At 73.5% G+C, this 57,671-nt stretch carries 48 protein-coding genes (2 of these 48 only partly in view); 26 read left to right on the top strand and 22 right to left on the bottom strand.

Translation table 11 applies throughout. From position 1 onward, the window contains the following. From aroA to hisN, 3 genes are all read left to right on the top strand, one after another. A protein-coding gene (gene aroA / locus AC1C2W_RS02930; RefSeq protein ID WP_495412329.1) for a 3-phosphoshikimate 1-carboxyvinyltransferase crosses the window boundary here: on the top strand, positions 1-127 show its 3' end. It extends 1,223 nt beyond the left edge of the window; the window shows 127 of its 1,350 coding nt (coding positions 1,224-1,350); its start codon lies beyond the left edge, outside the window; the stop codon is at positions 125-127. Continuing rightward, positions 127-1,170 (top strand): ribosome small subunit-dependent GTPase A, encoded by a 1,044-nt coding sequence (gene rsgA / locus AC1C2W_RS02925; protein ID WP_495387868.1) that lies wholly within the window; start codon positions 127-129, stop codon positions 1,168-1,170. Before aroA ends, rsgA begins: the two co-directional genes overlap by 1 nt. 74 nt (positions 1,171-1,244) lie before the next feature. Next, positions 1,245-2,066 carry a histidinol-phosphatase gene (hisN, locus tag AC1C2W_RS02920; protein ID WP_495387869.1) on the top strand — a complete coding sequence of 274 codons (822 nt, stop codon included), beginning with the start codon at positions 1,245-1,247 and terminating at the stop codon, positions 2,064-2,066. A gap of 12 nt (positions 2,067-2,078) precedes the next feature. Here hisN and AC1C2W_RS02915 read toward each other — a convergent pair whose 3' ends face one another. The 6 genes from AC1C2W_RS02915 to AC1C2W_RS02890 form a co-directional block, all read right to left on the bottom strand. Continuing rightward, the gene (locus AC1C2W_RS02915) at positions 2,079-4,013 is read right to left on the bottom strand and encodes an FtsX-like permease family protein (protein ID WP_495412328.1); all 1,935 of its coding nucleotides are present in this window, start codon (positions 4,011-4,013) and stop codon (positions 2,079-2,081) included. Beyond that, on the bottom strand, positions 4,010-4,729 hold the full coding sequence (locus AC1C2W_RS02910) for an ABC transporter ATP-binding protein (RefSeq protein WP_495412327.1): 720 nt from the start codon (positions 4,727-4,729) through the stop codon (positions 4,010-4,012). The genes AC1C2W_RS02915 and AC1C2W_RS02910 overlap by 4 nt, the downstream gene beginning before the upstream one ends. Further along, a complete protein-coding gene (locus tag AC1C2W_RS02905; protein ID WP_495412326.1) occupies positions 4,726-5,256 on the bottom strand; it encodes a PadR family transcriptional regulator in 531 nt (176 codons plus the stop codon). Before AC1C2W_RS02905 ends, AC1C2W_RS02910 begins: the two co-directional genes overlap by 4 nt. Positions 5,257-5,373: 117 nt before the next feature. After that, positions 5,374-5,904: a DUF6912 family protein gene (locus tag AC1C2W_RS02900; RefSeq protein WP_495412325.1), complete on the bottom strand. Its 531-nt coding sequence runs from the start codon at positions 5,902-5,904 to the stop codon at positions 5,374-5,376. Between the two features lie 56 nt (positions 5,905-5,960). Beyond that, positions 5,961-7,373, bottom strand: coding sequence for a CpaE/TadZ family protein (locus AC1C2W_RS02895; protein ID WP_495412324.1), 1,413 nt, complete (start codon positions 7,371-7,373; stop codon positions 5,961-5,963). Then, the gene (locus AC1C2W_RS02890; RefSeq protein ID WP_495412323.1) at positions 7,373-8,035 is read right to left on the bottom strand and encodes a hypothetical protein; all 663 of its coding nucleotides are present in this window, start codon (positions 8,033-8,035) and stop codon (positions 7,373-7,375) included. Before AC1C2W_RS02890 ends, AC1C2W_RS02895 begins: the two co-directional genes overlap by 1 nt. 131 nt (positions 8,036-8,166) lie before the next feature. On the opposite strand from AC1C2W_RS02890, the gene AC1C2W_RS02885 reads away from it, so the two are divergent. Further along, positions 8,167-8,376, top strand: a complete 210-nt coding sequence (locus tag AC1C2W_RS02885) for a helix-turn-helix domain-containing protein (protein ID WP_495387873.1) — start codon at positions 8,167-8,169, stop codon at positions 8,374-8,376. Positions 8,377-8,415: 39 nt separating this feature from the next. On the opposite strand, the gene AC1C2W_RS02880 is transcribed toward AC1C2W_RS02885, so the two are convergent. Continuing rightward, the gene (locus tag AC1C2W_RS02880; protein ID WP_495412322.1) at positions 8,416-8,964 is read right to left on the bottom strand and encodes a hypothetical protein; all 549 of its coding nucleotides are present in this window, start codon (positions 8,962-8,964) and stop codon (positions 8,416-8,418) included. A gap of 158 nt (positions 8,965-9,122) precedes the next feature. Here AC1C2W_RS02880 and AC1C2W_RS02875 point away from each other — a divergent pair, with 158 nt between their 5' ends. Together AC1C2W_RS02875 and AC1C2W_RS02870 are read left to right on the top strand one after the other, a co-directional pair. Further along, the gene (locus AC1C2W_RS02875) at positions 9,123-10,058 is read left to right on the top strand and encodes a LysM peptidoglycan-binding domain-containing protein (RefSeq protein ID WP_495412321.1); all 936 of its coding nucleotides are present in this window, start codon (positions 9,123-9,125) and stop codon (positions 10,056-10,058) included. A gap of 42 nt (positions 10,059-10,100) precedes the next feature. After that, positions 10,101-10,796: an Rv3235 family protein gene (locus AC1C2W_RS02870; protein ID WP_495412320.1), complete on the top strand. Its 696-nt coding sequence runs from the start codon at positions 10,101-10,103 to the stop codon at positions 10,794-10,796. A gap of 48 nt (positions 10,797-10,844) precedes the next feature. Here the strand turns inward: AC1C2W_RS02870 and secA are convergent, their stop codons facing one another. The 8 genes from secA to mtrA all read right to left on the bottom strand — a co-directional run bounded on the left by secA (position 10,845) and on the right by mtrA (position 23,280). Then, positions 10,845-13,814, bottom strand: coding sequence for a preprotein translocase subunit SecA (secA, locus tag AC1C2W_RS02865; protein WP_495412319.1), 2,970 nt, complete (start codon positions 13,812-13,814; stop codon positions 10,845-10,847). A 187-nt stretch (positions 13,815-14,001) separates the two neighbouring features. Beyond that, positions 14,002-15,627, bottom strand: coding sequence for a cation:proton antiporter domain-containing protein (locus AC1C2W_RS02860; protein ID WP_495387878.1), 1,626 nt, complete (start codon positions 15,625-15,627; stop codon positions 14,002-14,004). A 95-nt stretch (positions 15,628-15,722) separates the two neighbouring features. Next, complete coding sequence (locus tag AC1C2W_RS02855; protein ID WP_495387879.1) at positions 15,723-17,006, bottom strand: winged helix-turn-helix domain-containing protein; 1,284 nt, start codon at positions 17,004-17,006, stop codon at positions 15,723-15,725. A 215-nt stretch (positions 17,007-17,221) separates the two neighbouring features. Then, the gene (hpf, locus tag AC1C2W_RS02850) at positions 17,222-17,878 is read right to left on the bottom strand and encodes a ribosome hibernation-promoting factor, HPF/YfiA family (protein WP_495387880.1); all 657 of its coding nucleotides are present in this window, start codon (positions 17,876-17,878) and stop codon (positions 17,222-17,224) included. A gap of 192 nt (positions 17,879-18,070) precedes the next feature. Further along, complete coding sequence (locus tag AC1C2W_RS02845; protein ID WP_495387881.1) at positions 18,071-18,928, bottom strand: ComF family protein; 858 nt, start codon at positions 18,926-18,928, stop codon at positions 18,071-18,073. A gap of 131 nt (positions 18,929-19,059) precedes the next feature. Continuing rightward, entirely contained in the window at positions 19,060-20,802 is a 1,743-nt protein-coding gene (locus tag AC1C2W_RS02840; protein ID WP_495412318.1) for an LpqB family beta-propeller domain-containing protein, read from the bottom strand. Further along, complete coding sequence (gene mtrB, locus AC1C2W_RS02835; RefSeq protein WP_495387883.1) at positions 20,799-22,613, bottom strand: MtrAB system histidine kinase MtrB; 1,815 nt, start codon at positions 22,611-22,613, stop codon at positions 20,799-20,801. The genes AC1C2W_RS02840 and mtrB overlap by 4 nt, the downstream gene beginning before the upstream one ends. After that, positions 22,600-23,280, bottom strand: coding sequence for an MtrAB system response regulator MtrA (gene mtrA, locus AC1C2W_RS02830; RefSeq protein WP_495387884.1), 681 nt, complete (start codon positions 23,278-23,280; stop codon positions 22,600-22,602). Before mtrA ends, mtrB begins: the two co-directional genes overlap by 14 nt. A gap of 194 nt (positions 23,281-23,474) precedes the next feature. On the opposite strand from mtrA, the gene AC1C2W_RS02825 reads away from it, so the two are divergent. The 5 genes from AC1C2W_RS02825 to AC1C2W_RS02805 are packed head-to-tail and all read left to right on the top strand — an operon-like array spanning position 23,475 to position 29,153. Beyond that, positions 23,475-24,641: a glycerophosphoryl diester phosphodiesterase membrane domain-containing protein gene (locus AC1C2W_RS02825; protein ID WP_495412317.1), complete on the top strand. Its 1,167-nt coding sequence runs from the start codon at positions 23,475-23,477 to the stop codon at positions 24,639-24,641. Beyond that, a complete protein-coding gene (locus AC1C2W_RS02820; protein WP_495387886.1) occupies positions 24,638-25,324 on the top strand; it encodes a DUF4129 domain-containing protein in 687 nt (228 codons plus the stop codon). The genes AC1C2W_RS02825 and AC1C2W_RS02820 overlap by 4 nt, the downstream gene beginning before the upstream one ends. Continuing rightward, entirely contained in the window at positions 25,321-26,607 is a 1,287-nt protein-coding gene (locus AC1C2W_RS02815; RefSeq protein WP_495387887.1) for a DUF4350 domain-containing protein, read from the top strand. Before AC1C2W_RS02820 ends, AC1C2W_RS02815 begins: the two co-directional genes overlap by 4 nt. Then, complete coding sequence (locus AC1C2W_RS02810; protein ID WP_495388433.1) at positions 26,601-27,677, top strand: AAA family ATPase; 1,077 nt, start codon at positions 26,601-26,603, stop codon at positions 27,675-27,677. The genes AC1C2W_RS02815 and AC1C2W_RS02810 overlap by 7 nt, the downstream gene beginning before the upstream one ends. 48 nt (positions 27,678-27,725) lie before the next feature. After that, positions 27,726-29,153, top strand: a complete 1,428-nt coding sequence (locus tag AC1C2W_RS02805) for a DUF58 domain-containing protein (protein ID WP_495387888.1) — start codon at positions 27,726-27,728, stop codon at positions 29,151-29,153. Between the two features lie 215 nt (positions 29,154-29,368). Here AC1C2W_RS02805 and AC1C2W_RS02800 read toward each other — a convergent pair whose 3' ends face one another. Then, positions 29,369-30,358, bottom strand: coding sequence for a stage II sporulation protein M (locus tag AC1C2W_RS02800; RefSeq protein ID WP_495387889.1), 990 nt, complete (start codon positions 30,356-30,358; stop codon positions 29,369-29,371). A 48-nt stretch (positions 30,359-30,406) separates the two neighbouring features. Here AC1C2W_RS02800 and AC1C2W_RS02795 point away from each other — a divergent pair, with 48 nt between their 5' ends. Next, positions 30,407-31,225, top strand: coding sequence for an RDD family protein (locus AC1C2W_RS02795; protein WP_495388434.1), 819 nt, complete (start codon positions 30,407-30,409; stop codon positions 31,223-31,225). Between the two features lie 69 nt (positions 31,226-31,294). Here AC1C2W_RS02795 and AC1C2W_RS02790 read toward each other — a convergent pair whose 3' ends face one another. The 6 genes from AC1C2W_RS02790 to AC1C2W_RS02765 all read right to left on the bottom strand — a co-directional run bounded on the left by AC1C2W_RS02790 (position 31,295) and on the right by AC1C2W_RS02765 (position 38,197). After that, positions 31,295-32,539, bottom strand: coding sequence for an acyltransferase family protein (locus tag AC1C2W_RS02790; RefSeq protein WP_495412316.1), 1,245 nt, complete (start codon positions 32,537-32,539; stop codon positions 31,295-31,297). Positions 32,540-32,847: 308 nt separating this feature from the next. Beyond that, positions 32,848-33,540, bottom strand: coding sequence for a response regulator (locus AC1C2W_RS02785; RefSeq protein WP_495387891.1), 693 nt, complete (start codon positions 33,538-33,540; stop codon positions 32,848-32,850). Next, positions 33,540-34,952, bottom strand: coding sequence for a sensor histidine kinase (locus tag AC1C2W_RS02780; protein WP_495387892.1), 1,413 nt, complete (start codon positions 34,950-34,952; stop codon positions 33,540-33,542). The genes AC1C2W_RS02785 and AC1C2W_RS02780 overlap by 1 nt, the downstream gene beginning before the upstream one ends. Positions 34,953-35,075: 123 nt before the next feature. Beyond that, the gene (gene ahcY / locus AC1C2W_RS02775) at positions 35,076-36,617 is read right to left on the bottom strand and encodes an adenosylhomocysteinase (protein ID WP_495387893.1); all 1,542 of its coding nucleotides are present in this window, start codon (positions 36,615-36,617) and stop codon (positions 35,076-35,078) included. 169 nt (positions 36,618-36,786) lie between these two features. Then, positions 36,787-37,407, bottom strand: coding sequence for a sunset domain-containing protein (locus tag AC1C2W_RS02770; RefSeq protein WP_495412315.1), 621 nt, complete (start codon positions 37,405-37,407; stop codon positions 36,787-36,789). A 403-nt stretch (positions 37,408-37,810) separates the two neighbouring features. Next, positions 37,811-38,197 (bottom strand): hypothetical protein, encoded by a 387-nt coding sequence (locus AC1C2W_RS02765; protein ID WP_495412314.1) that lies wholly within the window; start codon positions 38,195-38,197, stop codon positions 37,811-37,813. A 445-nt stretch (positions 38,198-38,642) separates the two neighbouring features. Here AC1C2W_RS02765 and AC1C2W_RS02760 point away from each other — a divergent pair, with 445 nt between their 5' ends. The 14 genes from AC1C2W_RS02760 to AC1C2W_RS02695 form a co-directional block, all read left to right on the top strand. Continuing rightward, complete coding sequence (locus AC1C2W_RS02760) at positions 38,643-39,956, top strand: quaternary amine ABC transporter ATP-binding protein (protein WP_495412313.1); 1,314 nt, start codon at positions 38,643-38,645, stop codon at positions 39,954-39,956. After that, on the top strand, positions 39,953-40,837 hold the full coding sequence (locus AC1C2W_RS02755; protein ID WP_495387897.1) for an ABC transporter permease: 885 nt from the start codon (positions 39,953-39,955) through the stop codon (positions 40,835-40,837). Before AC1C2W_RS02760 ends, AC1C2W_RS02755 begins: the two co-directional genes overlap by 4 nt. 61 nt (positions 40,838-40,898) lie before the next feature. Continuing rightward, complete coding sequence (locus tag AC1C2W_RS02750) at positions 40,899-41,825, top strand: glycine betaine ABC transporter substrate-binding protein (RefSeq protein WP_495387898.1); 927 nt, start codon at positions 40,899-40,901, stop codon at positions 41,823-41,825. 164 nt (positions 41,826-41,989) lie between these two features. Beyond that, positions 41,990-42,694, top strand: a complete 705-nt coding sequence (locus AC1C2W_RS02745; protein ID WP_495387899.1) for a YoaK family protein — start codon at positions 41,990-41,992, stop codon at positions 42,692-42,694. Positions 42,695-42,861: 167 nt separating this feature from the next. Continuing rightward, complete coding sequence (locus AC1C2W_RS02740) at positions 42,862-44,523, top strand: ABC transporter substrate-binding protein (protein ID WP_495412312.1); 1,662 nt, start codon at positions 42,862-42,864, stop codon at positions 44,521-44,523. 6 nt (positions 44,524-44,529) lie between these two features. Next, positions 44,530-45,483, top strand: coding sequence for an ABC transporter permease (locus AC1C2W_RS02735; protein ID WP_495387901.1), 954 nt, complete (start codon positions 44,530-44,532; stop codon positions 45,481-45,483). Next, positions 45,480-46,385, top strand: a complete 906-nt coding sequence (locus AC1C2W_RS02730) for an ABC transporter permease (protein WP_495387902.1) — start codon at positions 45,480-45,482, stop codon at positions 46,383-46,385. The genes AC1C2W_RS02735 and AC1C2W_RS02730 overlap by 4 nt, the downstream gene beginning before the upstream one ends. Positions 46,386-46,393: 8 nt before the next feature. Then, complete coding sequence (locus AC1C2W_RS02725) at positions 46,394-48,289, top strand: gamma-glutamyltransferase family protein (protein WP_495412311.1); 1,896 nt, start codon at positions 46,394-46,396, stop codon at positions 48,287-48,289. After that, the gene (locus tag AC1C2W_RS02720) at positions 48,273-49,970 is read left to right on the top strand and encodes a dipeptide ABC transporter ATP-binding protein (protein ID WP_495412310.1); all 1,698 of its coding nucleotides are present in this window, start codon (positions 48,273-48,275) and stop codon (positions 49,968-49,970) included. Before AC1C2W_RS02725 ends, AC1C2W_RS02720 begins: the two co-directional genes overlap by 17 nt. After that, positions 49,954-50,766: a GntR family transcriptional regulator gene (locus AC1C2W_RS02715; protein ID WP_495387905.1), complete on the top strand. Its 813-nt coding sequence runs from the start codon at positions 49,954-49,956 to the stop codon at positions 50,764-50,766. The genes AC1C2W_RS02720 and AC1C2W_RS02715 overlap by 17 nt, the downstream gene beginning before the upstream one ends. Before the next feature lie 284 nt (positions 50,767-51,050). Then, positions 51,051-54,011: a CDP-glycerol glycerophosphotransferase family protein gene (locus tag AC1C2W_RS02710; protein ID WP_495412309.1), complete on the top strand. Its 2,961-nt coding sequence runs from the start codon at positions 51,051-51,053 to the stop codon at positions 54,009-54,011. Then, the gene (locus tag AC1C2W_RS02705; RefSeq protein ID WP_495412308.1) at positions 54,008-55,996 is read left to right on the top strand and encodes a glycosyltransferase family 92 protein; all 1,989 of its coding nucleotides are present in this window, start codon (positions 54,008-54,010) and stop codon (positions 55,994-55,996) included. Before AC1C2W_RS02710 ends, AC1C2W_RS02705 begins: the two co-directional genes overlap by 4 nt. Next, positions 55,977-56,966, top strand: coding sequence for an O-methyltransferase (locus AC1C2W_RS02700; RefSeq protein ID WP_495412307.1), 990 nt, complete (start codon positions 55,977-55,979; stop codon positions 56,964-56,966). The genes AC1C2W_RS02705 and AC1C2W_RS02700 overlap by 20 nt, the downstream gene beginning before the upstream one ends. Positions 56,967-56,997: 31 nt before the next feature. Next, positions 56,998-57,671, top strand: partial view of an acyltransferase family protein gene (locus tag AC1C2W_RS02695; protein ID WP_495412306.1) — the beginning only. Its footprint extends 1,432 nt past the window's final position; the window shows 674 of its 2,106 coding nt (coding positions 1-674); the start codon lies at positions 56,998-57,000; the stop codon falls past the right edge of the window.

Raw genomic sequence — 57,671 nt, 5'->3', positions numbered from 1 at the left:
CCTCGGGCTGCGGGTGCCCGGCGTACGGGTCGAGAACGTCGCGACCACGGCCAAGACGCTGCCCGGCTTCGACGCGATGTGGCTGCAGCTGCTCGGGCCCGCCGCCGGCACGGGGGTCGGGGACTGATGCCGCGCCGCACCGTCGACGAGCACGCGCAGTACGAGCGGCCCTCGAAGCGCGGTTCACGCCCCCGCACCAAGCAGCGGCCCGAACACGCGGACGCCGTCACCGGGATGGTCATCGGCGTCGACCGCGGGCGATACACGCTCGTGGTCGATGACGGCTCGCCCGACGAGCGCATCGTGCACGCGATGAAGGCACGCGAGCTCACCCGCACCCGCGTCGTCATCGGCGACCGCGTGGACGTCGTGGGCGACACGTCGGGGGGCGAGGGCACCCTGTCGCGGATCGTCCGCATCCAGGACCGCTCCTCGGTGCTTCGGCGCACGGCCGACGACACCGACCCGTACGAGCGGATCGTCGTCGCGAACGCCGACCAGCTCGTGATCGTCACCGCGCTCGCCCAGCCCGAGCCGCGCACAGGGATGATCGACCGGTGCGTCGTGGCCGCGTATGACGCCGGCATGGACGTGCTGCTGTGCCTCACCAAGGCCGACCTCGCCGACCCCGGCCCCCTGCGGGACCTGTACGTGCCGATCGGCGTCGAGGTCGTGGTCACGCAGCAGGACGACGCGGCGAGCGTCGAGGCCGTGCGCGCGCGCCTGGCCGGCCGGACCTCGGTCTTCGTCGGGCACTCGGGGGTCGGGAAGTCGACGCTCATCAACGCGCTGGTACCCGACGCCGACCGCGCCATCGGCGTCGTCAACGACGTCACCGGCCGCGGCCGGCACACCTCGACGTCGGCGGTGGCCCTCCGGCTGCCCGTCCCGCCCGGGGAGGACGACGCCCGCGACGGCTGGGTGGTGGACACACCCGGCGTGCGCTCGTTCGGGCTCGCCCACGTCGAGACGGACCATCTGCTGCAGGCGTTCGAGGACCTCGCCGAGGTCGCCGCGGAGTGCCCGCGCGGCTGCACGCACCTGGCGGACGCCCCGGACTGCGCGCTCGACGAGTGGCTGGCGGCGTCGCCCGAGCACGCACGCCCCGCGCGCGAGGCGCGCGTGGCGTCGTTCCGCCGGCTCCTCACCGCCCGGTCCACCGCCGACTGAGCGGTTCGCGCTCCATCCGTCCCCGTCCGCGCGCCTGGTCACCGGGGCGGGGCCGGACCGCTACGGTGTGAGGCGTGTCGCACACCCAGCCGTCTCGCAGCCCCACCAGCGGGCCCGCGCGCACGTACGAGGACGACCTGCGCCTGGCCCACGTGATCGCCGACCAGGTGGACGCGATCACGATGTCCCGGTTCAAGGCCCTGGACCTGCACGTGGAGCGCAAGCCCGACGACACGCCCGTCTCGGACGCGGACCGCTCGGCGGAGGAGTTCATCCGCGCCCAGCTGCACCGCGCGCGGACGCGCGACGCCATCGTCGGCGAGGAGTACGGCTCCGCCGGGAGCGGCGCCCGGCGGTGGATCATCGACCCCATCGACGGCACCAAGAACTTCGTGCGCGGCGTCCCCGTGTGGGCCACGCTGATCGCGCTGGCCGACGGCGAGGACGTCGTCATGGGCCTCGTCTCCGCGCCAGCGCTGGGCCGGCGCTGGTGGGCGGCCAAGGGCTCCGGCGCCTGGACGGGCAAGTCCCTCGCGTCGGCGTCGCGCATGTCGGTCTCCGGCGTGAGCTCGCTCGCCGACGCCTCCTTCTCGTACTCCTCCCTGTCCGGCTGGGAGGAGCACGGCAAGCTCGACGGCTTCCTCGACCTCACCCGCCAGTGCGCGCGCACGCGCGGCTTCGGCGACTTCTGGTCGTACATGCTCGTGGCCGAGGGCGCGGCGGACATCGCCGCCGAGCCCGAGCTGGAGGTCTACGACATGGCCGCGCTGGTGCCCATCGTCACCGAGGCCGGCGGCCGCTTCACCTCGCTCGACGGCGCACCGGGCCCCTGGGGCGGCAACGGCATGGCCACCAACGGCCACCTCCACGACGCGGCGATGGTCTACCTCGGCTGAACGTGCTGGCGACTACTCGCGGCGCAACAGCTCCGGGCTGAGCTGGGTGCGGATGAGCGGCACCGTGGCGAGCGCAACCAGCACCCCGCCAGCGACGACGAGCGTGACGGCGATCCCCCAACGCCCGGGGCCCAGCAGGTCGTCTAGCCCGGCCATGCGCGCGTACGCCCGCGCCAGGACCAGCCCGCCACCGGCCCCCAGAGCGGCCGAGACCGTCACCGGGACCAGCACCTGCACCAGCTGGCCGGCACGTAGCACCCGGCCCGGCACGCCGACCATCACCTGCCGTGCCACCGCTCGGCGGCGCTCGACCGCGCGGTCCGTCGCCGTCAGCGCCAGCACCAGCAGGCCGACGCCGACGGCGAGCCCGGCCAGCGCGAGGACGGCTACGCGCACCCGGTCCACGTATTCGACGTCGTCAGTCGGGTACGGCCAGGCCGTGTAGCCGTGCTCCTGCGCCCAGGCGACGACCCGCTGCTGCACGTCCACCCCACCGTCGGCCACCACGTCGGCGCGGGGGGCGCTCTCGCCCACCTTGTCGACCAGGGCGGGCGGCACGAAAAGCGCGTAGCCCGGCCCGTCCACCCAACGGGAAGTATGAGCGGCGACGTCCACGACGATCGGCTCGGCCGTAGGCCGGACCTCGACGGATCGCGGTGCCGGTGAGTCCTCGTCGACGGACACCATGATCGGATCGGCGAGACCGGGCGTGTCCGCGTCCGGGAGCGGGGACAGGTCCGCCGACACCGAGCCGTCGCCGACTAGCCTGGCGGCGCGCGTGTCCACACACCCGGTCTGCTCGACGACGATTGACAGTTCGGCGCACGTGCCGACGAAGACGTCCCCACACCCGGCCAGGTCGCGCTCCGGGTCGCACGACAGTGCTGCGTCATGACGCGGCACCACTCCGAGCACCCCGGGCAACGCCGTCAGGTCGTGGAGCGCATCCGGGTCGAGCGTCGCGTCCGGGTTCTCGTCGAGCGCGGTGCCGTCGAGCCAGATCTTCTGCGGCCCGCCCTCGAGACTCTGCAGCGTGTACCGATACTGCGGCGTGCTCTCGAACGCCCCGATCACTGCGAGCGCACCCATCGCGAGGAACGTAGCCACGCCGAGCCCGGCGACCACGCGCGACGCCCCGCCCGCGTCGACCTGCATGGACCGCCCCGCGAGCACGGGGACCACGCCGCGGGTACGCACCAGCAGCCGTGCCACCCACGACGTGACGAGGGGCGTCGTGAGGGCGATCCCGATCGCCGTGACCGCCGCGCCGCCGAGCAGCAGGCTGGTGTCCACCCCGGTCAACCACCCCGGCTCAGCGGCAGCGAGCAGGCCGAGAGCCCCCAGCCCTGACGCCAGCACCGGCAGGCGCCGGTTCCTCGGCACCCGGGCGACGGACTCCGACCGCATCCGGCCCGGCAGCTCGCGGTCCCACGTCCCGCCGGTCCCGATCCCCATCGACGCGGCAGCCACAGCGAGAACGACGAGCGCGGCCGTGCCCCAGGGCAGCACCATCGGTGCGACCAGCCAACCGGGACCTTCCAGGACGGCGCGCCCTGCCGCGGGCGTCACCAGCACCGTCGTCACCGCCCCGACAGCGGCGCCCGCGAGCGCCGGCACCCCGTTCTCGACGGCGGCCACGGCGCGCGCACGGCCGGGCGTCACGCCGATCATGCGCAGGGCTCCGAGGCGCCGGTCGCGCAACCCCGACGAGAGCCTGCCGACCGTGACGAGCAGCACGACGGCGGGCAGCAGCAGAAACAGATCGATGCCCACGAGCTGTACGCGCGCGAGGCCGCGCTCGACCGGGTCGGGGTAGATCGCCGCCGGCAGCGCCAGCGCCACCAGCAGCAGCGCGGCGCCGACGGCGTTGCCCAGCCCGATCGACCAGGTCCGCAGCGGCCCGCCGGCCCGGACCAGTCGCAGGCCGAGCACGACGACCGCGGTCACGGTCGCGCCGTGTTCGTCGTGCTGCCCGTTCCGGCGAGCGCGGGCGCTCCCCCGCCACCGACCACGCGGCCGTCGCGCAGCAGGACGTCTCGGTCGGCCCAGGAAGCCACGCGCAGCTCGTGCGTCACCAGCAGGACGGCGCTCCCCTGGGCGGTGGCCGCGTCGACGAGCAGCTCGAGCACCAGCTCGCCGGTGGCGGTGTCGAGCGACCCAGTCGGCTCGTCGGCCAGCACGACGGGCGGCCCGTGCACGAGCGCCCGCGCGACGGCGCCGCGCTGGGCCTGACCGCCCGAGACCTCGCTGATCCGCTTGTGCGCGTGGTCCGCGACGCCGAGCCGGTCGAGCATCGCGAGCGCCCGCGCCCGGGCAGCCGACGCGCGGACCCCGGTCAGCCGAAGGGGCAGCTCGACGTTCTCCGCAATGGTCAGCTCCGGGACGAGGTCGCCCATCTGGAAGACAAAGCCCATCTGCCGCAGCCGCAGGTCGGACCGCCGCCGCTCGGACAGGGTGTCGATCCGCTCCCCCGCAAGCCACACCTCCCCGTCGTCGGGCCGCAGCAGGCCGGCGAGCAGGTGCAGCAGCGTGGACTTGCCCGACCCGGACGGCCCGAGCAGGGCGACGACCTCACCCGGCGCAAGGGCGAGATCGACGTCGTCGAGCACGGGCCTGGCGCCGTAGGCGTGGCACAGGCCACGGCCCTCGATGACGGCGCTCACCTGCCGACCCCCCGCACCTCGTCGGCGATGGTGGCAAGCCGGGTGGACGCCAGCTCGATCCAGCGCAGGTCGGCCTCGAGGTGGGCGATCTCGTAGTCGCCCGCGAGCCGGTCGACGACGTCGCCCGCGCGCCGCGCAGCAGTGAGCTCGCGCATGCGGTCGAGGTAGGCACGGCGGTGGGCGTCCAGGACCTGGTCGGCGGACCGGCCCGCCACGAGCGCGAGGATCACGCGGGTGAACAGCTCCGAGGGTCGCCCGCCGGGCGGGTTCGGCGCTGCGAGCCACTCGTCCAGCTCGGTGACACCGGCCGGCGTGATCGCGTAGACCTTCCGGTCGCCGCCCGCACCTGCCTCGACGCCCACCCCGGACGCGAGCCCGTCGCGCTCGAGCCTGGCGAGCGTCGAATACACCTGCCCGTACTTCAGCTCCCGCTCCTGGCCGAGCAAGGCGTCGTAGCGGCGCTTGAGGTCGAAGCCGTGTGTGGGTCCGTCGTCGAGCAGCGCGAGCAACGCCATCGGTACCGTCATGCCAGCGACCCTACACCCGGTGTATACCCCAGTGAATACCCGCCCGAGCCGCCCGTTGTGGGTGGGATCGTGGCCCAGGTCCACCCGAGAAACGGGCCACGATCCCACCCACAGCGGTCAGGGGCGGGGGATCTGGGAGATCTCGGTCGGGTCGTACCAGAGCAGGTCGCGGTCGGTGACGCGCTGCAGGGCCGCGTCCAGCGCCTCGTCGGACGCCGAACCCACGTCGCCGACACGCTCGGCGTCGTTCTCCTCGTCGGCGGCGGTGAGCACCGCGCGCAGGTCCGCGGCGGCTTCGGGCTCGTCGACGTGCACGGCGACGATCACGACGTCCGGGAGTGCGGCGACGTCGACCGCGCTCGGCTCCTCGGCGTCCGCCGCCGTCACGGCATCGTCCGACACCTCCAGCGAGACGACGACGCGCAGCGGCGGCACGTCGCGCCGCGCGGCCACCAGGGCCAGCGAGTCGTCCGCGGCGGCGAGGAACGCCTCGTACTCGCGGCTCTCCTCGTCCTCGTCGCTCAGCTCCCGCACGAGCGCCGGCGTGACGGCGTGCGCCCGGCGGGCGGGGACGTCCCAGCGCGCTCCCCTGGCGCCGACGACGGCCTGCTCGAGCTCGTCCAGGGTGGCGGGTACGTAGATGCGCATGGGCACAGTCTGCCGCCATACGGCCGCGGGCGGCGCCGCCTCGCGCGGCGCCTCGCTCAAGAGGTCGCCGCGACCGGCGCCATGGCCGACGCCGTGGCCGGCACGGCCACCGACTCCCGCACGAAGTCGGCGAGCGCCTCGAACGCGAGGCGGGCCGGCGAGGCGGGCGAGTGCTCCGCGAGGGTGCGCCCTGCCAGCGACGCCGCGTCGAGCGCCGCGCCGTCATCCGGCACGAGGTGCGCGTGGTCGACCCCCGCGTAGCGGGAGAGCGCGTCGCGCACGGCCGCCTCCGGCTGCGCGCCCACGGCCGACGACCGCACCCGGTTCGCGACCACGACCCGCTCGGCGGCGACGGGCACCGGCACCTCGCGCAGATCCTCGAGGCCACGCACGAGCCGCTGGATGCCCACGGGGTCGGCCGCACCGACCGCCACGACGACGTCCGCCGCCTGCAGCGCGGCCAGGGTGGCCGCGTTCCGCTGCGGCGCGTGCGTGTCGTACATCAGCAGCTCGTCGGTCTCGAGCACCGGGCCGCAGTCGACGACCGTCCAGTCCGCGAGCTCACGGGCGCGCTCCAGCACCACCTCGACGGCGCTCGAGGGCAGCTCGGGCCACCGTGACGCCCGCGTGATCCCGGTCAGCACGCGCACCCCGCCGCTCACCACCGGGCTGTGCCTGGCCAGCGTGGGCAGGTCGAGCATCCCTTGCCCGGCCGCCCGGGACACGGCCGCGAGGCCCGGCGCGTCGTCGAGCAGGCCCAGGCGGGGCGCCACAGAGGCGCCGTACGTGTCCGCGTCGACGAGCAGCACGTTCTCCGCCGGCCGCACCCCGGCGGCGGCGCGGCGCCCCCGGCCGTGCCGCCGGCCGGCACGGGGACCGAGCCCGCCGAGCGCGGCGGCGAGCTCGATCGCCGTCGTCGTCCGCCCCGGTGCGCCGACGGGGCCCCACACCACGATCACGCGGCCACGGCGGGGCGCAGCATCGTCGGCATCGTCGGCATCGTCGAGCATCCGGGCGTCGGCGAGGCCCGGGTCGCCGTCGAGCTCGGGCGCAGCGCCGTGGCCCAGCACGAGGTCGGCAGCTGCCGGGCTCCCTGCCGCTCCCGCGGGCGCGCGCACGGGTGTGGCGTCCCGTACCGCCGCCAGCACGACGGCCTCGTCGTACCGCTCGACCACCGAGTCGACGTCGAGGGCGTGCAGCCGGGCGGTCGGCAGCACGCCGTCGCCGAGCGCGACCACGCGCACCCCGGCCGCGTGCAGCCTCCCCACGACCTCGCGGTCCAGTCCCGGCAGGTCGGCCGAGATCAGCGCGACCGCACCGGCACCCGCGGCGGCCGCAGCCAGGAGCTCCGCGACGTCACCGCAGCGGCGCGTGACGGTGGCCCCGGACCCGGGCGTCCCCAGCGCGACGACGACGTCGCTCTCGGCCGCCCCGCGCACCGCGCACAGCACGGTGACGCTCGCGCCCATCAGACGCCGGTCCCGGCCCGCGGCACCACCGTGACGGTCCCGGGGCTCGCCAGCGCGCTCAGGACGGCGGGCAGGTCTTCGGTGCCGACCAGCACGTGCAGGGTGGCGCCGTCCGCCACCACGAGCCCCGTGCCCGCCTCGTCGACCTGCTCCACGACGACGCCGCTCACGATCGGCGCCGGCTCCGCTGCCGCGACCCCCCTGCCCGCGGCCGCCTCGGGTGCCGACCACAGGTCCACGACGGCGCCGGCCGCCACGCGGGCCGACATCGCCTGGTCCACCGGCACGGCGACCGACCGGACGTCGACGTCCGCGGCGTCGCCCAGCGCCGACCGCGCCACGAGCTCGCCGTCGTCGACCACACGCAGCGCCACGAGCTCGTCGGGCAGCTCCTGATCGGCTCGCAGGTACATCTCGGTGCCGGAGTCGATCCGCAGGTCGACGGTGCGCAGCTGCGCCGGGTCCACCGGCTCCCCCGGCGTGAGGGTGCCGTCGGCCGCGTACACGGGCACGGTGCGCCCGGCGGACGAGACCGCCCAGGAACCGAGGGCCACGGAGGCCGCGACGATGACGACGCCGACGACGAGGCGCGGGTCGCGCCAGGTGGGGCGGCGCAGCCGGGCGGCCACGGGTGCCGGCAGAGGGTCGGTGCTCACGGACATCCTCCGGAGGTTCGAAGATCGAGGGCGCAGCGTCGCGCCGGAACCTATCATCCGGGATCCCTCGTGTGCTTTCGACCACCCCTGTGGACAAACCGGGTCATCAGCGGTCATCGCTGTGTCAGAATGCCCGTATGACCAGCCGGTTCCTTTCCCTCGCAGACGTGCAGGAGATGCTCAACATCTCCAGCACGCAGGCGTACTCCCTGGTGCGCTCGGGCGAGCTGCCCGCCATCCAGGTGGGGCCCAAGAAGGTGTGGCGGGTCGAGACCAGCAAGCTCGAGGAGTACATCGAGCACCAGTACGCCCGCACCCGCGAGCGGATCTCGTCGGGCGACCTCTGAACCGTCCGACCCCCGAGCCGTCCCCGTCTCGCGTGAGCCTCACGCCTCGCTGACGCGCAGCAGCGCGGTGAACGGCACGGTCCGCACGACGGGCCGCGCCCGCTCGGCCTCCTCGACGTCGAGGTGGTCGGCCCCGACCCGGGCGATACGGCCCGTCACCCCGCCCGCCGCGGTACGCACCAGCACGCGGGCCCGGTCACGCTGCAGCCCGCGCAGCACGTGCCCCAGCCCGAGGCCGTCGGTCCTGGCGCGCGAGGGCGTCGCATGGCGCCCCAGCCCGACGACGGCCGCCAGGGCCGGCAGCGGCACAAGGTGCTGCACCCGTCCCCGCGCGCCGTGCCCGTCGAGCAGCACCCAGGCGTGCGCCACCCGGGCGAGCCGGCCCTCCACGCCCTCGCCGTCCAGCAGCTCGAACCGCACCGCCGCGCCGGTCGCCGCGCGCAGGCGGTCCACCAGCGGGATCGATGCCTGCTCGGCGCGCGTCAGCTCGGCGACGGTGCCCTCCCGCGCCACGGCCTCCTCCGCCTCGAACCGCGCCTCGAGATCGGCGAACAGCAGCTCCCACCTGGCCGGACCCATGCCCGTCATGCAGCCCCCTCGTCACGTACGTCAGTGCCCACAGGATGCCCAGGTAGACAGACCCGGCACCAGTCCGCTTCAATAACGTGACCAGAGCACATCAACAGCCATCAAACGACATCATCGAGAGTGATCGACGGCGGATGGCCGGGGACGAAGGAGACCTGATGTCCGGCAGCATCGAGCGACGGCGGCGCGGCGCGCGACACTCCGCGATCCCTCGCGGTGCCAGTCCCCGACCCCACAGCGGGCTCGGCCGCCTGGCCCTCCTGACCCTGACCGGCGGCGTCGCCGCGGCCGCGCTGCTGCTGCGGGTCGGCGCCGTCGCCCCCCGCTCGGCATGGGGCGTCACCGCGGTGCCGGTCGATCTCTGGGTCGAGCTCGCGGTGCTCGCCGCGGGGCTCGTCGCCGCGGCATGGCTCGCGCTGAGCGGGGCGATCGCGCTCGGATGCGTCGTCGCGTCGCGGCTCGGACGCCGGTGGCGGGCGGGCGAGGCCGCCGTCGAGCGCATCGCCCCCGCCGCCGTCCGGCGCCTCGTGCGCTCCGCCGTCGGGGTGGGCGTGGGAACGGGCCTCGCTCTCGCCCCGACGGTCGCGCTCGCGGCCGACGTCTCCCCCACCCAGCCCGCCACCGACGACGCCTCCGTGGTGCTGGACCTCGGGTGGCAGTCCACGTCCTCCGGCCCCGCAGCGACGGATACCGGGACGACGGATACCGGGACGACCGGCGACGGGAATGCCGGCGACGGGAATGCCGCGGACGTGCCGGCGGCGGCGGCCGAGCCGTTGGTGACGTCGACAGAACAGCCGACGCCCGCCATCGAGCCCGCCGAGACAAACGTCGCGGAGGACGTGGCCGTCTCTCCGGTCACGCGCACCGCCGCCGGCACGTCCGAGGGCGCGGACGACGACGCCGACGACGACACGCACGTCGTCCTGCGCGGCGACACGCTGTGGGAGATCGCGTCCCGAGCCCTCGGGGGAGATCCCACCGACGCCGAGATCCTGCGCGAGGTGACCCGATGGCACGAGGCCAACCGCGACGTCATCGGCGCGGACCCCGACCGCATCCTGCCCGGCCAGATCCTGCACACCCCCGCCTGACGGCGCGCGGCCCACGAGAACTTGCACCCACCGGAGGGCACCATGACCGCGACGACGACGACCGCGACGAGCACCCCTGCACCGACCGCCACGACACCGATCGCCACCACACCCGGCAACGCCCCGTCGCCCACTGGCGCGGACCCCGCGCGCGACGACCTCGACCGGGACGGGCACGTCGACGCCCGCGACGACGTGGGACGCGACAAGACGCGGGTGCTTCGGCCACTGCGCGTCACGGGGACCCCTCGTCCGCAGGGCCCGGCCGGCTACCCCGCAGCGGACACCCGGCCGGGGCCGGGCGTGCGGCGCGTGCGGGTCGGCGCCCCGGGGGTGCGGCGGCCCGTGGGCGACGACGAGGACGCGGAGCCTCGCCCGTTGCGGGAGCAGGCCCCGGAGCTGCTGCCCGACCCGACCGCGCAGTGCTGCGCGGTGGTGCGTGCCGCCGTCGAGGTGCTGCGGGGTGAGCGCCCTGCCGCGCACCTCGCCCGCTGGGTCACGCCGCAGGTGCGCGACCAGCTCGCCGAGCGGGCCAGGATCGGGCTCGCGCACGGCACCGGGCACGCTCGCGGGCACAACCTCCCGGTCCAGGTGCGGCGCGTGCGCCTCGTCCGGCTGGGCGACGACGTCGCCGAGGCCACCGTGGTGCTCGACGACGACGGCCGCGTGCGGGCCGCCGCCGTCCGGCTGGAGGCGCGCCGTGGGGCCTGGCGCGTCGCCGTCCTCGAGATCGGCTGATGCCGAGAGAGAGGACCCCGATCGGGGGTTCTCTCTCTCGGCATCAGGTCACTCGTTGACGCCGTGGCACACCTTGTACTTCTTGCCCGAGCCGCAGGGGCACTGGGCGTTGCGCGGCGTGCCGGGGAAGGTGCGGCCGTCGCTGGTGGCCGCCGTCGCCTCGCCGTGCAGGTCTCGGCGGGACCGGCGCGTGCCGCTGCCGGCCACCGACGCCGAGCCGTCCTCGCTCGGCGCCGAGTACTGGAGGCGCTGGGGCGCGGGGGCGTCCAGCCCCTTCGCCAGCAGCACGGGCTCCTCGTCCCGGGAAGCGGCCCGGGACGCCGCCGGCTCCGCCTGAGCTGCGGCGGGCTCCGCCGCCTCGGGCTCGGGCTCGGCGACGACCGGCTCAGTCGGGACGGGCCCTGTCGCCGGGCGCCCGCCCTCCGCGGCGCCACCAGCCGTCACCTGGCCGGCGCCGGACTGGGCGACGGCGGCGGCGCTCGCGGCGGAGATCACCGGGCCGCCGTCCGCGCCCGGCTGCTGCACCTGGACCTCGAGGTTGAACAGGAAGCCGACCGACTCCTCCTTGATGGCCTCGGTCATGGCCTGGAAGAGCTGGAAACCCTCGCGCTGGTACTCGACCAGGGGGTCGCGCTGCGCCATCGCGCGCAGCCCGATGCCCTCCTTGAGGTAGTCCATCTCATACAGGTGCTCGCGCCACTTGCGGTCCAGCACCGAGAGCACGACTCGCCGCTCGAGCTGACGCAGGGCGGACTCGCCGAGCGACTCCTCGCGCGCCTCGTACGCCACGCGCGCGTCCGACAGCAGCTCCTCGAGGATCATCTCGTGGGTCAGCCGGCCGACGCCGCCAGCCTCCTCGACGACGTCCTCGGGCGTGATCGACACCGGGTACACGGACTTCAGCGCCGTCCACAGCGCGTCGAGGTCCCAGGACTCGGGGTTGCCCACGGTGGTGGCGCCCTCGACGTAGGCCGTGATGACGTCGGTGAGGAAGTGCTGCACCTGCTCCTGCAGGTCCTCGCCCTCGAGCACGCGCTTGCGCTCGGCGTAGATGACGGAGCGCTGGCGGGCCAGGACGTCGTCGTACTTGAGCACGTTCTTGCGGATCTCGAAGTTGCGTGCCTCGACCTGCGACTGCGCGCTCTGGATGCCGCGCGTCACCATCTTCGACTCGAGCGGCATGTCGTCCGGGAACCCGGCGCGGTCCATCATCGAGGACGCCAGGCCGGAGTTGAACAGGCGCATCAGGTCGTCCTGCATCGACAGGTAGAACCGCGACTCGCCGGGGTCGCCCTGACGGCCGGAGCGGCCGCGCAGCTGGTTGTCGATGCGGCGCGACTCGTGCCGCTCCGTGCCCAGCACGTACAGCCCGCCGAGCTCGACGACCTCGATGTGCTCGGCCGCCACCGACTCCTCGGCCTTGGCCAGGACGTCGGGCCACGCGGCCTCGTAGGCGTCCGCGTCCTCGGCGGCGTCGAGCCCCTGGTCGGACATCGCGGCCACCGCGGTGAACTCGGCGTTGCCGCCGAGCATGATGTCGGTGCCTCGGCCGGCCATGTTGGTCGCGACGGTGACGGCACCCTTGCGGCCCGCCTGCGCCACGACCGCGGCCTCGCGCTCGTGCTCCTTCGCGTTGAGCACGCTGTGCGGCACCCCCGCACGCTTGAGCAGATCCGACAGCAGCTCGGACTTCTCGACGCTCGTGGTGCCGACCAGGACGGGCTGGCCCTTGGCGTGCCGCTCGACGATGTCGGCGACGACGGCGCCGAACTTGCCGTCCTCGTTCTTGTAGACCAGGTCGGCCTGGTCCATGCGGATCATCGGCTTGTTCGTCGGGATCGGCACGACGCCCAGCTTGTAGGTGCCCAGGAACTCCGCGGCCTCGGTCTCGGCCGTACCGGTCATGCCAGCGAGCTTGTCGTACAGCCGGAAGTAGTTCTGGAGGGTGATCGTGGCGAGCGTCTGATTCTCCGCCTTGATCTGCACGCCCTCCTTGGCCTCGATGGCCTGGTGCATGCCCTCGTTGTAGCGGCGGCCGGCCAGGATTCGGCCGGTGTGCTCGTCCACGATCATGACCTCGCCGTTGAGCACGACATAGTCCTTGTCGCGCTTGAACAGCTCCTTGGCCTTGATGGCGTTGTTGAGGAAGCCGATGAGCGGGGTGTTGAGCGACTCGTACAGGTTGTCGATGCCGAGGTAGTCCTCGATCTTCTCGATGCCCGGCTCGAGCACGCCGACGGTCTTCTTCTTCTCGTCCACCTCGTAGTCGGTGTCGACGGTCAGCCGCCGCACGACCTTGGCGAACTCCGTGTACCAGCGGTTGGCGTCGCCCGACGCCGGGCCGGAGATGATCAGCGGCGTGCGGGCCTCGTCGATGAGGATGGAGTCCACCTCGTCGACGATGGCGAAGTGGTGCCCGCGCTGCACCAGGTCGTCCGGCGACCAGGCCATGTTGTCGCGCAGGTAGTCGAAGCCGAACTCGTTGTTCGTGCCGTAGGTGATGTCCGCGGCGTACTGCTGACGACGCTCGTCGGGCGTCTGGCCGGACAGGATGACGCCTGTGGTCAGTCCGAGGAATCGGAAGACGCGGCCCATGAGGTCGCCCTGGTACTTGGCGAGGAAGTCGTTGGTGGTGATGACGTGCACGCCCTTGCCCTCGAGGGCGTTGAGGTAGGCCGCCGTCGTCGCGACCAGGGTCTTGCCCTCACCGGTCTTCATCTCGGCGATGTTGCCGAGGTGCAGGGCCGCGCCGCCCATGAGCTGCACGTCGAAGTGCCGCTGCCCGAGCGTGCGCCGGGCGGCCTCCCGCACGGCCGCGAACACCTCGGGGAGCAGCTCGTCGAGCGTCGCGCCATGCTCGAGCCGCTCCTTGAAACGGTCCGTCTCCTCGTGCAGCTCGGCGTCGCTGAGCTCCGTGAAGCTGGGCTCGAGGCGGTTGACCTGCTCGGCCAGGCTGATGAGCTTCTTGAGGATCCGGCCCTCGCCGAAACGCAGGACCTTCTCGAGGATCGCAGGCACGCAGTACTCCAGGGTCGGTGGCGCCCCGGGGATGGCCGGGACCGAGCGGTGCGACGTGCAGCGACGAACAACGGCTGGCGCACTGATCATCACTCGTCCGCGCCGTCGCCTGGGTCACACGGTCACACCCGGTCCATCCTAGGCCGAGTACATGAGATCCCGGCGCGGGTTCGCGACGGACGAACGGTCAAGGGCCCGGGTCGGCCCCGGTCCCGGCCGCCGGCCCGGCCCCGCGCCCGGGGGCGAGATCGCTCACCGCCCGGTCGGCCAGCTCCGCCCCCGCAGCGCCGTACAGGTGGAACACGGCGTCCGCGCCGTGCCGGCGCAGCTCGGCCACGTCCTCGTCGAACCGGGCGATCGCCGCCACCCGGCCGTCGAACCCCGCCGCACGCAGGCGCGAGAGGGCGATGAGGTTCGCGTTGTGGAACGGCATCGCGAGCACGGCCAGCCGCACCCGGCCGGCGTGCTTGACCCGCGCCCAGAACTCGGTGTCCGTCGCATCCGCGGAGATCACGTCGACGTCCTCCGCGCGCAGCGTCTGCACGCGGGTCCGGTCGTGCTCCACGCCGATCACCGTGAGCCCGTACGCGTCGCGCAACCGGCGGTAGGTCGCCGAGCCGACCCGGCCGAGGCCCAGCACCACGGCGTCCGCCTCGCCCACGTCCACGGGCCGGTCGTCGGGATGCAGCCGCGCGACGTCGCGTCGGGGCAGCAGACCGGTCAGCCGGGAGGCGAGCTCGACGCCGCGACGGTTGACCACCGAGGAGATGACGAAGCTCCCCGCGACGGCCAGCGACACGATCACGGTCCACTCCTCGTCGAGCAGCCCGGCGGAGGCGCCGAACGCGACCACGATGATGCCGAACTCGGAGAAGTTGCCCAGCGCGAGGCCGGCGAGGAACGACGTACGCCGCCGCAGGCGCATGAGCCACAAGAGCATGGCGTACACCGCGACCTGTAGCGGCAGCATCAGCAGGAGCAGCGCCGCGAGGGCGACGTCGAAGCCGCCGGGGATGCCGTGCAGCCCGATCTGGAGGAAGAACGCCACCAGCGCGAGGTCCTTGACCGTCAACAGGGAGCGGGAGAGCTCCGTGGCCCGCGGGTGCCCGGCGAGCAGCGCCCCCATGACCAGCGCCCCCAGGTCCCCCGACAGTCCGACGACCTCGAACAGCCAGAAGCCGGGCACCAGGGCGACGAACGCCCCGAACAGCGCCTGCAGCTCGCCGTGCCCGGCACGGTCCCACACCCGGCGCAGCAGCCATGCGGCGGGCACGAGCGCGACCAGCGCGAGCGCCCACGGGCTGGGCGGCTCCCCCGTCGACACCGCGAGGAAGACCACCGCGACGACGTCCTGCACCACGAGCACGCCCACGGCGATGCGCCCGTAGAGCGCCGTGGTGTCCGACCGGTCCTCGAGCACCTTGACGACGAACACCGTCGACGAGAACGACAGCGCGAGGCCGACCAGCGCCAACGACCCGAGCGACTCGTCGGCGAGCATGCCGAGCCCCACCACGGCCAGCAGCCCGAGGAACCCGACCGCCACCGCGACGCTCAGGACCAGGTGCACCACCGTGGTGAGCCAGACCTCCGGGCGCAGCAGGGACCGGGCGTCGAGCTTCAGCCCGATCGCGAACAGCAGCAGCGCCACCCCGAGCTCAGCGACCATCTCCAGCCCGGGCAGCTCGGCGGCACCCGACGCCCCGAGCACGAAGCCGGCGGCGAGGAAGCCGACCAGCGGCGGCAGCCGCACGAGCGTCGCCCCCAGGCCGCCGACCAGCGCGGCGGCAAGGTACAGCACTGCCGTGGGCATCGGCGCTCCTGATCTGCTTCCTGACGGGCTCGGGCCCGACCTGCTCTGGACGGGTGTCGCGGCGATCCTACGAGGGCGCCGGGCGCCCAGCAGGTTCAGGCGGCACGCAGCGCGCCTTCCAGGGCGGGCGCCAGCACCCCGAAGGGAGCCACCGCCGTGGCCTCCAGGCCGAGCCAGCCCGCGAGGACGTCGAGCTCCGCGCCGAGGGCGGCGGCGGTGTCCGGGCCCGCGTGGGCGGTGGGGTGGGCCGCCTGGACGCGCAGCACGCCGGCCTGGCGGTCCGCCTTGAGGTCGACGAACGCCGTGATCGCGTCCCCCTCGAGGAACGGCAGCGCGTAGTAGCCGAGCACCCGCTTCGGCGCCGGCACGTAGATCTCGATCCGGTAGTAGACGTCGAAGAGCGCCTCGAGGCGCCGCCGCTCCCACACGAGCGGGTCGAACGGGCTGAGCAGCGTGCACGCCTCGGCCCGGCGCGGGAGCGACGCGTCCCGGTGCCGGTAGGTGCGCTCGTCCCAGCCACGGACCTCGACGGGCACCAGCGTGCCCTCCTCGACCAGCTCGGCGTGGGCGCGGCGGACCGCCGGGCCGCGCAGGCGGAAGTAGTCGGCGAAGCAGCGCAGGGTGCCCACGCCGTGCGCGCGGGCGCCGAGCTCGAGCAGCCGGCGCACGGCGTCGTCGTCGGGCACGGGCGCCTGGGCCCGGACGGCGGGCGGCAGCACCCGCTCGGGCAGGTCGTAGCAGCGCTCGAACGCGGAGTTGCGGCGCGCCGACATGACCTCGCCCGTGAAGAACAGGAACTCGAGGCAACGCTTGGCCATCGTCCAGTTCCAGCCCCACTCCTCGCGGGAGCGCGGCCCGGAATGCCCGGCCGCCACGAGCTCGTCGTGGATCTCCCGGGCGGTCACGGGCCCGCGCTCGGCGACGAGGTGGCGCACGACGTCGAGCTCGGCGGCGTGCGCGAGAGCCGCGCCGGCGATCGTGCCCCAGGCCTCGTCCAGGTAGTTGCGCCGACGCCACTCGAGCAGCGGGTACGTCTGGGCGGGCACGAACGACGCGACGTGCGCCCACGTCTCGACGATCCGCCGGGGCGCACGCCCGGACGCCCGGTCGAGCAGGCCCACGTCGTACGGCCCGAGCCGCGAGTACAGCGGCACGAGGTGAGCGCGCGCCAGCACGTTGACCGAGTCGATCTGCAGCAGGTTCAGCCGCTCCACGGCCGCCATCGCGCGCCGCATCGTCACGCCGCCGTCAGCACCGGCAGCAGCACCAGCAGCAGCGGCGCCGTCGGCCAAGCCCCTCGGAGTACCGGGCCGCGGCCGATGCAGGCCCTGGGCCCCGAGTGCGACGCGGCGGGCCTGCGCGAGCGAGAGGGAGTCCACCCGAGCATCGTGCCCGCCACCACCGACAGCTCCTCGCGGGTCGAGCCTGCCGAGACCCGATGAGGACTTGCTCCGCGGGGACGTATCACTCCCGAAGTGGAGGGCGCCCGTGAACGCGTCCCCGCGGAGAAAGTCCCGACCAGCTCGGCCGCACCGTGGTCTCGACAAGCTCGACCGACGAAGGTCTCGACATGCTCGACCAGCGAGCTATGACGTCACGTCAGCTCGGTCACCGGCTCCACTCCCCCGACGGTCGAGTCCAGCTCGATCACGCCGTACGTCCAGCCCCTGCGCCGGTAGACGGCCGAGGGGCGCGCGGTCTCCTTGTCGATGAAGAGGAAGAAGTCGTGACCCACCATCTCCATCTGGTAGACCGCGTCGTCGACGGTCATCGGCTCCGCGTGGTGGAGCTTGCGCCGGATGACCACCGGCGAGTCGCCGAGCTGCTGCTCGACCGCGTCGCCGGGCTCGGCGAGAGCGACGGGCGCCGCCTGCGTGGCGGGCTCGGCCGCGACCGCGTCGTAGGGGCGGACGTCGACGGACGGGAGGACGCCGTTCGCGCGGCGGCGGTGGTCCTTGCGGCGGTCGCGCGCTCGGCGCAACCGTTCCGTGAGCTTGTCCAACGCCATGTCGAGGGCTCCGAACCGGTCGTCCGCTGCGGCCTCCGCACGGATCACCGGCCCCTTGTCACGGACGGTGAGCTCCACCCGCTCCCGGACCTCGGAGAGCCGCGGGTTGTTCTCGCGCGTCACCTCCACATCCACCCGACGGGCGGCCGGTGCGAGCTGGGTGACCTTGCTCAGCTTGTCCTCCACGTGACGGCGGAACCGGTCCGCCACCTCCGTGTGCCTGCCGACGACGACGATCTCCATCGTGTTTGCTCCACTTCGTCGTGAGGCCACCCTCGCGAGCGGCCCGAGTTCTGGTCGGGGCACCCCGTGGGGCGCCTTGTACGGCACCACCTCCCGGGTCGCCGGACCCTCGGTCCGGACCGCTCATGGGTCGTACGGACTCCTCGCCCCGGATCTCCGCCGAGGCACCTCGCCCGCGTGGGAACCCCCAGGTTAACCCCGCGCGCCCCCCTGGGACACCGATGACGAGGTGCGCGGTGACGTGAGTTCTCGCGCAGGTCTCGTGACGGTTCCGGGCGGTGGTGTCGCGGCCACCACCAGCGCGCCGACGACGTCGGCGCCGGCCGCCTCGAGCGCGCGTTCGGCGGCCGCGAGCGTGGCGCCGGTGGTCACCACGTCGTCCACCAGGACGCACGCCGGACCGGCCCCTGCGGGGGTCGCCCGGGCCAGGACCCGGGGTCGCACGACCACAGCGCCGGAGAGGTTCCGGGCCCTGTCGCGCGCGCCGAGCCCCACCTGGTCGCGACCGCGGCCGCGGCGGGCGAGGGCGGGCGCCACGACGGCAGGGACGCCGCCGTCCCGCAGGCCGTGGGCGACAGCGCGCGCGAGCACCCGCACGTGCTCGCGACCCCGCGCCCGGGTCGCCGCCGCCGTGGACGGCGCCGGCACGACCAGCACGGGCCCGGCACGGCACGCCGCCGCGACCGGGCCGGCCATGCTCCGGGCGGCACTCCGCGCCGGCGGGCCGAGCAGCCCGTCCAGGTCGACACGGCCGCGGTCCTTCCACGCGACCACTACCTCCCGCACCGCGCCGGCGTACGTCGCCAGCGCCCACACGGGCAGGGGCGGCACACCGTCGAGCCGGTCGAGGCGGGGCGCCGACCCCTCGACCCGCCGAGGTGCCGACGACAGGAGCGCGGCGCACCGCCCACACCAGCGCACGTCGGGCAGCCCGCAGCCGGGGCAGGAGACCGGCACGACGAGGCGGCCGAGGTCGCGGAGCCACCCCCCGACCACCTGGGCCGCCACACCGATCGCGGCCATGGCGGGGGTGAGGGCGCGTGTCGTCATGCCCGCAGGGTGCCGCAGCAGGTCCCGCCGCGTCGCGCGCGCCGCCCGGGGTGTGGACGGCGCCACCCTGGGGGCAGCCTCGGCCCGGGCAGATCCCGCGCGACCAGCCCCGCACGACCAGACCAGCGGCGTCAGCCCGGGAAGGCGGCGAGGTCCACGTTCTCGGAGACGACCGACCACAGGGCGGAGCCCTGCCGGGAGTACAGGGTGCCGCCATCGTCGAGGGCGAGCAGCGCGCCCGTGCCGGCGGCCACGGAGGCCGTCACCCAGATCGGGTCGGGGACGCCGGCCAGCGCACGGGACAGCCCGCCCTGCCCGGCCAGGCCACCGACGCCGGCGAGGAACACGGCAGCGTCACCGTCGTCCTCCTGCCCCACCATCGCGAGGGCCGCGTCCTCCTCCCACACCGCCTGTGTCACCTGGCGCACGGAGGCGGCCACCTGCACCGGCGCCGACAGACCGGTCGGGGCACGGTCGGCGTCGCGCACGACGCCTGCCACGTGCACGAGCCGCCCGCTCGGACCGGAGCTGACGATCGCCACCCGCGCCCCCTCCGGCGACACCCGCACCGACCGGATCGTGCGAGACGACAGCCAGTCGATGTCGAGCGACAGCACCTCGCCCGAGGCGAGCGCCACGAGCAGCGTCGATCCGCGCGCGCTCCAGGCCGCGCCGAACCGGTCCACCGACGGGGCGACGAGGTCCTCGCCCGACAGGAGGACCTGGGGCGCGCCGTCGCCCGAGACGCGCACGATCCGGTCCGACCCGTCCCGCACCACGACGGGCTGGTTCCCGGGCCCCGAGGCGATGGCGGTCGGGTCGAGACCGGCGAGCGACACCGGCTCCTCGAGCTCGGCCAGGGCGCGGCCCACGACCCGCTGCACCTGGCCGCCCGCCACCGCGAGCGCGTCGCCCGAGGTGTGCGGCATGGACACGGTGTCCGCGGCCGTCGTCGTCAGCGGCGTGGTCCGGTCGGACAGCACGACGGTGCGCCCCTCCCCCTCGGCGAGGGTCTCCTGGAGCTGGGCGACGGCGAGCGCCCGCTGCTCGGCCGTGGCCTGCGTGATCGCGGACGTCAGGCTCACGTCGATGGTGCCGTCGTCGGCGACGGTCACGGCGTCGATCGCGAGGCTGGTGCCCTCGGGGATGACGGTGGTGGTCGAGTCCTCCAGCCACTCGGGCGGGCCCGCGAGGATCTCGCTCGTCGCGTCGGTGCGCCACGTCTGGCGCGGGAACCAGCGCCGGTCGGGCACCCACCAGGTGAGGTCCGGCGTCGGGAAGTACAGCCGGGTGGGGTGGAACGCCTGCCCGAAGAACGCCGTCGAGAGCATCAGGCCGTCGTCGAGCTGCGCGACGCGCCACTCGCCGCCCGTCTGCCGTGTCAGGCCGAAGGGGATCTCGATGGTGCTGGGCTTGGCCTCCTCCGTGTACATGCCGCGCTCGTCGAGCGTCGCGACGACGGTCGCGGAGGCCGTGACGGTCGTCTCCGTCGCGTCGTCCGGCACGTCACCGGGGTCCAGCTGCGGGTCCTCGTCGAGCACGAGCACGCGCGTGTACCGGTCCCAGCCCTCCCACGCCTGCTCCGTCAGGTACTCCTTCGCGACGTTGAACGACGCGGCGTCCGTGGGGCCCACCTGGGCGGTGCTGAGGAATCCCTGGACGATCTGGTCGGGGCTGGCGCCCGCGGTCGGGCCGGCCGGGATGTACCCGATCTCGCTCACGTTCTCGAGCTCCGCGTCCCCGTCGCGCACCGCGCCGGTCATCGGGATCCGCGCGCACGCGGCCGACCCGCCGAGCACCAGCAGCACCGCCAGCAGCGCGGTGGTCGGGCGGGCGCGGCGGCGGCCGGCCGGGTTCTTCGCCGTCGTCGTCATCGCGCCTCCTCGTCGATGTCGGTCTCGGTGTCGGTATCGGCGTCCGTCCTCGTACCGGTCTCGGCCCCGGGGACGGCGGGCGGCGCCGGCTCGAGGTCGTCGACGACGCCGAGCTCCGGGATGGCGGTGGGCGTCGGCCCTGTCGGCGGGTTGACCACCGGGAGCTGCCCCGTCGGCGGCGCGGCGACGCCCTTCGACGGGCCCTCGATCGGCAACGGGGAGCGCTCCAGCCGGATCCCCGCACGCCGCGGCAGCGTGAGGCGGAAGCTCGCGCCCTCCCCCGGACGGCCCCAGGCCTCGAGCCAGCCCGCGTGCAGCCGCGCGTCCTCGAGCGAGATCGCGAGGCCGAGGCCGGTACCCCCGGTGGTGCGGGCGCGGGCCGGGTCGGCGCGCCAGAACCGGCGGAATACCCGCTCGATCTCGTCGTGCGCCAGCCCGACGCCGTGGTCACGCACGACGACGGCCACGGCGCCCGCGTCGAGACCGACCGTGACCTCCACCGGCTGGCCCTCCGCGTGCTCGATCGCGTTGACGATGAGGTTGCGCACGATGCGCTCGACCCGGCGCGGGTCGACGTCGGCCGTCGCGGGCTCGTCCGGGAGAGTCACGGACAGAAAGACGTGCCTGCTCTCGGCGAGCGGCAGCGAGGTCTCCGCGACCGTGGCCACGAGGCCGCGCAGGTCCCGCTGCTCGACGTCGAGCACCGCGGCCCCGGCATCGAACCGGCTGATCTCCAGCAGGTCGGTGAGCAGGATCTCGAAGCGGTCCAGCTGCGTCTGAAGCAGCTCGGCGGAGCGGCGCGCAGCGGGGTCCAGCTCGTCCCGCGACGCATGGATCACCTCGCCCGCCATGCGGATCGTGGTCAGCGGCGTGCGCAGCTCGTGGGAGACGTCGGAGACGAAGCGGCGCTGCGCGGCCGATAGCTCCTCCATCCGCGCGATCTGGTCCTCGAGGTTGGCGGCCATCTCGTTGAACGTGCGGGTCAGCGTCGCCATCTCGTCATGCCCCTTGGCCACCGGCATGCGCTCGTCGAGGTGGCCGTCGGCCAGCCGCGACGCGACGGTCGCCGCGCGGCGTACGGGCGCGACCGTCTGGCGGGTGACCACCCAGGTGAGCACCCCCAGCAGCGCGAGGATCGCCAGCGCCCCGATGGCGAGGGTGCGCTGCACGAACGACAGCGTCTCCTGCTCCGCCTGGAGGGAGTAGACCGCGTACAGCTCGTACGTACCGATCGACGGGACCTCGACGGTGGACCCGACGATGACGCCCGGCTCCGGCGACTCGGAGTCCGTGTACTCGGCGGGGATCTGCACCGACTGCAGCACCTGCCCGTCGGAGGCGCGCGTGGCGGTGCGCAGCTCGGGGCTGATGATGCTCCGGAGCCCGATCTGCGTGCCGGGGTCCAGCAGGCGCTGCGGCTGGTCGGGGGCACTGAGCAGCAGGAAGTCCTGAGCGCTGGACGCGCCGGCGGCCAACGTCTGCACCATGGAGGTCAGCAGCAGCTGCAGGTCCGAGCGCGACGTCGCGGGCGAGGACGCGAACGCCGTGCGCACCTGCTCGGTCATCGCCGCGTTCTCGCGCTCGATGCGGTCGAGCCGCTGCTCGAAGAGACCGTCGCGGATCGAGATCGACAGGTACAGCCCGAGCAGCGCCACCGCCACCACGCCCAGGGCGAGGGCCGACGTGACCACCCGCAGCTGCAAAGACGACCGCCAGCGGCGGACGAGGTAGCGGACCCGCGCGACGGCCCGGGCGCGCCACCGGCGCCACGCCCTGCGGACGCGACGCGCGGCGGGCTCAGCGGGGGGCACCGGCCTTGTAACCCACGCCCCGCACGGTCAGCACGACCGTGGGGTTCTCCGGGTCGCGCTCCACCTTCGAGCGCAGCCGCTGGACGTGCACGTTGACCAGGCGGGTGTCGGCGCTGTGCCGGTAGCCCCAGACCTTCTCCAGGAGCACCTCGCGGGTGAAGACCTGCCAGGGCTTGCGGGCCAGGGCCACCAGGAGGTCGAACTCCAGCGGGGTGAGGCTGATGCGCTCGCCGTCGCGCACCACGTTGTGCCCGGTGACGTCGATCTCGACGTCCCCCACGCGCAGCCGCTCGGGCCCGGGCTCGTCGGTGCGGCGCAGGCGCGCCCGGATGCGGGCGACCAGCTCCTTGGGCTTGAACGGCTTGGTGACGTAGTCGTCGGCGCCGGACTCGAGGCCGAGCACGATGTCGACCGTGTCCGTCTTGGCGGTGAGCATGATGATCGGCACGCCGGACTCGCCGCGGATCTCGCGGGCGACCTCGATACCGTCCTTGCCCGGGAGCATCAGGTCGAGCAGGACGAGGTCGGGCTGCTCGTCGCGGAAGGCCGCCAGCGCACCGTCGCCGTCCGCGACGAAGGTCGGCTCGAAGCCCTCCGAACGCAGGACGATGCCGATCATCTCGGACAGGGCGGTGTCATCGTCGACCACCAGGACACGGGACTTCATGGGCACAGTCTGCCAGGCCGGGCGGGTCGTTCTGTGGATCGCCACGTGAGGGACCGCCACCGGCGTACTAGGGTCGGTGCGACCGACGTCCCGTCGGGTCACCACCAGCCGTCACCACTGAGCTCCGTCCACCCACCCCGTCCGTCGACGCCGAGCCGACACGACCCGACCGCCCTGCAGCCCGGGAGGCCGCGATGACCCCGCCCGACCAGCCCCAGCCTCCGTCCGGCTGGGGCGAAGCCCCCGAGCCCCCGCGGTACGGCCAGTACGCCCCCGGCGGCGCCCCGCAGCCCGGCGATCCGCAGTACGGGCAGCAGTACGGGCAGGGCGGGCCCACCCCCTACGGGCAGTCGCCCTACGGCCCCGCGACGAGCAAGCCCGGTATCGTGCCGCTGCGCCCGCTCACGCTCGGCGAGATCTACGACGGCGCGTTCACCGCGATCCGGCACAACCCCAAGGTGATGCTCGGCACCGCCACGCTGGTGCTGCTCGTCGCGACCGTGCTCGGCGTGCTCGTCGCCCAGCTCCTGGTCCCGTCGCTCTCGTCGACGTTCGCCTCGCTGGCCGACGTGGACCCCGAGATCAGCGAGCTCGGCCTCGACTCCATGTACGCCCAGCTCCTCGCGACCTCGCTCGGCACGACGGCGACGATGCTGCTCGCCCAGCCGGTGGTGGAGGGCATCCTCACCGTGTCGGTCAGCCAGTCGGTGATCGGGCGCAAGCTGAGCGTGGGCGAGGTCTGGTCCCGCCTGCGCCCCCGCGTCGGGGTGCTGATCGGCTGGGCCGTGCTGCGCACGCTGGGCGCCCTCGCGGTCTTCGCCGTGTGGATCACGCTGTTCGTGATGGTCCTGGTGCTGCTCGGCGACTTCTCCGCGGGCGCCGCGGCAGGAGTCAGCGTGCTCCTCTTCGCGGCGTTCTTCGCCGCGCTGGTGTGGCTGGGCGTGCGTGTCGGGCTGGTCGCCCCCGCGCTCGCGCTCGAGGGGCGTCGCCTCGGCACCACGCTCGCCCGGGCCTGGCGCCTGACCCGCGGGTCGTTCTGGCGCCTCTTCGGCATCTACCTGCTCGCGTCCGTCATCGTCGGCATCGCCTCCAACATCATCACGTACCCGATCGCCATCATCGCCGGCCTTGCGGGCGGGGCGGGCGGGAACTCGCAGACCATGGGGCTGTCGATGGTGATCGCCACGGTGCTCACCACCGTCATCGCCACGGCGATCACCACGATCTTCCTCGCGAGCGTCGTCGCGCTGCTGTACGTGGACGTGCGCATGCGCCGTGAGGGCCTCGACGTGCAGCTCGCCGCCGCGGCCCAGGCGCCGGAGGGTGGGCAGCCCGGGGCCCGCCCCGGCACGCTCGCGTGATCGGCGCGTCGACGGCGCTGCACAGGGCCCTGGCGGTCCTGCCCGTCGGCGTGCCCGTGGACCCCGATCGGGAGACGGCGCACCGCTGGCTCCTCGAGGAGCTCTCCCGGCCGGAGTACTCCACGTCCCCGACCCTGCTGGAGCGCCTGCTGCGGTGGTTCGGCGGCCTCTTCGACGGTCTGACGCTCGGCGAGGGCCGGTTCCCGCTCGCGCTGGTGATCGTCGTCGTCCTGGTGGTCGTGGCGGCCGTGGCCTGGTGGGTGGCCGGTCCCGTCCGGCTCACCCGGCGGGGGCGGCGGTCGGCCGTCGTGCTCGAGGACGACGAGCGCTCCGCCGCCGAGCTGCGCGCCGCCGCCGACGCGGCGTCCGCCCGGGGAGACTGGTCCGCGGCGGTGCTCGACCGCTTCCGCGCCCTCGTGCGGTCGCTCGAGGAACGCGCCGTGCTCGACGAGCGCCCGGGGCGGACCGCGCAGGAGGCCTCGACGGACGCGGCCCTGCGGCTCCCGGCCGTCGCCGCGGACCTCCACCGGGCGGCCGGACTGTTCGACGACGTCTGCTACGGCACGCTGCCGGCTCGCCCCGAGGACGACCGCCAGCTGCGCGCCCTCGACGAGCGCATGCAGGGCACGCGGCCCGAGCCCCTCGCGGCGGCGGGACGGCCGGGCGGGGGGGCGGGCGCATGAGCGTCGAGACGCCGCCCGGCGCCCCCGCCCCCGTCTCCCCCGGCGTGGACCCGTCCCGCGACACGGTCACGCTGTCCGGAGTCATGGGCGACGGCACCACCGCGGGCGGCCGGGCGGCGAGCCGCTGGCGCCGCGCCCGATGGGCGGTGCTGGTGATCGGCGCGATCGTGCTCGTGGTGGCGATCCTCGCCGTGTTCCGACCCACGTCGTCGAGCACGCCGTACGCCCCTGACAACGCCGGCCCCGACGGCGCCCGCGCCGTCGCGCAGGTACTCGAGCGGCAGGGGGTGGTCGTCGACCACGTCACGCGGGTGGACGACGCCCTCGCCGCCGCCGGGCCCGGCACCACCCTGCTCGTGACGCCGGCACCGTACCTGCTCCCCGAGCAGGCGGACGCGCTGGCGGCGTCGGACGCCGACCTGGTGCTCCTGAGCGCGGACGACTACCTGGTCGGCACCGCGACCGACGGCGCCGTGGGCCGCTCCCCCGTGGGCGCGGACGCCGCGAGCCCGGTCGAGCCCGGCTGCGACCTGCCCGTGGCGCGGGCGGCGGGCCCGCTGCGGCTCGCCGCCGGCCTGAGCGCCGAGCCGGACGCCGGCGCCGGGCGCGACGTCACGCTCTGCTGGACGGGGCAGGAGGGCGCGGCGCTCGCGCAGGTGACGGACACGCCGGGCACGCCGGGCACGGAGTCGGGACGACGGGTGACCGCCGTCGACGACACCTCGTTCGTCGTCAACGACACCGTGCTCGACGACGGGAACGCCGCCCTCGCGCTGGGGCTGCTCGGCGCGCACGAGAGGCTCGTGTGGCTGGTGCAGGATCCGCTGGACACCAGCGTCTCGGGCGGCGACGCCCCCGCGCCGGCCGGGGCGGTACTGCCCCCGTGGGCCGGCGTCGTCGGGCTCTGGGCGTTGCTCGTCGTGGTGGTCGCCGCGATGTGGCGGGCCCGACGGCTCGGCCCGCTGATGGCCGAGGACCTGCCCGTGGTGGTCCGCGCCGCCGAGACCACCCGCGGCCGCGGGCGCCTCTACCGGCGGGCGCGATCCCGGGGCCACGCGGCCGCCGGTCTGCGCGCCACCACGGCGGAGAACGTCGCGCGCCGGCTCGGCGTCCCCCGCTCCGCGGACCCGACGACCCTCACCGACGCCGTCTCGCGCGCCACCGGCCGCGGCCCGCACGACGTGGCCGACCTGCTGTACGGCCCACCACCCACCGACGACGACGCGCTGGCCCAGCTCGCGCGCCGGCTCGACATCCTGGAGAGCGAGGTCCACCGATCGTGACGACCCCCGACGAGAACCCGCAGGTCCCACCCACCCCGGTGGTTGAGTCTGTCGACACCGCGCCGAGCAACGAGCATCGGGTCTCGACCAGCTCGACCGGCGGATCGGACGACGCCCCGTCGCGCGCGCTGCGCGGCTCGCTCGCGGCCGTGCGCACCGAGGTCGGCAAGGCCGTGGTCGGCCAGGACTCGGCGGTCACGAGCCTGCTCATCGCGCTGCTGTGCTCCGGGCACGTGCTGCTCGAGGGCGTGCCCGGCGTCGCGAAGACGCTGCTGGTGCGGGCGCTCGGGGCGTCGCTCGACCTGTCCACCAAGCGCGTCCAGTTCACCCCGGACCTCATGCCGGGCGATGTCACCGGCTCCCTGGTCTACGACGCCCGGACGGCGGAGTTCTCGTTCCGCGAGGGCCCGGTCTTCACGAACCTGCTGCTCGCGGACGAGATCAACCGAACGCCGCCCAAGACGCAGGCGTCGCTCCTGGAGGCTATGGAGGAGCGGCAGGTGTCGGTGGACGGTACCCCGCGCCCCCTGCCGGAGCCGTTCGTGGTCATCGCGACGCAGAACCCCGTGGAGCACGAGGGCACGTATCCCCTGCCGGAGGCCCAGCTCGACCGCTTCCTGCTCAAGGTGGTGCTGCCCGTGCCGGAGCGCGACAAGGAGATCGAGGTGCTGGCCCGCCACGCCGCGGGGTTCGACCCGCGCGACCTGGAGGCCGCCGGCGTGCGCGCGGTCGCCGGGGCCGCGGAGCTCGCCGCGGCCCGCGCCGAGGTGCGGCGCGTCCAGGTGGCGCCCGAGGTGCTCGGGTACACCGTGGACCTGTGCCGCGCCACCCGCCGCTCGCCCTCGCTGTCGCTCGGCGTCTCCCCGCGCGGCGCGACCGCGCTGCTGGCGACGTCCCGCGCGTGGGCGTGGCTTTCCGGGCGGCCGTACGTCACCCCCGACGACGTCAAGGCCCTGGCGCACCCGACGCTGCGGCACCGCGTCCAGCTGCGGCCGGAGGCCGAGCTGGAGGGCGTCACGGCGGAGAGCGTGCTGACCACCGTCCTCGCGACCGTTCCCGTCCCCCGCTGAGCGGCCGGCGACAAGGATGCCGACAGCCGGCGTTGACGGGGTGGTGAGATGGCGCTGACGTGGCGTGCCGTCGTCCTGGCGGCGCTCGGGGTGGTGCCGGTGGCGCTGTTCCCGGTGCCGGGGACGGTCGTGCTGTGGGCGCTGGTCGTGGGGGCGGTGTGTGCCGTGGACGTCGCCCTCGCCGCGTCCCCGCGCGAGGTCGCGATCCAGCGCCGGGTGCCCCGGTCGGTGCGGCTGGGGACCACCGCCCGCTCCGAGCTGGTGCTCACGAACACGGCCCGCCGGCGGCTGCGCGCTGTCGTGCGCGACGCATGGCCGCCGTCGTTCGTGGTCGATGCCCCCGTTCGCACCGACGGCGCCGCGGCCGGCGAGCCGCTCGTGGCCCGCTCGGCCCGGCACGACGTCGACCTGCCCGCGGGCGAGTCCGTCCGCGTCCGGACGCCGCTGCGACCCACCCGGCGCGGCGACCGCACCTCCGGGCCCGTGACGATCCGGTCGTTCGGGCCCCTGCGCGTCGCCGGTCGCCAGGCCTCGATCCCCGTCCCCGGCCACCTGCGGGTGCTGCCCGAGTTCGCCAGCCGGCGGCACCTGCCGTCGCGGCTGGCCCGGCTGCGGGAGATGGACGGGCGGGCCACGGTGCAGGTACGCGGCGAGGGCACGGAGTTCGACTCGCTGCGCGAGTACGTGGTGGGCGACGACGTGCGCTCGATCGACTGGCGGGCCACCGCGCGCCGCGGCGACGTCGTCGTGCGCACGTGGCGGCCCGAGCGCGACCGGCGGGTGGTGATCGTGCTCGACACCGGGCGTACGTCCGCTGCGCGGATCGGCACCGGCACCCCGGGCGCCCTCGACCCGGCCACCGGCGCCGGCACCGACGGCACCGCGGAAGCCGAGTCCCCGGAGTCCACGCTCGGCGGCACCCGGCTGGAGGCGAGCATCGAGGCAGCCCTGCTGCTGGGAGCACTGGCCGACCGTGCGGGCGACCGCGTCCAGGTGCTCGCCTACGACCGCGTGCTGCGTGCCCGCGTCGCCGGGGCGTCGGGGCCGCGCCTGCTCCCGGCCCTCGCCGAGTCGCTCGCGGTCGTCGAGCCCGCGCTGCTGGAGACGGACTGGCCGGGGCTGGTGGGCCAGGTGCGCAGCCGCGTCTCGCAGCGGTCGCTCGTCGTGCTGCTGACCGCTCTCGACCCGGCGGCCGTCGAGACGGGCCTGCTGCCCGTGATCGACCGTCTGTCCGGCACGCACCAGGTGGTCGTCGCGGCGGTGGCCGACGCGGACGCCGCGCGGCTGCGTTCCGACCGCTCGTCGTCGGCCGCCGTCTACGACGCCGCCGCGGCGGCCCGCGCGGACCTGGAGCGCTCCGCCGTCTCCACCGTCCTGCGCCAGCACGGCGCCGAGGTCGTCGAGGCCCTGCCCGACGACCTCGCCCCCCGGCTCGCCGACACCTACCTCGCCCTCAAGGCCGCCGGCCGGCTCTGACGAATCCGCGTCGGTCGAGCCTTCGAGACCACGAACCGGGTTTCGACAAGCTCGACGACACCTCGTCGGTCGAGCCCGTCGAGACCACGAACCGGGTTTCGACAAGCTCAACCAGCGGAGCGGTATCGACAAGCTCAACCAGCGGAGCGGTATCGACAAGCTCGACCAGCGGAGCGGTTGCGACAAGCTCGACCAGCGGAGCGGTATCGACAGCGTCAGCCGGCGGTCGGCACGACCTCGCCGGCGCGGTCGGCGTCGAGGTCGCCGGTGAGCCCGGCGTCGGTGGCCCGGCGGCCCAGGACGAGGACGTAGGCCCAGAACGCGGCGAGCGCGAGGGCGCCGATGACGATTTTGAGCCACCACGGCAGCGCGGAGCCGGTGACGAAGCCCTCGACGAGCCCGGACAGCGCCAGCGCGCCCGCGAGCCCGATGGCGACGGTGATCAGGGCGCGGCCCTCCTGCGCCAGCGCGACGGAGCGGGTGCGCGGCCCGGGGTCGATCACGGTCCAGAAGATCTTGAGCCCGGCCGCGCCGGCGACGAAGACGGCGGTGAGCTCGAGCAGCCCGTGCGGCGCGATGAGCTGCAGGAACAGGTCCAGCTCACCGTAGGCCGCCATCATGCCTCCGGTGGCGCCGACCCCGACCGCGTTCTGCACCAGCATGTACACGGGCCACACGCCGGTGATGCCGAGACCCACGCACTGCGCCGCGATCCACGCGTTGTTGGTCCACACCATCGCGGCGAACGACGCCCCGGGGTCGTAGTACGAGGCGAACGCGTCCTCGACGTACGCCTCGCGCTGGGACGGCGTGCCCATGAGGGCGAGCACGTCCGGGTCGGTGGCGACGCGGACCCCCGCCACCACCGCGAGCGCCAGGCACACGACGACGACGCCGAGGGTCCACCACCGCACCCGGTACAGGGCGGCCGGGACGGTCACCACGACGAACCGCGCGACGTCGGCCCACGCGGGCTCGTGGGTGCCGGCGATGCGCACGCGCGCGCGGGTCAGCAGGTCCGACAGGCGGGTGACGAGCACCGGGTCGGGCGCGGCGGACCGCACGGTGGACAGGTGGGTGGCCACCGCCTGGTACAGCCGCACCAGCTCGTCGGCCTCCGCCCCGTCGAGCCGCCGGCGCCGCGTGAGCTGCTGCAGCCGGTCCCACTGGGGGCTGTGCACGGCGGAGAAGGCGTCAAGGTCCACGGCCGATAGCCTTCCACACGACACCGGTGCGACGAGCGGGGGATGCACATGCACGACGGGATCCTGATCGGCGAGGGCGTGGTGCTCGACGCCCGCCCCGCGTCGTTCGTGAGCCGTGCGCTGGCGGCGCTGCTGGACCTCGCCGTGATCGGGATCGTGGTGCTCGCCCTCCTCGTGGTGGCCGCCGCGCAGGACGTCTCGATCGACGAGCAGTGGCTGCGGGTGCTGTCCGTGGTCGCGGCGGTCGTGGTGATGGTCGTGGTGCCGGTGACGGTCGAGACGCTCAGCCGCGGCCGCTCGGTGGGCAAGCTCGCCACGGGCCTGCGCGTGGTGCGCGACGACGGCGGGCCGGTGCGGTTCCGGCACGCGTTCGTCCGTGCGCTGGTGGGTGTCGGCGAGCTGTGGCTGACGTTCGGCAGCGTCGCGCTCGTCACGTCGCTGGCGAACTCGCGCGGCAAGCGGCTCGGCGACATCCTGGCCGGCACCTACGTGATCCGGGTACGGGGCGGGCGCGGCTGGTCGGTGCCGCTCGCGATGCCGCCCGAGCTGGCCGGGTGGGCACGCACGGCCGACATCCGGCGCCTCCCTGACGGGCTGGCGCTGTCCGCCCGCCAGCTGCTCGACCGCGCCCCGCGGCTCGCGCCCGCCTCGCGGGCCGGCCTGGCCGACGAGCTGGCCGGCCGGATCGAGCCGTACGTCGCGCCCGGCCCGCCGCCCGGCACGCCCGCCGAGGCGTTCCTGCACGCCGTCCTGCACGAGCGCCGCGACCGCGAGCTGACCCGCGGCCGGGCCGAGCAGGAGCGGGCCGAGGCCCGTGCCGCGACGCTGCACCGGCTGCCCTACGCCATCCCCGACCCGCCGCGCTGAGCACGGCGTTCGCCGTGAGCATGCTTCTGGCCCTGTTTCGCGCGGAAGCATGCTCACAGCGGCGACGGGTCATCGTCGGCGGCGGACCTCGAACCGGCCGAAGGCGCGCACCAGGCCGAGCAACACCAGCAGGTAGGCGGCGAACCACACGGGCCGCGAGGCCCACCAGTCCGCGCCCCACGCGGCGGGCAGCTCCTGCCCGAGGCCGAGCAGGGCCACGCCGACGACGGCGAACATCGCGGTGAGGTGCCAGAGGTAGACGGTCATCGACCGGCGGGCCAGGGCGCCGACCACGTGGGAGCCCACCTCGGTCGCGGCGGCGCGGACCAGGGTCTCGCGGGCCAGCAGCACCAGGCACACCTGCGCCACCGCCAGCGCGACGACCGGGGCCGTCGGCGGGCCGAGGTTGGAGATCTCGTCGCCCGGCATGCCGATCATGCTCAGCGGGTACGGGCCGACCGCGACGAGCACGGCCATGGTCACCAACGCCGCGACGGCGCCGGCCGCGAGCAGCAGGCGCCCGGTCCGCCCGTGCCCCGCCGACCCGGACGACGCCGGACGGCGCGGCGCGCTGCGCTCGGCGGCGTATGCGATCCCCGCGAGGAACGGCACGGCCCACGCGAGCACCACGTTGGCGCCCGCGAGCCCGGCGGTGAAGTCGCCCGGGAGTCCGAACCGCAGCGCGTCGAGCGCCAGCGGCAGCGCGACGACGACGCCGAGCGCGCCCCAACGCCAGCGCCGCCAGGCCGCCTGCAGCGCAGGCGCGGCGACCATGAGCAGCACCCACACGCCGAGGAACCACAGGAGCTGCGGCGCCATCCTGGCCAGGCGCCACACCGCCTCGTCGGGCACGCCGAGCGCGAGGAGCGCCGCGACCGCCAGGGCCCACGCGCCGGCGAACGCCGCGACCGGCCGCGCCGTCGCGCCCAGCCGGGACCCGACGACCCCGGCCCAGCCCCGACCGGCAGCCGACGTGATCGTGCGCTGGTAACCCGCGGACGCCCCGGCGGCGAAGAACAGCAGGGCCAGCGGCTGCAGCCAGGTGGCGACCCACCCGGCGCCGTGTCCGAGGGCGTTGCCGACCTGCAGGGTGCTGCCGTCCCACGCGGCCTCGGCCATCAGCCAGTGCAGCAGCACGACGCCGACGGTCCCGACCGCCCGCACGACGTCGACGAAGCCGTCGCGCGGCGGTCGCGGCCGGGCCGGGGAAGCGGGTGCTCGGCGCGGAGCGGTGCTGCGGTCCGGTGCGGTGCGATCCGGCCCGCCGGAGCGGGGTCGGACGGCAGTCGGTGAAGGGGCGTCGATGACGGCCACGATGATTACTCCTGGGAGAGGTCGATGAGGACCCCTACAGCCTCGTGACCTGCAGCGTTGCCGGACAGGGGCCTGACCCCCCGCTCTCCCGGCGGCTTCCCCCCCGTGCCGATGCGGGGGACGTCCCCCTTGGTGGCCGTGAGATGTCGTCGGTTGAGCCTGTCGAGACCTCACCGGGTTTCGACAGGCTCAACCAGCGGATCTCGACAGGCTCAACCAGCGGATCTCGACAGGCTCAACCAGCGGATCTCGACAGTCTCAACCAGCGGATCTCGACAGTCTCGACCGGCAGGGTGGTGCGACGGCCGTCAGGCGTCGACGCCCAGGTAGCGCAGGACGGCGCGGACGCGGCGGTGGTCGGCGGAGTCCTGCGCCAGATCGAGCTTGGTGAAGATCGAGGCCACGTTCTTCTCCACCGCCCCGTAGGACAGGTACAGCCCCTCGGCGATCGCCCCGTTGGAGCGCCCCTGTGCCATGAGCTCGAGCACTTCGCGCTCGCGGGGGGTCAGGCGGGCGACGCCGTCCTCGGGCGAGCGGTGCGCGCCCATGAGCTGGCGCACCACCTCCGGGTCGAGGACGGTCTCCCCCGCCGCGACGCGGGCGAGGGCGGCGATGAAGTCCCCGACGTCGGCCACACGGTCCTTGAGCAGATAGCCGACGCCGCGCGGGTCGCCCTCGAGCAACCGCGACGCGTACCGCGTTTCGACCCACTGCGAGAACACCAGCACGGGCAGGCCCGGGTAGGCGGCCCGCAGGGCCTCAGCGGCGCGCAGGCCCTCGTCGGTGTGCGTGGGCGGCATGCGGATGTCGGCGACGAGCACGTCGGGCAGGGCGTCCGCGGCCGCGAGCCTCGTGACCTCGCGCACCAGGGCCTCGCCGTCGGGCACCGCAGCGACGACGTCGTGGCCACGGCGGGCGAGGAGCGCGACGAGTCCGTCCCGCAGGATCGCGGAGTCCTCGGCGACCACGACGCGCAGGCCCGGCGTCGGTTCAACGGGCATCAGCGGGCGTCCCTCGCAGTGCCCTTGGCCGTCTCCTTGGCAGTGTCCTTGGCGGTGGGCAGCGGGATCGTCACGGTGATCACCGTAGGCCCTCCCGGAGGGCTGACCACCCGCAGGGCGCCCTCGACGCCGGAGAGGCGGTCCGTGAGCCCGGCCAGCCCGCTGCCCCGGCCGGAGGCGTCGGGCGCGCGCACGGCGGCCCCGCCCACGCCGTCGTCGTGCACGCGCAGCACGAGGGCGCGCAGGGCCGTGCCCGTGGCGGCGTCAGGGACGGGCTCGACGCCGGCGACGACGTCCATACCGGTCGCGCGCGCGTGCTTGGTGGCGTTGGCGACGAGCTCCGCGACGGCGAAGTAGGAGATCGCGGTGACGCTGGACGGCAGGTCGGCCGAGTCCAGCCCGACGGCGTGCACCCGCACGGGCAGGGCGGCACGCGCCGCGAGGGTCTCCAGGGCGACGGCGAGGCCGGCGTCGAGCGCGGGCGGCCGGATGCCGCGGGCCAGCTCGCGCAGCTCGGCCAGCGTGTCCTTGGTGCTCGAGTGCGCCGTCTCCAGCACCGACCCCAGCTCGTCCGTGTCGGCGCCGTCGCGCAGCAGCTCGCGCGCCTCGCCGATCTGCATGGCGACGGCCACCAGGTGCGCCTGGGTGCCGTCGTGCAGGTCGCGCTCGATGCGGCGCAGGCGCGCGTCGGCGTCCTTGACCGTGACGGCGCGGGCCCGCTCCGCGTACGCCACCCGCATGCTGGCGCGCGTCGGGCTGAGCAGCCCGACTGCCAGCAGGCGGAACAGCCCAGCGAACAGGGCCTGCAGCTGCGGCCACAGGTACAGCAGGATCACGCCGACGGCGACGAGCAGCAGCTGGCGCGGCGGGGTGTCGACGAACCAGTCGGTGCCGACCGCCGCGCCCCGGTGCCACGTGCCGTCGGACGCCTGCTGCAGCGGCAACCAGCGCGTCCAGAACCAGTGCGTCATGCCCCCGAGGGCCACGGCGAGGGAGACCGTGCTCACGACGAACCCCGCGATCGCCAGCGGGAACGTGACGAACATGTAGAGCAGTGCACGCCAGGCCGTCGCGTCGCCGAGCATCCCGCCGAGGCGGCGCCAGAAACCCTTCCGTGGTATCCGCGGCATCGGCTCCGCGATCTCCACGCCGAGGTACCGCACCGCCATCCGCCGGTACATCGAGCCCCAGCCCCGTGCGCCGACCAGGATGCCGCCCGCCACGAACAGGCCGACCACCGTGACCGCGACGCCGGCCATGAACGAGATCGTGAACAGCGCGTACGCGAGCGCGAACGGTGCCAGCAGCAGCGCGAGCCACAGGAACCCGTACGCGCGCCAGGTGTCGCGGTGGAAAGGTGCGAGGAGGAACGGCGGGCGGGCGGCGAGCCGCGGGCCGTCGGTGGAGGTCATGCGGGACATGCTCCCAGCCTGGCCGCCCGGACGTCCCCCCCGGTACCCGGCCCGCCGCCCGGACCGGCGGGGGGACATCCCCCGTTGTCGCCGGTCGAGCCTGCGCTCAACCGGCGGCGTTTCTCAGTAGCGGTAGTGCTCCGGCTTGTACGGGCCCTCGACGGGCACGCCGAGGTACTCGGCCTGATCCTTGCTCAGCTCGGTGAGCCGGACGCCGAGGGCGTCAAGGTGCAGGCGCGCGACCTTCTCGTCGAGCACCTTGGGCAGGCGGTAGACCTGGCGCTCGTACTGCCGCTCCTCGGCCGGCCGGGCCATGTCCACGAACAGCTCGATCTGCCCGATCACCTGGTTGGCGAACGAGTTCGACATGACGAACGACGGGTGTCCGGTCGCGTTGCCCAGGTTGAGCAGGCGGCCCTCGGACAGCACGATGATCGACCTCTCGCGGCGGTCGCCGTCCGCGGGCAGCGTCCACTCGTGCACCTGCGGCTTGATCTCGGTCTTGACGACGCCCGGCACGGCGGCGAGGCCGTCCATGTCGATCTCGTTGTCGAAGTGTCCGATGTTGCCGACGACGGCCTTGTCCTTGAGCGCGAGCATGTGCTCGACGCGCACGACGTCCTTGTTGCCGGTCGTGGTGATGACGAAGTCGGCGGCGCCGATCGCGTCCTCGAGCGTCGCCACCTGGAAGCCGTCCATCGCGGCCTGCAGCGCGCAGATGGGGTCCACCTCGGAGACGATGACGCGCGCGCCCTGGCCGCGGAACGCCTCGGCGGCGCCCTTGCCGACGTCGCCGTAGCCCGCGACGAACGCGACCTTGCCGCCGATGAGGATGTCGGTGGCGCGGTTGATGCCGTCGGGCAGCGAGTGCCGGATGCCGTACTTGTTGTCGAACTTCGACTTGGTGACGGAGTCGTTGACGTTGATCGCCGGGAAGATCAGCTCGCCCGCCTCGGCGAGGTGGTACAGGCGGTGCACGCCAGTCGTCGTCTCCTCGGTGACGCCCCCGATGCCCTGCGCGACCGTGGTCCAGCGCAGCGGGTCGGACTCCAGCGCCCGGCGCAGCAAGCCCCGCACGACGTTCATCTCATGGGCGTGGTCCGGCTCGCCGGGCAGCGTGTCGGGCGGCACCACGCCCGCCCGCTCGTACTGCAGCCCCAGGTGCACGAGCATCGTGGCGTCGCCGCCGTCGTCGAGGATGAGGTTGGGGCCGCCCTGACCGTTCTCGCCGGCACCCGGCCACACGAGGATCTGCTCGGCGCAGTCCCAGTACTCCTCGAGGCTCTCGCCCTTCCAGGCGAATACGGGCACGCCCTGCGGGTCGGCGGGGGTGCCGTGCGGGCCGACGACGATCGCGGCCGCCGCCTCGTCCTGCGTGCTGAAGATGTTGCAGCTCGCCCAGCGGACCTCGGCGCCGAGCGCCACGAGCGTCTCGATGAGGACGGCGGTCTGCACCGTCATGTGCAGGGAGCCGGCGATGCGGGCGCCCGCGAGCGGCTGCGACTCGCCGAACTCGGAACGCAGCGTCATGAGGCCCGGCATCTCGTGCTCGGCGAGCCGGATCTGGTGGCGCCCGGCCTCCGCCAGCGCGAGCGAGCGCACCTTGTAGCGGTCTGGGGCCTCGTCGAATCCGGTGGTCCCGGGTGCCTCAACGGTCGTGGACATGGTCGCCTCCTGGGTGTCTGCGGTTTGAGCCGAGTGCGCTGGGGGCTCCCGTCTGCGCGTGGCGCGCCGTCGCCGGCGCGGGCCAGCACCCAGGGTAGCCCGCAGGGTGCCGGAGACGCAGGGAGGCCGGCACCCGGTGGGGGTGCCGGCCTCGTCGTGGTCGGTCAGGTCAGCCGTTCTTGGAGGCTCGGTAGCCGGCCTTGCGGGCAGCGGCCGCGGTGGTGAAGCACTCCTCCGGCGTGGTGACCTTGTAGTACCGGCCGCCGGGCACGTGGTAGATGCCGGACTGGTTGCCCTTCACGGGCGCCCAGCTCGGGCAGTTGTCCTTGCTGACCGGAGTCGTGCGCGAGGGCTTCTTGCCCTGCTTGACGACGAGCGTCTGCGACTTGGTCTTCACCTTCGGGGCGGACCAGACCTTCTTCTTGGCCGACGTCAGCTTGTAGGTCTTGTAGGTGACCTTCGTCGTCACCTGGTAGGTGCCCGCCTTGAGGCTGACCTTCTTCTTGTTCTTCGCGACCGTCTTGCCCGACTTCTTCACCGTGAGGGTCTTGGACCTCACCGAGATCGTGCCCTTGGCGGTGACGCTCGGCTTGACCGTCGCCTTCTTCGCGTAGGGGGCGGTCTTCGTGCCGATCTTCTTGATCGTCAGTGAGGTCGCGGACGTCGCGGCGGCGGCCGTCGGGGCGGCCGCGGTCGCCGGGACGACGGCGAGCGGTGCGGCCAGCAGCGTCGCGGCCGTCACGAGGGCGACGAGGCGGCCGGGGCGGCGCGCGGGCAGGGTGAAGGTCACAGGATTCTCCAGGGTGGTAGGCCCGACAGCGAGGTCGAAGGTCCGCAACCATCCTGCGGACGCGCCCTCCCCCGGGCGGTGCACCGATGTCGCCCGACAAGCATGCGGCGCGATCGGCCGCGAACGGCCTGCCGATGGCCGACTTCACCCGCTGTTCGGGGTGATCTTTACCCCGAACGTCGCCGCGCCACGACGACGGCTTCGGGCTCCACGTCCCCACGCTGCTCACCGTGAGCGTGGAGCCGCTTCGGGATCGCCGCGAACGAGCCGTGCTCTCCCGAGACGGACCGCCGGAACGCCAGGTCGGAGCCGGACGGTCAGACCCGGGAGCAGCAGCGAGCGGTGACGGCTTCCACCACCGCGAACTCGTAGCCGTCAGGTGCGGTCCCCGTGATCTCCACACTCACCGAGCGGCCGCGGTCGCAGCAGCCACGACGAGCGAGGCGTCGTGGGCTCCCTCTATCTCGGCGCCGTCGGCGAGCCACCGGTAGGTGAAGGTGAGCGCGACGTCGGCCGGGGCCCACAGGGCCGGCTGCGGGTCGACCGCGAGCTCCCCCACCCGGGCGGTCCCCGTGGCGGCGAGCAGCTCGGCGGCCGGCGCGACGACGACCACCACCACGGCGGAGGTCGGGTCGGCGGTCGGTTGGACGGAGACCGCCGATTCCGCACCCGGCTCGGTGGACGCGGCCGCGGGCACGACCGGCAAGGGCGTGAGGACCAACGACAGGGTGGCGACGAGCGCCGTGACCCGCCCGCGGTGACGCGGGCGCGGCGACGGGACAGGTTCCACGGAACCTCCGGGGATCGTGTCAGGCCGTGCGGGCAGAAGGCCGCGTTTTCACCCGCTCGCTGAACATCCGGAGAGCCGCTTGCTGAACACCCGTAGATCCGGCCTTGACCCTCACCCCACCTAGCGCCGTCCGGGCGGGGGGCGGCGGATGGCAGCGAAGGCGCAGGTCGTGAGCCGGATCACGCCGTAGATCACAGTCGAATAACGATCGAACGGGCAAGTTCGACCCCCGTTTCTTGTCAAATCCCCAGGACAACGGGGATTGAAGCCGCGGAACGGACCCAGGTTCCCGGTTCGCCATGTGCCCCTCGACCAAGGCATGGTGAAAGACGCCCTTGTGCCCACCGGTTCCCGGTAGCACGGCAACCCGTGACCGACGCTCGACGACGGCACGGTGAACCGTGGGTGCATCCGACTTTGATGGAAGGTGGCGAGCCCTGCCCGAATGACGGGAGACAGCAGTACCACCACAACGCCCGCCGACAGCCCCGCGGTGACCCCCGCGGTGTCGGTGCGCGGCGTCTACAAGGTTTTCGGCCCCAAGCCCACCGAGGCGGTCCGCCGGCTCAAGGCCGGCGCGACCCGCGACGAGGTCAAGGACCTCGGCACCGCCGCAGTCATCGACGCGAACTTCGACGTCGCCCCCGGCGAGACCTTCGTCGTCATGGGCCTCTCCGGCTCGGGCAAGTCGACGCTGATCCGCATGCTCAACGGTCTGTGGACACCGAGCGCGGGCGACGTCCTCCTCGGTGACGCCAACCTGGCCACGGTCGACGGCAAACGACTGCGCGAACTGCGCCGCACCCGCGTGAGCATGGTGTTCCAACACTTCGCGCTGCTGCCGCACCGCACGGTGCTCGACAACGCCGCGTACCCGCTGGAGATCCAGGGCATCGGCAAGATCGAACGGCAGGAGAAGGCCGGCCACGCGCTCGACATGGTCGGGCTCAGCGGCTGGGAGAACTCCCTGCCGTCCCAGCTGTCTGGCGGAATGCGCCAGCGCGTCGGCCTCGCCCGCGCGCTCGCCGCCGACACCGACGTGCTGCTCATGGACGAGGCGTTCAGCGCCCTCGACCCGCTGATCCGCTCGGAGATGCAGGAGCAGCTCCTGGAGCTCCAGGAGAAGCTGGGCAAGACGATCATCTTCATCACGCACGACCTCAACGAGGCCATGCACCTCGGCGACCGGATCGCCGTCATGCGTGACGGCGAGATCGTGCAGATCGGCACGTCCGAGCAGATCCTGTCCGACCCGGCGAACGAGTACGTCGAGAAGTTCGTCGCCGACGTCGACCGCTCCCGGGTCCTCACGGCCTCAGCCGTCATGCAGCGCCCGCACGTCACGGTCGCGATCGGCGGCGGGCCGCGCCTGGCCGCACGCGAGATGCGCGACGCCGAGGCGTCGGGCGCCTACGTGGTGGACCGCGGGCGCCGGCTCAAGGGGCTCGTCCGCGCGGACGACGCCGTACGGGCCGCGAAGGAGGGCGTCGAGAAGCTCGAAGGCATCGTCGTGACCGACGTGACCTCCGTGCACCAGGACACCCCGCTCGCCGAGCTGTTCGCGCCGGCCACCGAGTCCGCCGTCCCGATGGCCGTGGTCGACGACGAGGGGCGCCTCGTCGGCGTGATCCCCCGCGTGACCCTGCTGGAGGCGATGGTTCCCGGCGAGACGGTCACCAACGGCAACTCGGACACGCCCCTCGAGGGCGACCACATCGACGCCGGCCCCGCCGCGACGACGGAAGGAGCCTCGGCATGATCTCCGCCGCCACGGATACCGACACGCTGGTCCCCCGCGTCGCGGTCGGTGACTGGATCGAGACCGCGATCGACTGGGTCACCGACACGTTCGATCCCTTCTTCGACGGGGTCAAGGCCTTCTTCGAGGCGATCTACGACAGTCTCGACTGGGCGCTCAGCACCCCGCCGTTCTGGGTCGTCGCCCTCGTGCTCGCCGCGATCGCCTTCTGGGCCAAGGGCTGGAAGCTCGCTCTCGGCACGCTGGCCGGCTTCGTCATCATCGCCGCGATGGACCAGTGGACCAATGCCATGGACTCGCTGGCACTCGTGCTGCTGGCCTCGGTGGTTGCGCTGGTGATCGGCATCCCGCTCGGGATCTGGTCGGCGCGCAACGAGCACGTGTCGCGCGTCGTCCGCCCGATCCTCGACTTCATGCAGACGATGCCAGCCTTCGTCTACCTGATCCCGACGGTCGTCATCTTCCTTACCGGGCCCGTGCCCGGCATCATCGCGACCATCGTCTTCGCGCTCGCCCCGGGCGTGCGCTTCACCGAGCTGGGCATCCGGCAGGTCGACGCCGAGGTGGTCGAGGCCGGGCGCGCGTTCGGCGCCACCGACCGACGCATCCTGCGGCAGATCCAGATCCCGCTGGCGATGCCCACTCTCATGGCGGGCGTCAACCAGGTGATCATGCTCGCGCTGTCGATGGTCGTGATCTCGGGCATGGTCGGCGCCGGCGGTCTCGGTGGCGACGTCGTAGGCGCCCTGTCGAGCGTCAACATCTCGCTCGGTTTCGAGGCCGGCCTCGCGGTCGTGTTCCTCGCGATCTATCTCGACCGGGTCACGTCGGCCCTTGCCGACCGCTCCCCCGTGGCAAGGGCCCTCAGGGCCGCTCGCTGACTCTCACGCTTCCGTGCTGCGGCCCCGGCCACCGCACGACCCCCTCAGGAAGGACATCCCTATGAATCTCGGACGCAACACCCGTCGATTCGCCGCCGCCGGCGGCACCCTCGCCCTCGCCGTCTCTCTCGCCGCCTGCGCGTCGGGCGACGACGACGGCGGTGGCAGCAACGCCTCGGGTGACGAGAAGGAGATCACGATCGGCATCCCGACCGGTTGGGACGAAGGCATCGCCGTCTCCAACCTCTGGGCCGCCGTGCTCGAGGAGAAGGGCTACGACGTCGAGACCAAGACCGCCGACATCGGCGTGGTCTTCACCGGCCTCGCGGGCGGCGACATGGACGTGCTGTTCGACACCTGGCTGCCGCTCACGCACGCCTCGTACGTCGAGAAGTTCGGCGACGACATCTCCGACCTGGGCACCTGGTACGACGACGCCAAGCTCACCATCGCGGTGAACGAGGACTCGCCGGCCCAGACCATCGGCGACCTGGCCACGATGGCCGACGACTACGGCAACAAGCTGGTCGGCATCGAGGCGGGCGCGGGCCTCACCAAGGTGACGACGGAGGAGGCCATCCCGACCTACGGGCTGGAGGGTCTGGACTACACGATCTCCTCGACGCCCGCCATGCTCGCCGAGCTGAAGGGCGCCGTCGAGAGCGGCGACAACATCGCCGTCACGCTGTGGCGCCCGCACTGGGCCTACGACGAGTACCCGGTCCGCGACCTCGAGGACCCCGAGGGCGTGATGGGCGACGCCGAGGAGATCCACACCTACGGCACCGCCGACTTCGCCGACCGCTACCCGGAGCTGGCGGGCTGGCTGAAGAACTTCACCCTCGACGACGAGCAGCTGTTCTCCCTGGAGAACCTCATGTTCAACGACGAGCAGTACGCGGACGACCCGGAGGCCGCCGCCGACGCGTGGCTCGAGGCGAACCCCGACTTCATCGACCAGGTGACCGGCGGCAGCTCCACCGAGTGACCGACCCCTCGCCGAGATAGAGAAGGCGGACCCGCGAGATAGAGAGGTCCGGACGGGACCCCAGCCTGCTGGGGCCTCGTCCGGACCTCTCTATCTCGCGGGTCCGCCTTCTCTATCTCGGCGTCCGGGGTTCTCTATCTCGGCGGGGTCGGTACGGTGACCTGGTGCCTCGCTCCCTCCTCGGACCACTCCGCCGCGACCGCGACCGGCTGCACCTCGTCCTCATGCTCGCCCTCACGTTCTCGACCGGCATCGCCGACGCCGTGGGCTACCTCGGCCTGGACCGCGTGTTCACCGGCAACATGACCGGCAACGTCGTCATCCTCGGGATGGCGCTGGCGGGCGGCGACGACCTGCCCGTCGTCGGGCCGCTGCTCGCGCTCGGCACGTTCATGGTCGGGGCGGCGATCGCCGGGATGGTGCTGCGGCCGGTGCAGGTGGGCTGGACCCCGCGCACCACGGGCCTGATCTCGGCGGTGGGTCTGGTGCTGGCGGCGATCGCCGTGCTGCTCGGCGTGTCCGACGACGACCTGCCGACCGCCGTGCGGCTCGTCGTGACCGGGCTGCTGGCCCTCGCGATGGGGGCGCAGGCCGCGACGGCGCGGCACCTGTCGGTCAAGGACGTCACCACCGTGGTCGTCACCTCGACCATCACCGGCCTGGCCGCCGACTCCCGGCTCGCGGGCGGCTCGGGCAAGTATGCCGGGAGACGCATCGCCGCGATCGCCCTCATCTGCGCCGGCGCCGCCACGGGCGCCCTGCTGCTGCAGGCCCACCTGGCCTGGGGCGTCGGCGTAAGCGCCGTCCTCACGCTCGTCGTCGCCCTCCTCGGGCACCCCCGTGGCGGCGCGCCTGACGCGCGTGCCTGACGCGCGTGCCTGACGGCGCGCCTGACCGGCATCTGACCACCTGTCGAGACTGCACCGGGGATGTCACGGATATTTCACGCACTAGTGACACATCGCCTACCTTCCGCCATCCTGTGTCGTGATTGCATGCAATCCGTCCCTATTGACACCGGATTGGACACATCACTGTGCGCATCTCGAACTGGCCGCACCGCAGCGGCCCCGCCATCGGCTCAGCTCTCGCCCTGAGCGCCGCGCTCGCGCTCTCGGGCTGCCAGGAGGTCCAGTCGACGGGCGGCGACGCCGCGTCGTCCGCGACGCCCTCGGACGTCACCTCCGTCTCCCTCGACGGCAAGACCGTCGTCGAGGGCGGCGACCTCGTCATGGCGCTCTCGGCCGAGCCCGACCTGCTCGATCCGACGACGTCCTCCTCGCTCTACACGCGCTACGTCATGCAGACGATGTGCGAGAAGCTCTACGACCTCGACGCCGACGGCACCGTCGTCCCCATGCTCGCGACCGAGCTCCCGACGGTCTCCGACGACGGCCTCACGGTGACGATCCCGCTGCGCGAGGACGTCGTCTTCGCCGACGGCACGCCGTTCGACGCCGAGGCCGTCGTCACGACCCTCGAGCGCCACCTCACCAAGGAGGACTCGTCGCGGGCCAGCGAGCTGGGCCCGATCACCGACGTGACCGCCGCCGAAGATCTCACCGTCGAGATCACGTACTCCGAGCCCTTCGCTCCCCTGGCCGCCGTCCTGGCCGACCGGGCCGGGATGATCATGTCCCCGCAGGCCCTGGACGAGCTGGGCGACGACTTCGCCGAGCACCCCGTCTGCGTCGGCCCGTTCAAGTTCGTCGAGCGCGTGCCGCAGACGTCCATCACCGTCGAGCGGGACCCGGAGTACTACGACGCCGACGACGTCCACCTCGACACGATCACGTACCGGATCATCACCGACGCCTCCATCCGCGCCGCCAACCTCCGCTCCGGCGACGTCCAGGTCGCGGACTCGATCTCGCCACAGGACCTCGCCGAGCTCGAGGAGACCGAGGGCGTCGGGATCCTGCAGACCGGGTCGCTGGGCTACCAGGCCATGACGGTCAACGTCGGCAACACCGACGGCGTGGGGGCGAAGCCCGGCACGATCGACACCCCGCTCGCGCAGGACCCGCGGGTCCGCCAGGCGCTGTCGATGGCGGTCGACCGCGAGCAGCTCGTGAAGTCGGTGTTCAACGACGCCTACGACCCGGCCTGCTCCCCGATCGCCCCGTCGAGCCCGTTCACGAGCCCCGCCAGCGAGACCTGCCCCGAGTACGACCCCGAGGGCGCCAAGGCCCTGCTCGAGGAGGCCGGCGTCGAGGCCCCGTACCAGGTGGAGATGAAGGTCTCGAACAACCCCGACACCCTCCGGCTCGCCCAGGCCCTCCAGGCCGCCGTCGCCGACGCGGGCTTCGAGATCGAGATCACCCCGGTCGAGTACTCGACCCTGCTCGACACGCAGACCGCGGGCGACTTCGACCTGCTGCAGCTCGGCTGGTCGGGGCGCGTGGACCCGCACGGGAACACCTCCAACTTCCTCACCACGGGCGCCGGCAACAACTACTCGGGCTACGCCAACCCGGACGTGGACGCCCTGCTCACGGACGCCGCGAGCGCCGGCGACGCCGGCGAGCGGGCCGAGCTCTACGGGCAGGCCATCACCCAGGTGCTCCAGGACAACCCGATCATCTACCTGTACCGGCAGCGCAACCTCACCGGGTACGCGGACGAGGTCGCCGGGGTCGCGACGTACGCCGACGGCGTCGTGCACCTGGGCCAGGCCGCGTTCGTCGAGGCGGGCTGATCGGCGGTGGGTCGCTTCCTCCTCACCCGTCTCGGCCAGTCGGTCGTCACGCTCCTGCTCGCCTCGATCGTGATCTTCGTCGGCGTACGCCTGCTCCCGGGCGACCCCGCGCTCGCGATGGCGGGTGAGGAGGCCAGCCCCGAACGGGTCGCCGCGATCCGCTCGGATCTGGGCCTCGACGAGCCGCTCCCGGTCCAGTACCTCGAGTTCCTGCGCCAGGTCGTCACCGGCGACCTCGGCGAGTCCACCCGGACCGGGGCGCCCGTCACCAGCATGATCGCGACCACCCTGCCCGTGACGCTCTGGCTGGCGCTCCTCGCAATCATCGTCGCGGTCGTCGTCGGGGTCGCGCTCGGTGTGCTCGCCGAGCGCTTCAAGGGCCGGTGGCCCGAGTGGATCGCCAACGCCGTCGCCCTGACGAGCCTCTCCGTGCCGAACTTCTGGCTCGGCATGCTCGCCATCCTGTGGCTCTGCATCGGCCTGGGCCTCTTCCCGGCGTCGGGCTACGTGGAGCTGTCCGCGGACCCGGCCGGGTGGCTGCTGCACCTGATCCTGCCGGCGCTCGTGCTCGGCACGGGGCTCGCCGCCGTCATCATGCGACAGACGCGCGCGTCCATGATCGAGTCCATGCGTGCCGACTACGTCCGCAGCGCCCGTGCCACCGGCCTCGGCCGGGGCCGCGTGCTGATGCGCTACGGGCTGCGCAACTCGCTCATCGTGGTGGTCACCATCGCGGGGCTCCAGCTGGGCGGCCTCATCTCCGGGGCCGTCGTGACCGAGCAGATCTTCGCGCTGCCCGGCTTCGGCAAGCTCACCCTCGACGCCGTGTTCACCCGCGACTACCCCGTGATCCAGGCCGTCGTGCTGCTCACCACCGTGGGCTACGTCCTCATCAACCTGGCGGTCGACGCCCTGTACTCCGTCGTCAACCCGCGGATCCGCGTGGGAGGCCGCTCATGACCCTCGTCGTCTCGACCGACAGCCCCGGTGCGCCGGCGGGCGCGGGCCCCACCCTCGAGCGACCCCGGTTCCGCGTGCTGGCGCAGTTCGCGCGCTCCCCGCTCGGCATGACCGGCCTGATCATGCTGGTCGTCTCCGTGCTGGCCGGCGTGCTCGCCCCGGTGCTCGCCCCGTACCCGCCCACCCAGGTGCACTTCGACGCGCCGTTCCAGCTCCCCGGCACGATCGGCTTCCCCCTGGGCACCGACGACCTCGGCCGCGACATCCTGTCGCGGATGCTCTACGGCATCCGCGTCTCCCTCGTCGTCGGCGTGCTGTCGGTGGTGCTGGCCGTCGTGGTCGGCACCCCGCTCGGCCTCGCGGCCGGGTGGTGGCGGGCGCTGGACGGCCCGATCTCCCGGCTCACGGACGTCACCCTGGCGTTCCCGTTCCTCGTGCTCGCCGTCGGCCTGGCAGCCATCAGCGGGCCGAGCCTCACCAACGCCGCCCTGGCCCTCGGCATCGCGCAGATCCCGACGATGATCCGCGTGGTGCGGGGCGAGACCCTGCGGCTGCGCGGGAGCGAGTTCGTGCAGGCCGCGACCGCGATGGATGCCTCCGGGGCCCGGATCCTCGCGCAGCACATCCTGCCCAACTGCCTGTCCGCCGTGATCATCCAGGCCACGGTCATCATGCCGGTCGCCGTGCTCGGCGAGGCCGTGCTCTCGTTCCTCGGCCTGGGCATCCAGCCGCCCACCCCGAGCCTGGGCATCATGCTCTCCGACGCCCAGCAGTACCTGTCCCGCACCCCCTGGCCCGCGCTGTTCCCCGGCCTGGCCATCGTGGTGATCTGCCTCGGGTTCAACCTGCTCGGCGACGCCCTGCGCGACGCCGTCGACCCCACCACCTCCGACAGCAAGTGAGTCGTCTCATGGGCCACCCCGCCTTCGTCCCGCCGTCCCCCGTCCGCACCCGCCCCGACCTGCAGGGCACCTTCGGCATGGTCGCCTCGACGCACTGGCTGGCGTCCGCGAGCGCCCAGGCCGTGCTCGAGCGCGGCGGCAACGCGTTCGACGCCGCCGTGGCGGGCGCGTTCGTGCTGCACCTCGTCGAGCCGCATCTCAACGGGCCGGGCGGCGACATGACCGGCGTCTTCGCCACCGCCGCCGAGCCGGGACGCCCCCGGGTGCTCATGGGCCAGGGGCCCGCGCCCGCGGCCGCGACGATCGCGCACTACCGCGACGTCGAGGGCCTGGAACTCGTCCCCGGCTCGGGCGCGCTCGCCGCGGCGGTGCCCGGCGCCGTCGACGCGTGGCTCCTGCTGCTGCGCGATCACGGGACGTGGAGCGTGCCCGACGTGCTCGCCACCGCCGTCGGCTACGCCCGCGACGGGCACCCGGTCCTGGAGCGCGTGAGCCGCACCATCGCCGGGATCGCGGACCTCTTCCGCGAGCACTGGCCCACCTCCGCCGCGCACTGGCTGCCCGCGGGCGAGGCGCCCGCGCCCGGTGCACTGGTGCGCAACCCCGCGTACGCCGACGTGCTGGACCGGGTCTCGAGGGCGGCCGAGGAGGCCGCCGCCGCCGGCGCCGACAGGGCCGCCCAGGTCGACGCCGCCCGCGCCGCGTGGCGCGACGTCGTGGGCCCCGCCGTCGAGGAGTTCGTCGCCACGCCGCACCGGCACGCCGACGGCGCCGACCACGCGGGCGTCATGACGGCCGCCGACGTGTCCGCCTTCGATGCCGGCTACGAGGAGCCCACGACAGTGGCGTTCCGCGGCCACGTCGTCGCGAAGACCGGCCCGTGGGGGCAGGGCCCGGCGCTGCTGCAGGCGCTCGCCGTCCTCGACGGCCTCCCCGACGAGCGGCTCGACCCGAGCACCGAGCTGGGCGCCCACACCGTGCTCGAGACCCTCAAGCTCGCGCTCGCCGACCGGGACACCTGGTACGGGGACTCCGAGGGTGCCGCCGACGCCGAGACGCTCGCGTACCTGCTGTCGCCGCAGTACGCGGCGGCCCGCCGGCAGCTGATCACCGAGCACGCGTCGCACGACGTGCGCCCCGGCGACGTGCCCGGGCGGACGACGCCCGCGGCGCCGCCGCTGCGCACGACCTACGCCAGCTCGGCCCCGGCGGGCTCCCTGCCCGGCGCGCCGGGCAGCGCGGGGGTGGGCGAGCCCACCGTGGAGGTCGAGACTGCCGTGGAGGTCGAGCCGGTCCCGGACGCGCTGGGCAGCACCCGCGGCGACACCTGCCACCTCGACGTCGTCGACCGCTGGGGCAACATCGTCTCGGCGACGCCGTCCGGCGGCTGGCTGCAGTCGTCCCCGACGATCCCCGGGCTCGGGTTCTGCCTCGGCACCCGACTGCAGATGACGTGGCTCGACGAGGCCTCCCCGTCGCGGCTCGAGCCGGGTCGCCGGCCGCGCACGACGCTCACCCCGACGCTGGTGCTGCGGGACGGCGAGCCCGTCATGGCGCTCGGCTCCCCCGGCGGCGACCAGCAGGACCAGTGGCAGCTCCTCATGATCCTGCGCGTCCTCGTCGGCGGGTACACGCCGCAGGAGGCGGTCGACGCGCCCGCGCTGCACACCACGTCGTTCCCGGGGTCGTTCTGGCCGCGCACCTGGACGCCGGGCGGGGCGGTCGTCGAGGACCGGCTCGGCGAGGACGTGCTGCGCGGACTCGCCGAGCGCGGCCACGTGCTCACCCGGGCCGGCGACTGGGCGCTCGGACGGCTGTCCGCCGTCACCCGCGACCCCGCCACCGGCGTCCTCGGCGCCGCCGCCAACCCGAGGGGGGCGCAGGGCTATGCGGCCGGTCGCTGACCCCGCCACGGTGCCGCCGGCCACCGACGAGGCCGCGCCGCTGCTCGCGGTGCGTGGGCTCGAGGTGTCGTACGGCTCGACCCCGGTGCTGCACCAGATCGACCTCGAGATCCGCCGCGGCGAGCGCGTCGCCGTCGTCGGCCAGTCCGGCTCCGGCAAGTCGACGCTGGTGAACGCCCTGCTCGGGCTGCTGCCCGGCGCCGGGCGGGTCACCGGTGGCCAGATCCTGCTCGACGGGCGCGACCTCGTCGCCGACGACCCGAGCGACGTGCGCGGCAGCCTGATCGGGCTGGTCCCGCAGGACCCGCTGACCAACCTCAACCCGACGATGCGGGTCGGCGACCACGTCGCCGACGCCCTGCGCCGGGACGGCCGCCGGGGCGCGGACGTGCAGCGCCGGGTCGTGGAGCTGCTCGACGAGGCGGGGATCCCCGACGCCGCGAAGCGCGCCAAGCAGTACCCGCACGAGTTCTCGGGCGGCATGCGCCAGCGCGTGCTCATCGCCCGTGCCCTGGCCCGCGAGCCCGAGCTGCTCGTCGCCGACGAGCCGACCTCCGCCCTGGACGTCACCGTGCAGCGCCGGATCCTCGACCATCTCGAGGAGCTGGCGCGGGCGCACGGCACCACCCTCCTGCTCGTCACCCACGACCTCGGCATCGCGGCCGACCGCGCCGACCGCGTCGTCGTCATGCTCGACGGCCGGATCGTCGAGGCCGGCCGGCCGGCCCAGGTGCTGCGCCAGCCCGAGCACGAGTACACCCGCAGGCTCGTCGCGGCCGCGCCCGGCGTGGCCGCCGCGGCCGTCCTGACGTCCGGCCCAGCATCCGGCCCAGCATCCGGCCCAGCGTCCGGCCCAGCGTCCGGCCCAGACCAGCCCGTCGCCGACGCACCCGCCCCGGCCGACGACGTCGTCACCGTGCGCGACCTCGTCAAGGAGTTCCGGGTGCGCGGGCGCCACGGGGGCGTGCTCTGCGCCCTGGACGGCGTGTCGTTCGGCGTCCCCCGCGGCACGGCGACCGCGCTGGTCGGCGAGTCGGGCTCCGGGAAGACGACGATCTCGCGCATCCTGCTCGGCCTGGAGACCCCGACGAGCGGCGCCGCGCTGGTCGACGGCGCCAGCATCGTCGGGTCCACGCGGGCCGGGCGACGCGCGCTGCGCCGACGGGTGCAGCCGGTCTTCCAGGATCCCTACGGCTCGCTCGACCCGACCCACACGGTCGAACGGATCATCGACGAGCCCCTGCGCGTGTTCGGCATCGGGGACCGCGCGAGCCGCCGCGCCCGCGTCGCCGAGCTCCTGGAGCAGGTCGCGATGCCGGCCGACACGGCCCACCGGCGACCCGGCGAGCTCTCGGGCGGGCAGCGCCAGCGCGTGGCGATCGCGCGGGCGCTGGCCCCGGGGCCGGAGGTGCTGGTGCTGGACGAGGCCGTGTCGGCGCTCGACGTGCTGGTCCAGGAACAGGTGCTGCAGCTGCTCGCCGACCTGCGCGACCGCCTCGCGGTCTCCTACCTCTTCATCACGCACGACCTCGCCGTCGTGCGTGAGGTCGCGGATAATGTCGTCGTCCTGCGCCACGGGCGCGTCGAGGAGACCGGTCCGGTCGACGAGGTCTTCCGCAACCCGCGGGCCGAGTACACCCGCGAGCTGCTAGGAGCCATCCCCGGTGCCGCTGCCCTCTGATGAACCGCTCGATCCCGCCGTACCCGCCGAACCCCAGCCGCCGCGCACCCCGACGTATCCCTCGGGCGGGGTCTCCTCGTCCGTGCAGGACGCGGTGCGTCGCGACATCATCACCGGTGGCCTGGTCCCCGGCTCGCGGATCACCGAGACCATGCTGGCCGACCGGTACGGCGTCTCCCGGGTGCCGGTGCGCGAGGCGTTGCGGGGCCTGGAGAGCGAGGGCTTCGTCGAGTCGCGCCCGCACGCCGGCTCCCGCGTGGCGGCCATCCCGGTCGACGACGCGGACGACCTGTTCGCGGTCCGCGAGACCCTCGAGGTCGCGACGTCGCGCCGGGCCGCCCGGCGCGCCGCGGCGCTGTGGTCCTCCGACGAGAGCCCGGCCGAGTGGTGGGAGCAGCGCCGCCAGATCGCGGCGCTCCTCGACGAGGGCGACGCGTGCGTCGCGCGCGACGACCTGGAGCCCCTGGTGGAGCTCAACGACCTCTTCCATCTCGGCATCGCCCGCCTCGCCGGCAGCGCCACGCTGCTCCGGCTGTTGCGCCAGCTCTCCTGGAAGATCGAGTGGCTCTACGCGGCCGGCGAGCTGCCGCGCGGCAAGCGCCTCTGGCCCGAGCACCGGATCATCGTCGCGGCCATCGACGCCGGGGACGGCGAACGCGCCGGGTCTCTCATGGCCGCGCACGTGCGCGAGTCGCGCATCGGATACCACGCCCGGTACGACGTGGCCCTGGACGGCGTCGACCCGGACGTCGCCGCGGCCGTCGTGCGGCGGCGCGCAGAGCTCGGGCAGGCCTGAGCGAGGTTGGCGATGCCGAGGTCGGCGGTCGGCGCCTACCGATTCGTCCGGTCCGCTCGGCCGTCGTTGCGCGGGAGCCACGGTTGGCTCCCCCGAGCTTTCTCAAAGCGCTGTCATGATCGCATCACCGAAATCGAGCACCCATGCACCTTCGCGCACCTCGGAGAGCCCACCCCAGGTCCCGGAGACGCAGGACACGCCAGGGTGACTCACTTCACATCCGGACGAAAACTGCGCCATCATCAAGGGTCCGTTCCCTGTCCCGACGTCCTCTGGGTGGCCCCGTGGTACCGATCAAGCGAATCGTCGGCCGGATCGCCCGTCGTGTCGTGCCCGGAAAATTAGCCCATCCCCCGACGCTCGTCGGCTTCGACGGCGACGCCTCCGACGCGCGCCTGACGATCTCCGCACGCGACGACGAGGGCATGCCGGTGGTACTTCTGGTGGGCCGCACGACCGGCCTCGAGGTGCGCCTCCCGGTGGCCGGCGACCCGCAGGGGTGGACCGCGCATGTCGTGGACGCCGACCTCGACGTGCTCGAGGGAGAGACGGTCGACCTCTACCTCGCGCCGGCCGGCGGCAGCTCGAACCGGCGCCGGCGGATCGCCTCCGGGGTGGACCTGGAGCCGTCCTCCGCGCCCGGCTCGCCGCGCCGCTGGTACAGCACGGTCGAGGGCAACGTCAGCCTGCGACGCCAGAAGGCGGCGGAGGCGATCGCCGAGTCGGGCGCCTTCGACGTCGACCACTACCGCGGGCAGCTCGCGGGCGCCGGTGTGGACGAGCTGCCCGCGGACATGGACCCGATCGAGCACTACGTCGCCAAGGGCGCCGCCCTAGGCCTCGACCCGTCGCCCATGTTCGACACCCGCTACTACCAGCGGATGAACCCGGCGGTGCGCCGCAACCCGCTGGCGCACTACTGCGAGCACGGCTGGCAGGAGCTGCGCAACCCGTCCCCGGACTTCGACACGTGGTGGTACTGGTCGAAGCATCTCGACCCCGGTGACGACAGCGTCAACCCGCTGACCCACTACCGCACGACCGGCCGCCGCGAGGGCCTCTCGACCCGGCCGCTGCCGTCGCCATCCCGCCGTCTGGGCACCGGCCACCGCTTCGCCGCCGGGCAGCCCGTGCGGCGCGTGTGCCTGTTCGCGGGCTACGACCCGGAGGGGATCGTCGACGACTACGTCGTGGACTACGTGCGCGAGCTGGCCCGGCACGCCGACGTCTACTACATGGCCGACGGCGACATGTCGCCCGCCGAGCTCGCCAAGCTTGCCGACCACACCCAGGGCGCGTGGGCCCAGCGGCACGGGGAGTACGACTTCGGCTCCTACTCCCGGCTGATCGACCGCGTCGGCTGGTCCGCCATCGAGGAGTACGACGAGCTTTTGCTCGTCAACGACAGCGGCTACCTGCTACGCCCGCTCGACGACGTCTTCGCGCGCATGGACGCCAAGGCCTGCGACTGGTGGGGTCTGCAGGCGACGAAGGGCATCTACCGGACCCGCAACGTGCCGGTCAACCGGTTCCACGAACCGATCCCCATGGAATCGGTCCGCGGCCCCCTGCTCGACCGCTTCGAGCAGGACTACACCTACGACTTCCTGGTCGGCTCCTACTTCCTCGCCTACCGCGGGCCCGTCATCGAGGACCCCGAGTTCCGGCGCTACCTCGCCTCCGTGGCGCGCCAGGAGAAGAAGCACGCGATCGTCCAGAAGTACGAGGTCGGGCTCACCCGGTGGCTCATCCAGCTCGGCCACCCCTTCGACACGTTCGTCACGAAGCTGTACCCGCTGCACCCGGTGTACACGCCGTGGTACTTCCGGCTCCTCGACGAGGGGTTCCCGCTGTTCAAGCGGTACTTCCTCACCAGCAACCACTACCAGGTGCCGCACCTCGCCGACTGGGCGGACCGCGTCCGGGAGAAGGTGCCGGACGCCGACATCGCCACCTTCGAGCGCAACCTCGCCCGCGTCGCCGACCCGGACACGCTGCGCCGCAACCTCTCCCTCGGCAGCGAGGCCGGAACGGTGGACGGGCCCGTGCCCGAAGAGCTCCTCACCGCGGACGAGTTCGCCGAGGGCGACCGCCTGAGCCCCAAGCACGCCTCCTGGTGGGCCTTCCCCGTGTGCGGGTACACGCACGTGTTCTCCGGCAACGAGCGCGCGGTCTTCGAGGAGGTGAAGGACGACCCGACGATCCGCAAGATCGTCCTGACCCGCGACAAGGAGGTCGTCGTCGACGGTGTGAACGTCGAGGTGCTGCCGCTGGAGAGCCCGGAGGGTCAGCACAGGCTGATGCGTGCCGGCACGATCTTCATCAAGCACACGCGGTACCGCAACGTCGGGTACCCCGTGTCGAGCTCGCTGCACAACCTGATCCAGGTGTGGCACGGCATCCCGTTCAAGCGGATCGGCTATGCCTCGGCGGACTATCTCGGCCGGCTCGACCGGGTCGACCTCGAGCAGTCGCAGTACCGCGCGGTGATCGCCTCGTCGAAGGTCGACGCGCTGGCGATGACGGCCGCCTTCTACCCGCTCACGTTCCACCAGGTGTGGAACACGGGCCTGCCCCGCAACGACTTCATCCTGCGCGACGAGGAGCGGCTGCCGGCTGACCTCCGGGACGAGCTCGCGAGGCTCCGCACCCTCGTCGACGGGCGCCGGCTCGTGCTTTTCATGCCCACCTTCCGCAACGCCCACGACGGGGGCGCCTACCGGTTCGCGCCCGAGGAGCTCGCCCGGCTCGGCGCGTGGCTGGAGAGCACCGGGTCGGTGCTCGGCGTGCGCGAGCACATGGCCGACGCGGGCGGCATGTACGGCACGCAGCTCTCCGGCCTACCGACCCTCAACCTGTCCGACGACGAGTTCCCGGACGTCGAGATGCTGTATCGCGTGTCCGCGGCACTGATCACCGACTACTCGAGCGCCTTCATCGACTACATGCTGACGGGCAAGCCGGCGGTGAGCTTCGCGTACGACTACGAGGCCTACCAGCTCGAACGCGGGGGCTTCTACGACCTCGACCTCGCCTTCCCGGGCCCGATCTGCACGACCTACGACGAGCTCCAGACCGCGCTCGACGGGCTCTTCTCCCGGACCCTGGACGAGGCTTACGAGTTCCGGCGCCGCCTCTTCTTCGACCACGTCGACGACCAGAGCTCCGCGCGAGTGGTGGAGCACGTCCGCGACCTGGCGGAGGCGCACGGGATCGGCAAGTCGCCCGAGGAGCGGATCGCATGAGCACGCTCGACCGGTGGCGCCGCCGGAAGCCCGAGACAACCACGCCGAACAGCCCGACACCGACTGCTCCGGCACGGGTTCCGGCCCCGCCCGACATCGATCCCGCGGGGATCCGCGTCGCCACCCTCGCGACGGCGCACGACACGTTCCTCGCCGTGAAGGGAAGCCAGCTCGATCAGGCGCGACGGGGACGGTCCCGCGCGCGGCTCCTGTGGGAGCCGGGCGCCGACCTCGGGCTGCTGGTCGGCGACGACCTCGACCGCGAGTTCGGGCTGGGCCCGAGCACTCCCCGCGCGCTCGGGCATCTCGTACGCCTGACATGGCCGTCGGAGACGACCGTGGCGATCGCCGACCTGTGGTCGCGAACCTGGCTGTCACCGGCCCCCGTCGACGACGTCGAGCCCGGGTCCCCGCGGCTTCGCACCGGGGTCACGACGGTCGGCCCGGAGGAGACGCTCACCCCGGAATCGCGGAGCACGGCGGCCGCGGACCCGCTCCTGGAGACCGCCGCCGCCGCCTACGCGGAGGCCCGGCGCCTGCACGGCACGGGCGGCGCGCACGCCGACGACGTCCTGGCCGCCCTCGATGACCCGGACCTGGCCCGGGCGCGGGTGCGGTTCTCGACCCTGCTCCCGCTGCTCTCGTACGACTCACTGGCCGAGGTCGCCCGCGCGATCCTGGCGGGCGCAGACCGCACCTCGGCCCTCGCCGCGCTCTTCCCGTCCGACCCGTGGGCGTCCCGGTCGATGCCGGAGCTGCGCGAGTGGCTGGAGCACCGGGACACCCGCTGGCACACGCGCCAGGTCGGCACCGACCTCGACGTGCTGTGGCGCGCGGGCCCAGGAGACGTGGCCGCGTCGTCGAGCGAGGTCGTCGCCTTCGCCGCGCGCGCCACGGTACGGCCACACCGGCGCGTCTGCGTGGTGGCGACCGCGCGGAACGAGGGGGTCTACCTCCTGGAGTGGCTGGCCTACTACCGGGCGCTCGGCGTCGACGAGTTCTTCGTCTACAGCAACAACAACGAGGACGGGTCGGACGCGCTGCTCCGGGCCCTGGCCGACGCCGGGGCGATCCGCTGGCTGGACAGCACGGTGGGCCCGCGGACGAAGGCGCAGGCCAAGGCCTACGCCCACGCATACTCGGTGCTGCCGGACGTGCTCGACTTCGAGTGGGCGATGACCGTCGACCTCGACGAGTTCCTGGTGCTCGACCCGGTGACCTTCGACGGCCTCCCTGACTTCCTCGACTGGCACGCGAGACGCCAGACGGACGTGATCGGCGTCAACTGGGTGATTGTCGGCCCCAGCGGCCTGACGCGCTGGGACGACGACCTGGTCACGCGACGCTTCCCGGCCCGCATCGCCGCCGTCGACGCACACGTCAAGTCGATCTCCCGGCCGGGGCGCATCCTGGGTTCGCAGCCCCACTTCCCGTACACGACCGAGCGGGAGCGGCTCGCGTTCCGGGAGGCGACCGGGGAGGCCCACACCTGGTTCACCTCGGACCTCGCACCGCACCTCCAGCAGGCGCAGTCGGACCGCCCGACCACCGGGCACGCGGCCCTGCACCACTACGCCCTGAAGTCGGGCGAGGAGTTCCTGTGGAAGTTCTCGCGCAACCGCGGCGGGAGGATCACCGCCGCCGACGACGACGGCATGGCCCTGACGTTGGAGGAGCGATTCGTCCAGAGGTTCCTCGCGCAGTTCGACAAGGACGCCGGCGACGTGCGACCTGCCGTCGTGGCCACGGTGCCGGATCTCGAGCGGGAGATCGACGAGCTGCGTCGTCTCGACGGCGTCGCCGAGGCCGAACGGCAGGTGAAGAAGGTCTTCGTCGAGCGGTCCGCCCGCGTCATGAACGCCTATCGCACCATCCTCCAGAACGATCTCGGGGAGAGCGGCCGCCGGCTGCTGCACCTCATCGAGAAGGACATCGACAAGGACATCGACGAGGAAGGAACCGCAGATGCTGCACGCCGTTCGTAAGGCCGCCTGGCTCCTCGGGGCGCTCGCCGCCCTCGGCGCCGTCGTGGCCGGCTTCGCCGGCGCCGGCGACGTCGCCCTCGCGCTGCTCGGGGTGGCGGTGCTCGCGTTCGGGGGCGGCGCGTTCCTGTCGTTCCGCGCCCTGGCGGACGTGGTCCGCGAGGCGACGGCGCCGTCCCGCCGCGCGGCCAAGGCGGTCGCCACTCTGGCCGAGCAGCGCGACGCCGAGACCGCGCAGGTCGACGAGATCGTCCAGCGCCGCACGAAGCCGATCAACGCCGGCATCGCCGCGCTGGTCCGGCAGATCGACCACCAGCCGTACGTGCACGCCGAGCTGCAGCGCCGCTACGCGCAGCTCTTCGGTACCACCGACGAACCGATGCCGGTGCTCGGCGCCAACTGGGCCGCGACCGCGCCCACCATCCTGTTCATCGTCGACGAGATCCTGGGCCGTGACGCCCGGCGCACCGTCATCGAGTGCGGATCCGGCGCCTCGACGCTGTGGACCGCGGCCGCCCTGCGCCACCGCGGCAACGGCGGGCACGTCTGGTCGCTCGAGTCCGACGCCGCGTACGCCGAGGTCACCCGGGAAAACCTCAAGCACCACGGCCTGGAGGCCTGGGCCACCGTGATCGACGCTCCCCTGGTCGAGACGCCGGTGGCCGAGCTCGGCACCGTGCAGCCCTGGTACGACCTGTCCGGGTGGCCGGCGGCCGTCGCCGACGCCGACCTCCTGTTCGTCGACGGCCCCCCGGGGGTGACGGTCCGGATGGCGCGGTTCCCCGCGGTGCCCCAGCTGCTGCCGCACCTGCGCGACGGCGCGTTCGTCGTCCTGGACGACACGAACCGCCCGCAGGAGCGGGAGGTCGTGCGGCGCTGGAGGGAGATCGTCTCCTCGGGCCGATCCCTGCGCGTCGTCAAGACGGTCGGGCGCAGCACCGTGCTCGAGGTCGGCAGGCATCACGACCGATAGCCGCCCTCCCCAGGACGGACGGGCACCCGCCGTGCGTCTGACACCGGCACCCGTTCAGGGCCGCGCCCACCAAGGCTCGCCGGCCCCGCCGGTCACCTCGCGTCCGCTGCGGCTCGAGGTGCAGGCCCTGCGCGCGCTGGCCGTCCTGCTGGTGATCGCCTTCCACTTCTGGCCGGGCCGCGTCCCGGGCGGATACATCGGCGTCGACGTGTTCTTCGTGATCTCCGGCTTCCTCATCACCGGACACCTCGTGCGGGAGGCGGCGACCACCGGGCGGGTGGCGCTCGGACGGTTCTGGGCGCGCCGCGCGCGCCGCCTCCTGCCCGCCGCCTATCTCGTGATCGCCGTCACGACCATCGCGACGCTGCTGATCGCCCCGTCCACGGTCTGGCTCCAGTGGTTCCGCGAGGTCCTCGGCGCCACCCTGTACGTCGAGAACTGGGTGCTCGCCGCGGACGCCGTCGACTACCTCGCCGCGGACACCGACCCGTCGCCGGTACAGCACTACTGGTCGCTCTCCGCCGAGGAGCAGTTCTACCTCGTCTGGCCCCTGCTCGTCGGGCTGTCGGCGGTCGTGGCGGCCCGTGCCCGACGTTCCCTGGGGGTGGTCGCCTTCGCCGTGCTCGCCGTCGCGACCCTCGCCTCCTTCGGGTACTCCCTCTGGCTGACCGTCGCGAACCCGGCGTCCGCCTACTTCGTCACGAC

Source organism: Isoptericola sp. Y581 (genome assembly GCF_059445475.1).
Note: the sequence above shows the minus strand (reverse complement) of the source record. Positions and strands in the feature narration are given on the sequence as shown.

Bases quoted from the DNA above. Each gene is read 5' to 3' on its own strand.
- AC1C2W_RS02750 (WP_495387898.1), top strand. From the start codon at position 40,899: ATGAATCTCGGACGCAACACCCGTCGATTCGCCGCCGCCGGCGGCACC.
- AC1C2W_RS02870 (WP_495412320.1), top strand. From the start codon at position 10,101: ATGACCGCGACGACGACGACCGCGACGAGCACCCCTGCACCGACCGCC.
- mtrA (WP_495387884.1), bottom strand. From the start codon at position 23,280: ATGAAGTCCCGTGTCCTGGTGGTCGACGATGACACCGCCCTGTCCGAG.
- AC1C2W_RS02700 (WP_495412307.1), top strand. From the start codon at position 55,977: ATGCTGCACGCCGTTCGTAAGGCCGCCTGGCTCCTCGGGGCGCTCGCC.
- AC1C2W_RS02780 (WP_495387892.1), bottom strand. From the start codon at position 34,952: ATGACCTCCACCGACGGCCCGCGGCTCGCCGCCCGCCCGCCGTTCCTC.
- AC1C2W_RS02840 (WP_495412318.1), bottom strand. From the start codon at position 20,802: ATGACGACGACGGCGAAGAACCCGGCCGGCCGCCGCCGCGCCCGCCCG.
- AC1C2W_RS02860 (WP_495387878.1), bottom strand. From the start codon at position 15,627: ATGCCCACGGCAGTGCTGTACCTTGCCGCCGCGCTGGTCGGCGGCCTG.
- AC1C2W_RS02730 (WP_495387902.1), top strand. From the start codon at position 45,480: ATGACCCTCGTCGTCTCGACCGACAGCCCCGGTGCGCCGGCGGGCGCG.
- AC1C2W_RS02905 (WP_495412326.1), bottom strand. From the start codon at position 5,256: ATGACGGTACCGATGGCGTTGCTCGCGCTGCTCGACGACGGACCCACA.
- AC1C2W_RS02805 (WP_495387888.1), top strand. From the start codon at position 27,726: ATGGCGCTGACGTGGCGTGCCGTCGTCCTGGCGGCGCTCGGGGTGGTG.
- AC1C2W_RS02845 (WP_495387881.1), bottom strand. From the start codon at position 18,928: ATGACGACACGCGCCCTCACCCCCGCCATGGCCGCGATCGGTGTGGCG.
- AC1C2W_RS02795 (WP_495388434.1), top strand. From the start codon at position 30,407: ATGCACGACGGGATCCTGATCGGCGAGGGCGTGGTGCTCGACGCCCGC.
- AC1C2W_RS02785 (WP_495387891.1), bottom strand. From the start codon at position 33,540: ATGCCCGTTGAACCGACGCCGGGCCTGCGCGTCGTGGTCGCCGAGGAC.
- AC1C2W_RS02825 (WP_495412317.1), top strand. From the start codon at position 23,475: ATGACCCCGCCCGACCAGCCCCAGCCTCCGTCCGGCTGGGGCGAAGCC.
- AC1C2W_RS02900 (WP_495412325.1), bottom strand. From the start codon at position 5,904: ATGCGCATCTACGTACCCGCCACCCTGGACGAGCTCGAGCAGGCCGTC.
- rsgA (WP_495387868.1), top strand. From the start codon at position 127: ATGCCGCGCCGCACCGTCGACGAGCACGCGCAGTACGAGCGGCCCTCG.
- AC1C2W_RS02760 (WP_495412313.1), top strand. From the start codon at position 38,643: ATGACGGGAGACAGCAGTACCACCACAACGCCCGCCGACAGCCCCGCG.
- AC1C2W_RS02895 (WP_495412324.1), bottom strand. From the start codon at position 7,373: ATGGGCGCGAGCGTCACCGTGCTGTGCGCGGTGCGCGGGGCGGCCGAG.
- AC1C2W_RS02720 (WP_495412310.1), top strand. From the start codon at position 48,273: ATGCGGCCGGTCGCTGACCCCGCCACGGTGCCGCCGGCCACCGACGAG.
- AC1C2W_RS02815 (WP_495387887.1), top strand. From the start codon at position 25,321: ATGAGCGTCGAGACGCCGCCCGGCGCCCCCGCCCCCGTCTCCCCCGGC.
- ahcY (WP_495387893.1), bottom strand. From the start codon at position 36,617: ATGTCCACGACCGTTGAGGCACCCGGGACCACCGGATTCGACGAGGCC.
- AC1C2W_RS02725 (WP_495412311.1), top strand. From the start codon at position 46,394: ATGGGCCACCCCGCCTTCGTCCCGCCGTCCCCCGTCCGCACCCGCCCC.
- AC1C2W_RS02890 (WP_495412323.1), bottom strand. From the start codon at position 8,035: ATGTCCGTGAGCACCGACCCTCTGCCGGCACCCGTGGCCGCCCGGCTG.
- AC1C2W_RS02755 (WP_495387897.1), top strand. From the start codon at position 39,953: ATGATCTCCGCCGCCACGGATACCGACACGCTGGTCCCCCGCGTCGCG.
- AC1C2W_RS02875 (WP_495412321.1), top strand. From the start codon at position 9,123: ATGTCCGGCAGCATCGAGCGACGGCGGCGCGGCGCGCGACACTCCGCG.
- AC1C2W_RS02705 (WP_495412308.1), top strand. From the start codon at position 54,008: ATGAGCACGCTCGACCGGTGGCGCCGCCGGAAGCCCGAGACAACCACG.
- hpf (WP_495387880.1), bottom strand. From the start codon at position 17,878: ATGGAGATCGTCGTCGTCGGCAGGCACACGGAGGTGGCGGACCGGTTC.
- AC1C2W_RS02880 (WP_495412322.1), bottom strand. From the start codon at position 8,964: ATGACGGGCATGGGTCCGGCCAGGTGGGAGCTGCTGTTCGCCGATCTC.
- AC1C2W_RS02885 (WP_495387873.1), top strand. From the start codon at position 8,167: ATGACCAGCCGGTTCCTTTCCCTCGCAGACGTGCAGGAGATGCTCAAC.